The sequence below is a fragment of the Streptomyces sp. AC550_RSS872 genome (genome assembly GCF_019049285.1).
Lineage (GTDB): Bacteria > Actinomycetota > Actinomycetes > Streptomycetales > Streptomycetaceae > Streptomyces.
The window spans coordinates 159,522-203,959 of sequence record NZ_JAGMUL010000114.1 but is presented as its reverse complement, the minus strand read 5'-3'; the positions used below and the strand labels follow the sequence as shown (position 1 = coordinate 203,959).

Here is a 44,438-nt window from a genome sequence, read left to right as displayed (position 1 = left end):
GACGGCAACTTCGTCTGCGACGGCCTGATCTTCCCGGACCGGCGGCCCTCCCCCGGGCTCGTCGAGTACAAGAAGGTCATCGAGCCGGTCCGGATCGAGGGCGACGGAGCCGACGGCACCGTACGCGTGACGAACAAGTACGACTTCACCGACCTGTCGGCGCTCGCGTTCGAGTGGTCGTACCAGGTGGACGGCGAGACGGTGAAGGCGGGCGCCCTGGCCGTGCCTGCGCTGGCACCGGGCGAGTCCGCGGACGTGAAGCTGCCGCAGCCGCCGGCGGACGCGCAGGGCGCCGAGACCCAGTGGACGGTGCGGGCGCTGCTGGCGTCGGACACGGCGTGGGGACCGAAGGACCACGAGGTCGCGTGGGGACAGTTCCCCGTCTCCGCCCGTCCGCTGCCCACGGTGGCCGCGACCGACCACCCCACGGCGAGCGAGAAGCTGATCTACCTCGGCCCGGCCTCCTTCGACGCCCGTACCGGAGCACTCAAGACCATCGGCGGTGTCGAGGTGACGGCTCCGCGTCTGGACGTGTGGCGGGCCACCACCGACAACGACGACGGTGCCGAATGGCAGACGGACACCCGCTTCGGGATGCTGTGGCGCAAGTACGGCCTGCACCGCATGCGGCACCGTCTGGACGCCGTGGAGCTGGGCGACGACGCGCTGACCGTGCGGACCCGGGTGGCGCCCGCCGCCTGGGAGGTGGGGCTCGCCACGGTGTACCGCTGGACCTCCGACGGCGAGCGGCTGCGGCTGACCGTGTCCGTGAAGCCGGAGGGCGACTGGACGATTCCCCTGCCCCGGCTCGGCATCCGGTTCGGGCTCGCGCAGGCGGACGCCGTGAAGTGGTTCGGCGGCGGTCCCGGCGAGGCGTACCCGGACACCAAGTCGGCGTCCATGCTGGGCCGCTGGCACTCCACCGTCGACGAGCTCCAGACGCCGTACGTCCGCCCGCAGGAGAACGGCGCCCGCGCCGACGTGCGCTGGGTGGAGCTCGGCGGGCTGCGGATCGACGGCGACCCGGAGTTCTGGTTCAGCGCCCGCCGCTGGACCAACGAGCAGCTGGACGCCGCCCGGCATCTGACCGACCTCACGCCGGGCGACACCGTCTGGGTCAACCTCGACCACGGTCAGCACGGCATCGGATCGCAGTCCTGCGGTCCGGGCCCGCTGCCGCGGTACTTCCTGAAGGCCGAGCCGACGGAGTTCTCGTTCGTGTTCTCGATCACGGAGTGAGAAACCGTAAATCGATGGACCGATTGATCGACTTTCCGACAGCGTTCGGAGGGACGTGTGCGGCCGGTCGGCAGCGATGCCGGCCGGCCGCACTGTGCGTTCGCCGCAAGGGAGTTGATGCCACTTGATTGGCAGTATCGAGGTTCGCGGTCTGTCCCGAACCTTCCACACCACCGTCCGCCGCCCCGGCTTCGCGGCGCACTGCGCTCTCTGGTCAACCCGGAGAGGGTCGCCAAGCACGCCGTGTCCGACGTGTCGTTCTCCGTCGCCGGCGGCGAACTCCTCGCCCTGCTCGGCCCGAACGGCGCCGGCAAGTCCACCACCATCAAGATGCTGATCTCGCAGGGAGGCTGAGATGTCGTCGAAAGCCGTGAAGTCCCTGCGTCTGGTCTGGCGCATCTCGCTGCTCAACATCCGCTCCTCGTGGAGTACCGCACCGAGTTCCTGCTGAACATCGCGATCGGCGCGATCTTGCAGATGTCGGTGATCGTGTTCGCGACGGTGCTGCTGGCCCGGTTCACCGGGATGGGCGGCTGGGACAGCTCGGACGTCCTGCTGATCCCGGCGATCCGGATGCTCGCGCACGGGTTCTTCGTGCTGCTCCTCGGCCGGATGCACTTCATCGGCCGCCAGGTCCAGGAGGGGCGGATCGACATCTATCTGCTCCGCCCGATGCCGGTGCACCGCCAGGTCCAGCTCGCCTACTTCCCGACCAACGCGATCGGTGACCTGACGGTCGCGGCCGGCCTGATGGCGGGCGCGCTCGGCCGCAGCACCCTGGACTGGTCGGCGGGCCGGGTCTCCTACCTGGTCGCGGCGGTGATCGGCGGGATGCTCCTGGAGGCGGCCCTGTTCACCGGCGTGGCCGCGTGCCTGCGCTACCCCGCCGCCGACTACTGGGGCCGCTGGCTGGAGGAGCTGCTCGGCACCTTCGGCAGCTACCCGCTGAACGTCCTGCCCAAGGCGGTCGGCGGCTTCCTCACCTTCGCCCTCCCCCTCGCCTTCGTCGCGTACTTCCCGGCCGCGGTCCTCACGGGCCATGACACCGGCGTCGCGTACTGGCTGGCGGCTTCCTCGCCCCTGCTGAGGCTGGTGGCGTATCTGGGGGCGCGGTGGCCGTGGCGGTGGGCGTTGGGCCACTACTCGGGGGTCAACGGATGCCCCTTGAACCCACCGCCGCCGAGGAGGGCGACCAGCCCGGAGCCGGCGCCCGTATGGTGCCGCCCCTCAGTGGTCCGCACAGCACGGCGTGGGATCCGCCACCTCGAACGGCACGAGCGTGCCGCCCACCGCCGGCATGGTGGTCAGGACGAGTTTGTCGTTCTGCCATTGGGGGCGCACATGACCGCCCGTCACCAGGCGGGTGTCCGGGGCAGGCGGGCCCGGGCTGCCCAGGACCGTCACACGGTCGATCGCGGAGCGCGACAGCAGGTCCGCGATCGTCAGCGTGCCGGTCAGGGAGGAGACGCCCGGATAGAGAACGGCGCGGCCCACCGCGTCCGGAGCCCCGGGCGACACCGCGTGCCCGCCGGCCGTGAGCCGCTCCTGGGCGGTACGCAGGAGCGGCTCGGTCGGCAGGGCCAGGGAGCAGGCCACGCGCGGGCGGTCGCCCCGCACCAGGTGGGTGCAGCCGAACACACCCTCGGGGAGGGCGAGTTCGGCCGCCAGCGTGTGCAGCAGGCGGTCGGCCGCGCGGAGGTCCCTGACGTCCGCGTCCACCGTCAGAACGTACGGCGTCACGACGGGAGGATCCACACCGGGTTGGAGTAGAACCACAGGTCGCGCCACGGGTCGGCGTCGCCGACGACGTCGATGGCCGGGCCGGCCGGGTCGACGGCCGCGCCCATCGCGCCGACGGCGGTGCGGTTGCCGTCGGTGCCGCGCAGGCGGACGTAGACAGGGTGGTCGACCTTGCCGAGGCCGTAGGTGAGGCGGACCGTGCCGGTCGACCTGTTCACCTCGTACGACTTCACCACCTTCGCCGTCGGCGCGGTGAACGTGTCCTTGTCCGCGACCGGGCCGGTCACGTCGCCCTGGATGACGTCCACGCGGGCGAGCTTCGGCACGAAGCCGGCCCAGTTGGGGCCGTCGGCCAGCGCCACGTCGACCGTCAGCGTGACGTTCGTGCCCTTCCTGACATGCAGGGCGCCGCCGAGCGTGGCCCAGCGATGGCCGCCCCTCGCCCGGACGTCGAGGCCGCTGATGAGCTGTCCGTGGTCGACCCAGACGCGGCCCGCGCGGATGCCGTCCATCACGGCTGCGTAGGAGAAGCCGTCGGCGCCGACGTGGGTACGGCTGTACTGGCCGGGCCAGTAGTCGCCCTCGGTGAGGTCGATCTTGCCGCTGTAGACGGGGTCGGTGTGCTTGCCGTTGGCGGTGTAGTCGCTGTCGGGGCCGCCACGCTTGGCGGTGTCCGTGTAGACGTTGTGGGAGTCGGAGTTGGCGGTGATCCACCAGGGCTTGCCCTCGGCGAGGAGGCTGTCCCACAGGCCGCCGACGGTGGCGGTCATCCAGTCGAAGCCGCCCCAGGTGCGGTAGCTCTCCAGCGGGTAACCGGCGAAGGAGTTGGCGCCGGGGCTGCCGTCGTACAGACCGCGGGCGCGGCCCATGCCGACGGACTTCTCGATGCCGGCGGCCTGGTGGCCGGGCGCGCCCTCCATGCCGACGGCGATCCGGTGGCGCGCGGACGTGGCGTCGCGCCAGGCCCGGATCTCGTGCGGTGAGTCGATGCCCTTGCGCGCGGGGTGGTTGGCGAGCATCAGGATGTCCTTGACCTTGCGCCGCCGGACCTGCTCCGCGAGGAAGTCGAGGCCCGCGATGGCGAGGGCCTCGTTGGCGGGCGTCGAGTCGGTCGCCTTCTTCACGCCGCCGTCGTAGTCGGTCTCGAACTGCTTGAGGACGGAGACCTCGTTCCTGCCGGGGTGGACGAAGACGGTGCCGTGCTCGGCGGCCGGGATGTTCCACTCCAGGCCCTGGAAGACGAGTGTGTCCTGGTACGCGTCGCGGGCTTCCCGGATGTCCGGGTTGACCTTCTCGACGCCGATCTTGGCGTGCGTCTCGTTGCCGTGGTCGGTGATGACCATCCAGTCCATGCCGTGCCTGGCACCCTGGCGGACCTGGTCGACGACGCGGTACTTGCCGTCGTTGCTGTACTGGGTGTGGATGTGGTGGTCGCCGGCCAGCCACAGGAAGCCGCTCGATCTGCGACCACCGGAGGCGGCGGAGGCGGACGTGGAGGCGGCGGCCTGAGTCGGGGCGACGACACTGCCGGCGGCCAGCCCGGCGCCCAGCAGGCCCGCCCGGCGCAGCAGAGTGCGGCGCGACTTCTGCTCGGGGGTCAGGGCCTCGTCGGGCACGGAGGTGTCGAAGGCGGCGGGCAGGGCGGATGCCGCCGCATCGTGCGAGTGGTCGTGGTCGTGTCCGTGGTGGTGGTGATGATGACCGTGCGCATGCCCGTGTCCCATGAGACGCCTCCCGATGCCGCTGCCTTCCGCGGCTGCCTTCTACGGCGCTGCTGCGCCGTGTGTGGAGGATCAAGGCGAAACATGAACGTTGAACGATCAGCGAGTGGCGACCGGGTGCCCCGCACGCGGCGGATTGCCACGTCTCTCACTGTTTCCCCAATGACCCTTGTACGTCACCCTGGTTGACATCGAACCTGAACAGCGCTCACCTTCGCCGTCACCCATCGGAGACACCCCCCATGAGAAGACTGATCGGCACGCTCGCGGCCGCCGCGTTGGCCCTGACCGGCCTCACCGCCACGGCGGCGACACCCGCGACGGCCGCCACCTCCGGCACCTTCAACGTCCTGACGTACAACGTCGCGGGCCTTCCGGAAGGCCTGAGCTCCGGCAATCCGGAGAAGAACACCCCGTTGATCTCGCCGCGTCTGGCGGCGTACGACATCGTGAACGTCCAGGAGGACTTCAACTACCACGCGGCCCTGTACGCGGGCGACAACCACCCGCACCGCACCGCGACCAGCGGTGGCGTGCCCTTCGGCGACGGCCTCAACACCCTCTCGGACTACGCTTTCGAGGACTTCCAGCGGGTGAAGTGGAACAAGTGCACGGGCACGAACTGCCTGACGCCCAAGGGCTTCTCCCTCGCCCGGGTGCGCCTCGCGGAGGGCGTGTTCGTGGACCTCTACAACGTCCACACCAACGCCGACTCCGACGACGCCGCGCTCGCCGCCCGCCGCGCCAACGTCGAGCAGCTGTCGGACTTCATCCGGGCGAACTCGTCCGGCAACGCGGTCATCGTCATGGGCGACACCAACACCCGGTACACCCGCAGCGGCGACAACATCCGCACCCTCGCCGACGACAACGGCCTGACGGACGCGTGGGTGCAGCTGGCCAAGGGCGGTGTCCGGCCGGCGCAGGGCGCGGACGCGCTGGTGTGCCCGACGACGGCGCCGCCGAACGGCTGCGAGGTCGTCGACAAGGTCCTCTACCGCGGCAGCAAGCTCCTGAAGCTCGACGCGACCCGCTACAACAACGAGTGGGCGTCGTTCCTCGACTCCGCGGGCGGCAACCTGTCCGACCACTTCCCGCACACCGTCGACTTCTCCTACACCCTCAACCCGTCCCTGAAGGCGAGCGACTTCTTCGGCGGCCCGCACGCCACGGCCTTCAACGACGCCGACGACCTGCCGGCCTCGGTGTCCCCGCGCACCCTGACCCTGCGCGGTGCCTCCCGCCTGGACGCGGTGTCCCTGACGCACGACGGCGGCACGACCCTCACGCACGGCGGTACGGGCGGTACGGCGACGTCCCTGACGCTGGCCTCCGGTGAGCACCTCACCTCCGTCAAGCTGACACAGGGTCAGAAGGACAGCCGTACCCGGATCTTCTCGGCGTCCTTCACCACCGACAAGGGCCGCACGCTGTCCGCCGGTACGGCGGCGTCGGACGCCAGGACCTTCACGGCACCGTCCGGCTGGCAGATCGTCGGGTTCACGGGGCGGGCCGGTGAGGAGATCGACAAGCTGGGGGTGCTGTACGCACCGATCGGCTGATCCCCCGCGCAGGATTCGCGGCGTTCGCCTCCCCGGCCGCCGGTGACACCTGAGGCCGGCGGCCAAGTCCCTGCGGCTCGCGGCCCCCTGCGCGTGACGCTCGCGAACCGGCCGCGCAGTGGGCAGGTCCGGCAGCCGCCCCAGGTGCCACGCTGACCACTTAGACTGGAAGCTTCGCGGAGGTCACACGCCGCCACGGGGGAGGGAGCGCGCCATGTCCCAACAGCAGCTCGGACGCGGCCCCTTGAGGTCCCGGCAGCCCCGACAGGCCGGCTCCACACCTCCCTCACCCGACGAGGAACCCGCGGACGGCTCGCCTCCCGCCCGCTTCGTCGGCTGGCTCGGCGGACTCGGGGCGGCGGCCGCCGGGTACGGCGTGTTCCAGTTCCTGTTCAGTGTGCTGCCCGCCACGATCGACGGGACGGCGGCCCGGTATGTGATCTCCGTCGTCAGCGGGCTCGCCACCTTCGTCGCGGCGTGGCTGGCGGCGGCGCTGCTGCGGGCCCGGACAGGGGCGTCCGCGGGGCTTGCGCAGGCCACCGCCGTGGGGCCGGCCGCGATGGCACCGGGTGCGCCCGGCCCGCTCCCCCAGGTGTTCGCCTCCGCCTACGCCGCCCTCGTCGACCAGGTGTCCGTCGTGGAGGACCCGGAGCGTGGGCTGCTCACGGGCTGGCCGCACTCCCTCGGCGAGAACACACCCTCCCGGCCCACCCCCGTCGGCACCGCGTACGGCCTGCACATCATGCTCGACCTGGGCGTGCCCGACGGCCGGCTGAGCACCGGCGACCTGGTGGACACGCTGTGGCGGCTGCGGCTCCCGGGCGGCGGCTGGTCGGCGCGCTCGCAGGGTTCCGAGGCACGGCCGGAGGTCACCGCGCTGGTGCTGGGCGCGCTGGCCCGGGCGGGCACGTCGGCCGAGCGGCTGGCGGCGGAGGTGGACCGGTGCACGAGCGGCTTCACCCGGCAACTCGACCGCGCCGGGCTGGAGTCGACGCATGTCGTGACGACCGTACTGCGCGGACTGCTGCGCGCCGCACCCCGCTCCGAGCTCCTTCCGACGCTGCGCGAGGCCCTCGCGGACGGCGCGATCAGCGACCCGCGCCGCGAGCATCTGCGCTGCTGGGGCTACCGTCTTCAGCCGCCGTACGGAAGGCCGTCACCGCTGCACACCGCGCAGGCCGTCGTCGCCCTCGACCGGGCCGCCCGGGTCCTGGGCGAGGACACCGACGCCCGCGCCGCCCGGGCCCGGACCGCCCGCGAGGACGGCGTCCGCTGGCTGCTGTCCTGCCCGGACGCACCGCACGACACCTGCCCGGACCTGGACAACCTGCACGAGGAAGTACGCCGCCCGCGCACGGACGACCCCTCGCGCCACGAGGTGCTGAACGTACGGCACTTCACCGCCGCGTGGCTGGCCCGCGCCCTCCTCTCGCCGGGCGCCCTGGAGATCGCCCGCGCGGACGGGCTGGAGGACGAGTGGCGGGTCCGGCTGGAGGGTGCCGTCGCCGCGGTGTGGGCGGGTCAGACGGACGGCATCTGGTCCTGGGGGGTGGGCGACAGCACCGAGCTGCGGCGGCCCATGTGGATGACCTACCAAGGTCTTTCGGCGCTGCGCGGACATGCCGTATGGATGTATCAGCCGGGTGGGTGAACTCGGCTATGGCGAGCGGGCGTTGGAGGATGAGTGCATGGGCGGTCGGCACGTCCTGGCGGCGCGACGGCTGCTGGCCGGGGCGCTGGACGGTGAACTGCCCGAGCATGGACTCGCGGCCGCGGCACGCCGTGTCGTCGCCGAACTCGGCGCTCCCGACCGCCTGTTGGAGCTGATCGACGACCTGGCCTCCGGCGAGGGCGACCCGGAGGGCTGCGCAGGGCTGTCGTACCGCCATGTCCTCGGCTTCGACAAGCTGCTGCTGATCGACGGCGGACCGCGCCGGATGCTGCGCGCCCATGTGTGGCATCCGGGCGCGGGCACGATCGGCAAGGAGGACATCCACAACCACCGTTCCCCGCTGGCGTCCTACGTGGTGCGGGGGCGGCTGGCCATGGAGTTGTACGAGGTCGACGAACGGGTCGGTGATCTCTCGGCGGCCCGCTACGAGGAGTCGCTCGCGGAGCGGTCGGCGGACTGGACGCTGAAGCCGGCCGGTCCGGCGCGGCTGCGGCTGACGCACCTGGGGCAGTACGCGGCGGGCAGTTCGTACGCGCTGCCCGCGCACACCCTGCACCGGGCCTGGTGCGACACGGACGAGCCGACGGTGACGCTGTTCCTGGAGACGGGCGCCGAACGGCGGCATCACACCGATGTGTTCACGGCGGCGGGCCCGCATCCGGGCGCGGTGGCGAAGGTGCCGCTGGCGGTGCCGGACTATCTGAACGCGCTTCGGGAACTGGCGGAGCGGCTCAGGGCCTGGTGAACGCCTGCCGGACGATGTCGAGGTTGTACGCGTCGACGTCGACCGTCGACAGCTCGGTCCGGGCGAGCCAGGCGGCGTCCTGGTCGGGCTCGGGAAGGGTGACCGCCGCGGTCAACGGCCGGACCAGGAAGTTCTCCTGCCAGTTCTTGATCTCGTGACCCCGGTAGTCGCTGACGAAGGACGACTCGCCGACCTTGCGGACGATCTCGCCCAGCAGTCCGGTCTCTTCCTTCAGCTCACGCAGGGCGCCGTCCTCGGGACTCTCACCCGGCTCCAGCTTCCCGCAGGGGACACCCCACACCCCTGGCAGGAACCGTTCTCTCTCGCTGCGGCGCACCAGAAGCACGCGCTGCTTGTCGTCCATCACGACGGCGGCCGCCAGTCGCCTGTCGCCGGGGATGTCCATGGTCATGGTTCCTCGGTCCCTCGCCGGTGATGAGTCCAAAGGGTCTGATACCCGGGAAACAGTCAACGCTAACAGGAACGGCGACTGAACGCGTCCACCTCGGCGTACGACGGGGTGCTGCCCAGCGGACTGCGGCCCGCCCGGATCTCCGCGACCGCCTCCAGCGCCGCGCCCAGCGCCCTTCGGTAGAGCAGCGAGCCGAGGCTGACGCGGCGCACACCGAGGTCGGCGAGGTGGGGGACGGTTGGGCCGGTCGGGGTATAGAGGATGTTCAGGGGGACGTCGAGATGCTTCACCAACCCGCCGATCTCCCGGGGTTCGGTCACTCCCGGCACGAACACGCCGTCGGCACCGGCCTGTTGGTAGACGTCGAGCCGGTCGAGCGTCCCCTCTCCGTCTCCGAGCCAGTACGTGTCGGTGCGGGCGTTGACGAAGAGGCCCGGTGCTGCCGCCTTGACGGCCTCGATCTTCGCGGCGTGCAGTGCGACCGGGCCCAGACGGTCCTCCAGATTGATGCCGGCGGCGCCGACGGCCGCCAGCTCCCGGGCGAACTCCCCGACCTCGTCCGGGTCTTCGCTGTATCCGTCCTCCGCGTCGACGGAGAGAAGGTACGGGCCGGAGCCGAGGGCGAGGGCCAGCCGGAGGGTCTCGTCGCGGGTGTCCGACGTCCCGTCGGGCAGACCTGCTGCCGCGGCGACGCCGAGGCTCGTCGTGCCGATCGCCCGGAAACCCTGGTCGGCGAGGGCTCTCGCCGAGGCGTGATCCCAGGCGTTGGGGAGGAGGAGGGGGGTGTGCATGTGGTGAAGTGCGGCGAAGGTGGTGGTCATGACCGGGTTCCTGTGCGGGCTCGGTGGGGCGGGCGTATTTGCGCAGTTCCCCGCGCCCCTGAATGCCTGCGGCGGCCTGCGCGGGTTCGGTGAGGGTGCGCGCAGCGCCTGCGGGTGCGTTGTGGGTCGGGGCCGCGCCGGGGGGTGTCCGTCCTCGGTCCCGCGGCTCGGTGGGCTGTGGGGTGCGCGGTGTCGGACGCCGGCCGCTGCGGGCGGACACCCCCGACACGTTCCCTTCCCGCCGTACGCGACCGCGGGTGTGTGGGGGTACGCCCCGCCCTCGCGATGTTGAAGGGGTCCGGTTCCGTCACGCCGAAACAGTAGGCGTATGTCGTTTCGGTGCCGGCCGAAGTGATCCGGACCCGCAATCTTGAATCTTCAGCAACCTGCCCCGACGGCTGCGCGCTGCCGACGGGCGGGCATCACGCCCAGGGGTCAGGCGCCGGCTGTCTCGACCCGTACGCCGTCGCCCTCACCCGTGCCGTCCGCCAACCGCACGCGCACGGCACGCCCGTCGTTCCAGCGGACGTGGATCCCGCCGTCGTCGTCCACGCGCACGGTCACCAGTTCGTCCAGCGGCGCGGGTTCCGGTTCGGCCGTGAGGCGGGCAAGGGCGGCGAAGAGGGTGGGTCCGGCTTCGGTGACACCGGTGAGGTCGTCGTCGAGCCGGGCGGCAGGGCGGAGTTCCGCGCGGACCCCGTCCGGCGCGGCCCACCCCGTGATCCGGACCGGCGTCCCGGGCACCGCACCCGTCACCAGATGGGCCCGCACCTCCACGGCCCCCCGCGCGAGCACCACGCTCGTCACCCGCGTCCCGTCGCCGACCGAGTGCCGGGAGGCCGCCCAGCCGTCGCCCGCGCCCAGCGGCACGATGTCCGTACGGCTCGGATCGTCGCCGACGATCACGCTGTTGTCGTACGACGGTGCCGGCGCGGTCACCGTCGAGTAGGCGAGGCGCGTGTAGTACGGGTCGTAGCGGACGTCCTCGCTGCCGTGGTTGTGGAGGCGGACCAGGCCGTCCGCGCTGGTGGACTGAAGGAGCCAGTTGGGGGCGGCGACGACGGTGACCGCGTCCGTGCGCTCGACGGGGGCGGGTTCCTCCGCCGCCGTCCACACCTCGTGGTCCGCCGGGAGGAGCAGGCCGAGGAAGCCCTTGCTCGCCCAGTACGGGGACGCCGGACCCGAATAGCCTTGCAGTACGGCCTCGTCGGGGCCGTGCCAGCCGAGGCTCAGCAGGCCGTGTTCGTCCACGGCGCCGCGCTCCAGGAAGTACTTCAGTGCGCCGGAGGACAGACGCCGGGTCTCGCCCGGGGCGAGTGGTGTACGGCCGGTGAGGGCGCCGAGCCACAGGGGCGCGGTGGTCGCGAAACGGTAGGTCAGGGAGCGGCCCTGGTGCATGGGGGCGCCGTCGCCGCCGAACAGGCGGGCGTAGTCCTCCAGGTGCCGGGTGAGCCGGCCGCCGTACAGGTCGAGGAGCCGCTCGTCCCGCGCCAGCCAGGCGTGCAGCACCGGGTAGAGGTGCATGGCCCAGCCGTTGTAGTAGTCGAACTTCCGGCCGTCGCCGTCCGTGTACCAGCCGCCGCCGAGGTACCACTCCTCGATGCGCTCCAGCCCCCGGTCGATCGCCTTGCGGGACTCCTCGGCCTCGTACCCGATCTCCTGGAGGAAGCCGCCCACCGTCACCGGGAACAGCTCCCAGTTGCAGGGCCAGGCCTCCGCGGTCAGCCCGTCCCCGAGCCAGGCCGCCGCCCGCTGCCGCACCCCGTCGTCCAGCCGGTCCCACAGCAGCGGCCGGGTCAGCCGCAGGGCGAGCGCGATCGACGCGGCCTCGACCAGCGGCTGGCTGCGGTCCTCGATGCGCGGCCAGACGCCCGAGACGCCGGCCGCGAGTCCGTCCGCGTAGCGCTCCAGCGCCGTCTCGTCCCGGCGGAAGGCCGCCAGCAGGAGCGTACGGGCGTAGCCCTCCAGGCCGTCGGAGAGCCGCCCCGACCAGCTCTGGCGGTCGCCGGGGAAGTGGTAGAGGGCGCGGTCCTCGGTGGCGTACGGCTCGACGGCGGCGAGCAGCGAGTCGGCGGCCGCCTCCCAGTGGGCGCGGGTGTAGCCGGTGCGCGGGCTCAGGGCGGGGTCTTCGGGAGGCAGGTGCATCGGTTCTCTTTCTCGCCGGCTCGGTACAGACCTGGGGCGTCCCGGTTCCGGTCGGAACGCCCCAGGAGTTCATCCCACCCGCACCTTGCCCTCCGGCACCAGATGCCGGGCGACGAGTTCATCGCGGACCAGGCCCGCGTACGCGGTGGCGCCACGCACCGAGGTGTGGGTGTTGTCGCGTTTCTCGTTGTAGAGGTACAGCGCCTTGGAGGCCTCGACGCCCAGGGACTCCACCAGCGCCTTGGTCTTCGCCGTCAGGTCGATCAACGGGACGTCCCGGGCGGCGGAGACCGAGCGGATGACGGCCGGGTGGTCCACGCCGAGGCCGTTCACCAGCAGGGCGGTGCCGTTGTCGAGCGTGCCGTCGGCGTTGAACCAGCGGCGCACGATCGGGGTGAGAAGGACCGGCTCGCCGCGCTTCTCGCGCACGCCCGCCACCAGGGCCTCCAGGTTGGCCCGGTACGTCGCCTCGTCGGTGGTCTTGTCGTTGTGGGCGAGCTGGATCAGGACCGGGTCGCCAGGGCGGATCCGCGGCTGGACGGTGGCCCAGAGGCGGGAGTCGGCGAGATAGGTGACCGTGCTCTCGCCGGAGTCGGCGTAGTTGGCGACGGACAGGCCCTTGCGGAGGTACTGCGGGAGTTGCTGGCCCCAGCCGGAGTACGGGGCGCCGGGCTGGTCGCAGACCGTGGAGTCGCCGACGAGGAAGATCTGGCGGGCGTGCCGTGCGGGGGAGACTTTGATGTCGGCGAGCGCGGGGGCCGCGCCGCCCAGCCGGAGGTCGAGCCCGGCGGTGCCGTCGGGGCCGGTGGGCTCGCCCTCGGGGGTGCGGACGTTCACCGTGAAGCTGCGGGAGACGCGCTCACCGGCCGGGGCGGGCGTCTCGGGGAGCAGGGCGCGGCGTGTCTCGCCGGTGACGCTCGTGCTGGACGCGGCCTCGCCGCCGAGGAGGACCTTCACGTCGTACGTGCCGGGCGGGACGTCGAAGTGGCAGGCGGCGGCGGTGCAGTTCTCGAGGCCGAGGGCGCGCCGGCCCTCGTACGGCCCGTGCGCGTGGGCCGGTACGGCCGCCAGGCCGGTGCTCAGCGTCAGCGCCGCCAGGACGGCGAGGTTGAAACGTCTCATTCGTCGGTTCCTCCACGCACGACAAGTCTGGCGCTGGACCGTACCCGTTTCCACAAGCGCTTTCTAGACCTCGATCCGATTTCACAGGACTGCCAACTTCTCCGCCGTGAAAGCCCTTTCGCGAAATCGATTCAACTGTCACCCTCGCTCTCACCCCGCACCACGACCCCCGCACCGGATCGAACACTTCTCGAAGGAGGCACCCCCATGTCCGGATCCACCGACAGACCGGTCCGACGCCGCACCTTCGTGCTCGGTACCGCCGCCGCGGCAGGCACGGCCGCGCTGAGCGGGACCGCGGCCGCCGCGGCCTTCGGCTGGAGCGACGACGGCACGAACTACGTCGTCGACACCGGCGCCGGCCTGGTTTTCAAGGTCCGCAAGTCCAACGGCGATCTGAGCTCGCTGGTCTACCGCGGCACGGAGTACCAGGGCTACGGCGGCATGAGCTCGCACATCGAGTCCGGCCTCGGCACCTCCACCGTGTCGGTCAGACAGTCGGGTTCGACGATCCTGATCTCGGTCGCGTACGGCACGCTGCGGCACTACTACGCGGCCCGCAGCGGCGAGAACAACATCTACGTGTGGACCAACAAGGCCGACACGTCGGTCTCGGCGACCCGCTTCATCCTGCGCACCCGGCCGGGTCTGTTCCTCAACGACGAGCCGGACTCCTACACGTACGCGCCCACCACCATCGAGGCCTCCGACGTGTTCCGGAAGTCCGACGGCCAGACGCGCTCGAAGCACTACTCGAAGCTGCGCGTCATGGACTACAACTACGTCGGCTGGTCCAGCGGCGGCGTCGGCCTGTGGATCGTGCGCAGCAACCACGAGAAGGCGTCCGGCGGCCCCTTCTACCGCTCGCTGCTGCGGCACCAGAGCGCGGACGGCGGTGGCCTGTACGAGATCCTGTACTACGGCCAGAACCAGACCGAGGCGCAGCGGTTCGGCCTCCAGGGCCCGTACATCATCGCCCTCACGGACGGCGGGGCGCCCTCCTCATCGCTGTTCCCGGGCACGCTCACCACGTCGTGGGCGGACTCGCTGGGCATCTCCGGGTACGTGCCGGCGAGCGGCCGGGGCCGGGTCGCGGGCGTCGGCATCACCGGCCGCAACACGTCGTACGCGTACACGGTCGGACTCGCCAACGCGGCGGCGCAGTACTGGGGTTCGGCTCGGGCGTCGGACGGCTACTTCTCCATCGGGGGTGTGCTGCCGGGGACGTACACACTGACCGTCTTCAAGGGCGAGCTGGCGGTGTACACGTCCTCGGTGACGGTCACCGCGGGCGGGACGACGACGCTGAACACGATCACGATCCCGTCGTCGAACGACCCGTCCAACGCAAGCGCGATCTGGCGGATCAACGACTGGAACGGCACGCCCAGCGGCTTCAAGAACGCCGACCTGATGACGTACGCGCATCCGTCGGACGTCAGGGCCGCGTCCTGGACCGGGAACGTGGTGATCGGCAGCGGCAGCGAGACCTCGGCCTTCCCCTGCTACCTCTGGAAGGACGTCAACAGCGGCCTGATCGTCTACTTCAGGCTGACCGCGGCCCAGGCCGCCGCCGCGCACACCCTGCGCATCGGCGTGACAACGGCCTACGCCAACGGCCGCCCGCAGATCTCCGTCAACGACTGGACCTCGGCCATCCCTTCCGCGCCCACCCAGCCGAACACCCGCTCCCTGACGAACGGGTCCTACCGGGGCAACAACCACACCTTCACCTACAGCGTCCCGGCGTCGGCCTGGCTGACGGACACGAGTCGGTACAACGTGCTGAAGATCAACGTGGTGAGCGGTTCGGGGACGACCTCCTACCTCAGCGCGGGCACGGCGATCGACGCGATCGACCTGCTCGCCTGACGGCACCTCATGTTCCGCGCGTCCACTGCTGGTTCGTCGCGCCATTGCACGTGTACGTGATGATCGCGGCGGCGTTGGCGGTGGACGCGCCGTTCACGTCCAGGCACTCCCCGGTCGCGCGGGACTTGATGTTCACGTACGAGCCGGTGGTGGTGAGCGACCACTGCTGGCCGGTCGATGAGCCGTTGCAGTTCTCCTGGGTGACCGTGCTCGCGTTCTCCTGCACGCACAGGGAGCTGTTCCTGACCATCAGCTGGTAGTAGCCGCTGCCGACGGGCTTGAACCAGTACTTCTGGTTGTTGCCGCCGTTGCAGTCGTACTGCTTGATCTGGGCGCCGGCCCACAGCGACTGGCTGGTGACATCGGCGCACCTGCCGCTGTGCCGCGCGACGAGCGTGTTGTACGTGGCGCTCGTCCCGCTGATCGAGCCGGTGGCCGTGTCGATGGTGACCTCAGGGGACCAGGACATGGACATCGAGGTCGAGGAGGGGAAGGTAAGCGGCAGCCAGACGTAGCGGGAGTCGTTGACGGTGCCGCCGAAGGAGTTGCCCCAGCGGTCGCCCAGGTAGAGGTACGAGGTGGTCGAAGTGCCCTGCACCGGGAGGACGTACGCGGTCTGCGAGCCGTAGGTGGTGGAGTCGCCGATGTTCTTCATCGCGGTCCACGGTCCGGCGATGTCGGTGGCCGTGGCGTACTGCTGCTGGTTGGGGTTCCAGCCGGTCGCGCCGGACGTCAGCATGAAGTAGACGCCGTTCCGCTTGAACAGGGCGGGGGCCTCGCGGTGGCCGCCGTGCCAGGGGTCCGCGACGAGGGCGGCGATGCCCGTGTAGTCGTCGGTCAGGCGGTAGATCTGGAGGTCGTAGTTCTCGCGGGCGGCGGAGACCATGTAACCGGTGCCTTCGGTGTCGACGAAGACCGTGATGTCACGGGACATGTGCTGGCCGAGCGGGCGGAAGCTGCCCTGCCAGGTGTAGTCGCCGTCGACGGTGTCGGAGACGGCGACCGCGGCGCGGGCCTCGCTGTAGTCGGTGCCGTTCTCCTTGTGCATCCACATGACGAACTTGCCGGTGGAGGCGTTGTACATGACCTTCGGGCGCTCGATGTTGGCGGTGGCCAGCTCGGCGGCGCTCGACTGGGTCAGGACGTGGTTCCTGAACTCCCAGTTCTTCAGGTCGGTGGAGCGGTAGGCGTCCACGTACCGGAAGGTGTTGTCGGCGTTGCGGTGCTCGCCGAACCAGTAGTAGTAGGAGCCGACCTTGATGACACCGCCGCCGTGAGCGTGCACGGGGTTGCCCGAGGTGTCGGTGAACTGGGTGCCGTTGGTGATGGTCCGGGGTGCCGCCTGAGCCGGTCCCGCGGTGGCGAGGGCGCCGGCCAGGGCCAGACAGAGGGCGAGCAGAACCGCGTACGCACGTCTCGGCATCAGGCACTCTCCTTCACGGCCGCGGCGGTGGCGTCGGCCACGGGTATGCCGAAGTCCGGGGTGCCGTCGGGGTTCCAGCCGAGCTTCTGGATGCGGGTGTGGCGGTTGGGGTCGTTCAGCGGGTCGCCGACGATCTCCTTGTACTGGCGGGCGTGGTAGACGAGGACGTCGCTGCGGCCGTCCTCGGCGACGGTGAAGCAGTTGTGGCCGGGGCCGTACTGCTGGGTGGTGTCGTTGCTGGTGAAGACGGGGGTCGGGGACTTGCTCCAGCTGGCCGGGTTCATGAGGTCGGCGTCGGCGTCGACGGTGAGCATGCCGACGCAGTAGTGGTGGTCGGTGGCGGAGGCCGAGTAGGTGAGGAAGATCCGGCCGTTGCGCTTGAGGGCGTACGGGCCCTCGTTGACCTTGAAGCCGACGCACTCCCAGTCGTACTCCGGGGTCGACAGCCGGATCTGAGGGCCCTTCAGGGTCCAGGGGTTCGCCATCTCGGAGAGGAAGAGCCCGGTGTTGTTGTCCAGCCCGGGTTCGTGCTGCGCCCAGCAGAGGTAGCGGGTGCCGCGGTGGGTGAAGGTGGTGGCGTCCAGGGAGAAGGTCTCCCAGGCCGTCCTGACCTGGCCGCGCTCCACCCAGGTGCCCTTGAAGGGGTCGGGGTGGGAGTTCTCCAGGACCCAGATCCGGATCTTCCACACGTCCTCGGCGGGCGCGGCGGCGAAGTAGATGTACCACTTGCCGCCGATGCGGTGCAGCTCCGGCGCCCAGATGTGCGCGCCCATGTCGCCGGTGGCGTGGGCCCGCCAGATGACCGACTCGGCGGCCGTGGTCAGGCCGTTCAGGGTGCGGGAGCGGCGCAGGATGATGCGGTCGTACTCGGGGGCGGTGGCCGTGAAGTAGTAGGAGCCGTCGGTGTGGCGGTTGATGTGGGGGTCGGCGCGCTGCTGGACGAGAGGGTTCATGTAGGGGGCTGCCTTCGCGGGCGCGGCCTGGGCGACACCGGGGAGGGCCGACACGGCGGTCAGGGCGCCGGCGGCTGCGGCGCCCTTCAGCAGCAGTCTGCGGCTGGGGGTTTGAGGGCTTGGGGGGAGGTGGGGCAGGTCGTCTGCGCGGCTCATGCGGACTGCCTCTCGGGTTCTCGGAGGGGGGAGTTTTCGAGGGGGAGTTGTTCGACATGGCGGACATGATCTGTCATTGCGAACGCCGAAAAGGTAAGGGTGTGGAACGAGGAGGTCAACGGGTTCGACCTGACGGGGAGAGCGCTTTCCGAGGAGCCGCGATTTTCTGTTATCCGCGCCCTGGTCACCCGTCTCCGATAACGTGCACAGCCATACCCACAAGACAGCAGCGGCCGCCGGCGCCCTCGCGGCGTTGGCCGCCCTGACCCTGGCCGCTCCCCCGGCGGCCGCCGCCGGCCGGGACGTGACCGCCGACGTCCTCGCGGACCGGGACGTGACGCTCAGCGGCGACACGGTGGTCACCGTGCCGTCGGGGACGACGACGTACGACGGCGTCTTCCGCGGCGAGGGCACGCTCACCGTGCGCGGCACCGGAACCCTGATCCTGACCAAGGACAGCGACTTCACCCTGCCGAAGTCCCGGCAGCGGCAGAAGGTGAGCGTCCTCGGCGGCAACCACCCGTACGTCACCACGACCGCCGCGGACCCGCCGGCGATCACGGTGGAGCGCGGGGCGACCTTGCAGTACGGCAACGGCGGCAAGACCGGGCTGATCGGGCACTTCCCGTACAACACCCCGGCGTTCCGGCTGAACCAGGACAACATCCGGGTCGACGGCACCCTGCGGCTGTCGATGACGAGCGCCTACAACCTGGGCACGATCAGCGGCTCCGGTCTGATCACGCAGCAGCGCTTCCTCTGGGGCAACTGGCCCCTGTCGGGCACCCACTCCTTCTCCGGGGTGATCGACAACGGCACGCAGCTCCACGCCGGTGCGCCGGAGTTCGCCACCTCGCTGCCGAACGTGCGCAAGGTCCTCAACCAGGGCACCTGGACCGTGGACACGCCTCTCGGCCAGACCGTCACCCAGCGCATGGACTTCTACCAGCGCGAGTACGGCAGCGACATCAACGTCCAGTCCCGGCCGGGCAGCAAGGTGATCCTGACGGGCCAGTACAGCTGGTCGAACCAGGGCGGCGACACCAATCCCTCGCTCAGCGACCCGGCCCTGAACTGGACGCCCGCGCGCAAGAACATCAACAAGCGCGGCACCAACATCAAGGGCGCGAACGTCCAGTGGGGCGACGGCACCACGAACAAGATCTTCATGCCGGGCACGGCGGAGACCGTCTACATCAACCTCCTCGCGGCCCGCTTCCGCTCGCTGCTGACGTTCGACTACAACGGACCGGTGACGCTGGGCGCCCCCATCGGCGGCGGGGTGTTCCACGACACACTGTCCGCGCCCGGCGCCGGGGACATCGTCATCAAGGGAACGAAGGGCAACGACGTCACCTTCGCCGCCGTGCAGTACTACGACGGCTCGACGACCGTCGAGAAGGGTGCTGTGCTGCGACTGGGCAGCGGCAAGCCGGGCGGCGACGGCGGGCTCTACACGCGGGGCGGCCTCTACAAGGTCGTCAACGACGGCTCGCTGGTTCTGAACAACACCGGCAAGCCCTTGTCGCTGTCCCGCATCAGCGGCAGCGGCTCGCTCACCCAGGCGGGGTCCGCCACGACGACCCTGACTGGCAGCGCGGTGACGTACACCGGCACGACCACGGTCAAGCGGGGCACCCTCGCCCTGCGCGACGGCGCGACGCTCGCCCGCAGCAAGGCGATCCGGCTCACGTCGCCGCAGTCCCGCCTGGACGCGGGCCCTTCGGGACTGCGCGTGGGCACGGGCAGGACACTGACCGGCAAGGGCACCGTGCGGGGAGCGGTGACGAACGACGGCGTGGTCGCGAGCGGCCTGACCGTCTCCGGCGACTACACCCAGTCGGCGAAGGGCGAACTGGTGCTGCGCGACAGCCCGTTGAAGGTGACGGGCGCCGTCCGCCTGGCCGGTGGCCTGGACCTGGCCTCCGCCGCGACCGCACCGCCCCGGAAGATCACGGTCCTCGACCACCGGGGCCGCTCGAAGACGTCCGGCACCTTCACCGGCCTCAAGGAGGGCGGGAAACTCCAGCTGGACGACACCACCTACCGCATCAGCTACCGGGGCGGCGACGGCAACGACGTCGTCCTGACCGCCGTCACCTCCACCCCCTCCCCCGGCTCGGACACCCCCCGCACAGCGGCCGACACCCTCGCCTCCCCCGACTCCCGCAACGCGAGCAGCGGTCTCGGCTGGTGGCCGTACGTCCTGGGCGCGGGCCTGCTCATCGGGCTCGCGGTCCCGGCGACGAGGTTCGGGCGGGGGCGCGGGCGGCGGCGGGGTGGGCGGCACGCGGCGTAGGGACGCCCCGGGGTGTCCCACATGCCGGTCACCCTTCCCGGCTCGACTACCGTCGTCACCATGACCAGCACCATCACCCTCGCCGAAGCCCTCGCCACCGGACCCGTTGTGCTCGACGGCGGTATGTCCAACCAGCTGGAGTCCGCCGGGCACGATCTGAGTGACGAGCTGTGGTCGGCGCGGCTGCTCGCGGAGCGGCCCGAGGCGATCACCGAGGCGCATCTCGCCTACTTCGAGGCGGGGGCGGACGTGGCGATCACGTCGAGTTACCAGGCCACCTTCGAGGGCTTCGCCAAGCGCGGGATCGGGCCGGAACGTGCGGCCGAACTACTCGCCCTGAGCGTGGAGTTGGCGCGCGAGGCGGCCCGGCAGGCACAGGGCAGGGGTGTCACGCGGCCGCTGTGGGTGGCCGCCTCGGTCGGGCCGTACGGGGCGATGCTGGCGGACGGCTCCGAGTACCGGGGGCGGTACGGGCTGAGTGTGGACGAGCTGGAGCGCTTCCACCGGCCCCGGCTGGAGGTGCTGGCCGGCGCCCGTCCCGACGTGCTGGCGCTGGAGACGGTTCCGGACGCCGACGAGGCCGAGGCGCTGCTGAGGGCGGTGCGCGGGCTGGGTGTGCCGGCCTGGCTGTCGTACTCCGTCACCGGGGAGCGCACCCGCGCCGGGCAGCCTTTGGAGGAGGCCTTCGCCCTGGCCGCCGACGCGGACGAGGTGATCGCGGTGGGCGTGAACTGCTGCGCGCCGCAGGACGTCGAGGGCGCCGTCGAGATCGCCGCCCGGGTCACCGGTAAGCCGGTCGTCGTCTACCCGAACAGCGGGGAGGCCTGGGACGCCGAGGCGCGGGCGTGGAACGGCCGTTCCTCCTTCACCCCGGAAGAGGTCCTGGGGTGGCACGCGTCCGGGGCGGGGCTGATCGGGGGATGCTGCCGGGTCGGGCCGGACGCGGTCGCGGGGATCGCGAGGGCATTGAAGCCATAACGCCTGTCGACTCCCCCACCCCACTGCCGGCCTCCAACCGCAAAGACGCCGGCAGAGCATTTGTTGTCGGGTACGCATGTGGTGGTACGGGACTCTGTGGCGCGGCTCGGCGGATAGCGCCGCCCGAGCCGTATGCGAATCAGTACCCCTAGGGCCGGCGCACCGCTCCCGGCAACCGCAGACGTCGTACCACCGCCCGCAGTTCCGCACCGCGCCCGGCCGGGCCGAGGGCCGGGGCAGGGGCGGGTGGGGGTTGCGGGGGTGTGGGCGCGGCGGCCCACAGGGCGAGCTCGGCGTCGCGCGGTCCGTGCGCGGTACGGGTCTCGCCGTCGCCGAAGATCCGCACCGGATGCGAGTCGTCCCAGGGCTGCCACCCCGGGTCGCCGTCGACCGCGAACCGGACCCACGCCCGGTGCATCTCGTCGGCGAGCTCCCGCGGGGCGCCGTCGCCGGCCAGCTTGCGGGACTCGGGGACGTCGCCGGTGTCGAAGACGAAGCCGAGCTCCAGCGCGTGGCAGGAGCCGAGGTCGGGGAGGGTGGAGGGCCAGGCGAACTCGTACACGTACGACGACCCGGGGCAGGCGTCGGCCAGGTGGTGCAGGGGGATGCGCAGCAGGTGGTCGGTGACCATCTGGCCGACGATCTCGGCGGTGCCGGCCTCCGGGTGCAGGGTGCGGTAGCCGCGCGGGATGTCGGCGCCGGCGTGGCAGCGGGCCATGGCGCCGGCCAGGGCGACCGCGCCGAGCCGGTCGACGCGCTCCAGCAGCCCGCCGGGCACCAGCCACAGCCGGTACTCGTCCCGGGTCCAGCCCATCATCAGGTCGACACCGACCGCGGCGTCACCCTCCGTGATCGCCGCGAGGGGATCGCGGGGCACGATGTCGCCGTCGACGACGATCCCGAAGGCGGGCCCGCCCACCACGGGGCTGCTCAGCCGGCCGACCTCGGCCTGGGTGCGCAGCAGCAGCTCACGGTCGACGTCCGCGAAGGCGGCGGCGGTGCCGGGGATCTTCAGCCGGGTGGCCATGCGGCGCACCATCCGCCGTACCTTGTCCCGGTCGGCGGTCTCGGGCGGCCCGCTCTGGAGAATCGCCCGCTGGACCAGTCCCTGGGCGGGTGGGGCGGCGAGCAGCGCGCCGATGCTGATCGCGCCGGCGGACTGGCCGAACAGGGTGATGCGGCCGGGGTCGCCGCCGAAGGCCTCGATGGACTCGTGCACCCACTCCAGGGCGGCGAGCTGGTCGCGCAGGCCGGGGTTGGCGGGGGCGTCCGGGAAGTAGCCGTAGCCCTCGACGCCCAGCCGGTAGTTGACCGAGACCAGGACGACGCCGTCGCGGGCGAAGGTCCGGCCGTCGTACACGGGCATGCCCGCGGTGCCGCGGGTCAGGGCGCCGCCGTGCAGCCACACCATGACCGGCAGCCGGGCGCCCGGGGCGGGTTCGGGGGTCCAGACGTTGAGGTTGAGACAGTCGTCGCCGGGCACGACGGGGTCGGACAGGTACTGTGCGAAGGCCTCGGAGTACGGCGGTTTCGGCGGGGTCGGCCCGAAGGCCGCGGCCTCGCGCACACCGTCCCAGGGCTCCGGCGGCTCGGGCGGCCGGAATCTGCGCGGGCCGAACGGGGGCGCCGCGTAGGGGATGCCGCGGAACACCGCGACGCCCTGTTCGTACCGGCCCCGTACAGCACCGTAGGGCGTGCTCACCACGGGGTCTGCCTGGACTGCTGTCATCCGTCCACCAGCCTCCTCACCGCGCTCGTGCACCGTGAAGATCAGAGCAACTCATTGTGGCCCGATATTCCGGTGCACGAGCGGGTGTGAGGGCTGTTCGGCGTACCCCGCTACGGGGCGTGCACGGCTACTTGGCGTACATCGAGTGGGACGCCTCACCTGCTGGTAGCCCGGGACGCGTTCGAAGTTTCGAAAGTCGCGGACCTGGCAGACCTGCGATCTCCGGCCTCTTCCGGACTCATTGCGGCGAACCTAGGGTAGGAAGCGCTTACTGTTTCCGCGCTGGTCGAAACTTTTCATGGCCCTCGGGCGGGCCGGAGAGGTGGTTCCCGATGGTCCGTACGGGCGGAGCGAGCGTGACCGCCGGACCGACCCTGGCCGTCGTGGCCCGTGAGGCCGGGGTGTCCGTGCCGACCGCGTCCAAGGTGGTCAACGGCCGGGAGGACGTGGCCCCGGAGACCCGCCGCCGGGTCACCGAGGCCCTGGACCGGCTGGGCTATGTCCGCAGACCGCGCTTCGACGCGGCGAAGACCCCCGGGCTGGTCGATCTGGTCGTGCATTCGCTGGACACCTCGTGGTCGGGTGCGGTGCTGCACGGTGTGGAGGCGGCGGCACACGACGCGGGTCTCGAGGTGGTGGTCTCGGCCGGGCTGACCCGGACCCGGGGCGGGCGCCCGGAGCGGGGCTGGCTGGACAAGCTCACCGCGCGCGGCTCGTCCGGGGTGCTGTTCAACCTGGCCGAGCTGACGGCGTCCCAGTACGCCTGGCTGGAGCAGCACCGCATCCCGTTCGTGATGATCGACCCGGTACTGGAGCCGCCGCCGGGCGTGGTGTCGGTGGGCGCGGCGAACTGGCACGGCGGTGTGACCGCGACCGAGCATCTGCTGGCGCTGGGCCATCAGCGGATCGCGGTCATCGCCGGTCACCAGCGCAAGATGTGCAGCACCGCCCGGGTCGCCGGGTACCGCTCGGCGCTCGCGTCGGCCGGCGTGCGGCACCGTCCCGACTACGTGCGGCACGCGAGCTTCGACGAGGGTGTCGCCCGGCGCCGGATGCTGGAACTCCTCGAGCTGCCCGAACCGCCGACCGCCGTCTTCGTCTGCTCGGACCGGATGGCCCTCGGCGTCTACGAGGCGCTGGCGGAACGGGGACTGAGCGTGCCGGACGACATGAGCGTCGTGGGCTTCGACGATCTGCCGGAGGCCCGCTGGATCGCCCCGGCCCTGACCACGGTGCGTCAGCCGCTGTCGGAGATGGCGGCGACGGCGCTGCGGCTGCTGGTGCGGATGATGGAGGGGGAGCGGCCGGAGAGCACGCGGACGGAGCTGTCGACGCGCTTGGTGGAACGGGCGAGCACGGCCGCGCCACGCGGGCTGTCCCGCTGAAGCCTCACCTGGTTGGCCGGGCGGTTCACGGCTACGGGCGCTGGGGGTGCGCGGGTCGGCCAGGGGGTGTTGTGATGGTCACGTGCGGTGCCCGCGCCCGCCGCGGCAGCGGCTGGTGTCGCAGCCGGTGCGGCGAGGGTGCGTGCCGGGCGCCGTGGGTGCTGTGCGGGACTTTCACAACACCCCCTGGCGCCGAAGGGCCGTGTTCGGCGAGTCGAGCAGGTCGGGATCGTCCGGAAGGAGTGGTCGTTGTGGCCCGGAACCGGCGTCTGATCCTGAGCTCCCCGTCGAAGGTCTGGGGGCTGCTGTCCGAAGGCCATCGCTACGGGGAGTGGGTGTCGGGAACGCAGCAGGTTCTCGAAGCGGACCCGCACTGGCCCGACGTGGGCGCCCGTCTCCAGGTCCGGGTCGGGGTCGGGCCGCTGGTCCTCGACGACACCTGCGTCGTGCGGATCTGCGAACCGCAACGCCGGCTGGAGCTGGAGGCGAAGGCGGATCCCTTCGGCGCGGCCCGTATCGCCATGCGGCTGATCCCGTGGGGCGAGAACACCCTCTTCACTCTCGACTGGCATGCCCTGCGCGGCCCCGGCATCCGGATGCACGGGCTTCCCGTCGACTATCTCGTCCGGATCCGCAACGGCATGATGCTGACGAAACTCGCCCGCATCGCGGTGCGCGAGACCGGTGACAGCGCCCTCGGCACCCGAGCTCACTGAGCGGTTCCGGCGTGCGGCGCCGGCCCTGATCGCGTTGGACCGACAGGGTGGTTGATGCGCCGACCGGCCCGTCTGCCCTGGTGGCGGCGGTGATCGTTGCTAGCTTCGCGAGCTGTCCGAGGGTCCCGGGGGCATCGAGCCGAGGCGGGGCCATGGCCATCAGCTGAGGCGAGAGTCGAGAGGCACGGGTATGAGCGAAGATCCGGACGGTCAGGCGGTTGCCCCGTTCAGGCGCAGGAGTTTCCTGGCGTCGGCCGCGCTGGCGAGCGGCGCGCCGGCCGTGGTCGCGGTCGCCGGTCCCGCGCAGGCTGCCGGGCCGACGACGGGCGGTGTGGCCGCGGCGCCCGCCGTCGGGTCCGTGGCACGGCTGCTGGCCGTTCCCGCGGACAGCCGCGGGGTCAACTGGATCAGGTCGGCCCTTCAGGTAGCCGTGGCACTCGAACTCGCCACCATCCCGCCGTACTTCTGCGGTCTGTGGTCCGTCAAGGACCGCCGCACCGAGGTCGCGAGACTGATCCAGCGCATCGTCGGCGACGAGATGTACCACCTGGGCATCGTCTGCAACCTGCTTGTGGCGGTGGGCGGAAGGCCGCAGATCAAGGCCGCCGCGCCCGTCTACCCCGGCCCGCTGCCCGGCGGTGTCCGGGCCGGCGTGACCGTCTACCTGTCGGGCCTGACCAAGGCCTACGTACGCGATGTGATGATGGCGATCGAGGCCCCCGAGGAGTCGCTCGTCCGCAGCGCGCAGGCCTCCCCCACCGTCGGCGAGTTCTACGAGGGGCTGCTGGGGGCGTTCCGGACGGTGCGGCCGGAACTGTCGGCGCGGGGGCAGCTGTCGCAGTACGTCTTCTCCGACGACCTGTCGCCGATCGAGAACCTCGACCACGTCGAGCAGGCCGTCGCGATCATCATGGAGCAGGGCGAGGGCACCACCAGCTCACCGTCGGCTTCCTTCGAGGACGACCACCCGGCGCACTACTACGCCTTCGGCGAGATCTACCACGGCCGGGAGCTGCGTCACACCGAACACGGCTGGCAGTACGTCGGCGCGCCCGTGCCCTTCCCCGACGTACGCCCGATGGCCCCGATCCCCGTCGGCGGCTGGCCCAACCCGCCGGCCCGGGTGCGGCAGCTCCTGCACCACTTCGACGCCACCTACAGCACCGTGCTGGACACCCTCGACGCGGCCTGGGCGGGCGGCGGCCACCGCACCCTGGGCGCGGCCATCCACGCCATGCGCGGCCTGGAGCGGCCCGCCGTGGAACTGATGGAGACCCCGAACCTGTACGTCCCCGGCACCTACGGCCCCCAGTTCCGCGCGCTCCGCAGGCGGCTGCCGGCCTCCTGACCCCGTGCCGGCGGCCGTGAACGGCCGCCGGCCCACCGTCGCTCCGCATGCCCCACCGAGATCGGGATCACCGCCGAGATGGTCGGGGAGCTGCTGTACAAGCAGCTCCCCGACCTCGCCGACCGACGGTGATGCCGCGGGCGACGAGCGCCGCGCGCGCCGTGGCTGCTCGCGGGTCCAACAACCCTGGTTGTTGGACCGGTTCACCCACACGGGCCGACGACGCCCCGCAACAATGCGTGCATGAACCATGACTGGCAGCGACAGATCCACGCGCTCCACGAGGAGTTGGTCCGGCGCGACGACCCCGCCGCCTGGGTGCGGGAGGCCGACGCGGTGGAGGCCTCTGTGCTGTATCCCGGGTTCGCCCTGCGGGGGCCGGTGTTCGGGGTCGCCGTGCAGGATCCGGCGGTGGGGCCCGAGTGGCGGGTGTTGAAGCCGGTCGTGGACGGCATGCCGCAGATGTGCCGGGACGCGCTGAACACCTGTCTGTGGTTCCGCGCGAAGGACGACACCGACGATCCGGCCGTACGGCGTGAACTGCTCGCCGCCGTGGACGTGTTGAGCCGGGAGCCGGTGAACGAGGTCGAGGTGTGCGGGGCGCGGTACCGGATCGTGCGCGGGGACGAGTTCTCGCGCTGCGACGACCAGAACGCGCTGGAGCCGCCCAGGCCCACCGACCCTGAGCCCGCCGAACGGACCTGGGATCCACGCGCCGACCACTCCCCCTCCCCCGACCTGGACTTCGTCCTGGACCCGGATCCCACGAGCGACGGCCCGATGGCGGGCGCCCTGCGGGCGGCGCTGCGGGACTTCGCGTACCAGGGCATGCGGTTCCCCGCCCTGGTACGCCGTGACTCGGAACGGGCGGCGCTCTCGCATCCGGGGATCGTGCTGCTGCCCACGTGCTTCGGCGTGGTCGAGCGGGAACGCACCGGCTGGGAGCCGGCCCTCGCTCTCCAGTCCACCCCGCATGACGCCCGGCGCGCGCTGTACGACGCGCTGGGCGAGATGTGGCCCATGCTGTACCGGTTCGACGACGAGAAGAAAGCCGTGTACGCCAAGGCGGCCGAGGAGTTCCGGGCTCTCGAACGCGCCGACGAGGCCCGTGTGGAGGGCCGGGTCTTCCGGATCTGCCGCACCGAGCGCCTGCTCCGCATGGGCCCCGACGGCCCGGAGACCCCGCGCCCCTCGGACAGGGACGACTACGGCCCCATGAAGATCCATCCGACGCTGCTCGACGACGGCACCCTCGTCTACGACGAGTGAGCCGGCACCCTCCGTCCGGCGCACAGGTGTTCCATATCGCGCGCCGCCCTGCGTAGCCTCGGCTGCGATGAACGCCATTCCCGCGCTCCTGGACCATCTCGTCCTCGCGACCCCCGACCTGTCCGCGACGGTCGCCGACTTCGCCCGACGCACCGGCGTGACCCCCGCACCGGGCGGCGTGCACATCGGGCTCGGCACCCGCAACCATCTCGTGTCACTGGGCGGCGCCGGCTATCTGGAGATCATCGGCCCGGATCCCGAGCAGTGCGCGCCCGGGCAGCCCCGCCCCTTCGAGGTCGACGGGCTCACCGCCGCGCGCACGGTCACCTGGGCGATCAGCCCGCCCGACCTGGATTCGGCCATCGAGGCCGCCCGGGCCCAGGGGTACGACCCCGGCGCGGCGCAGACGATGAGCCGCCGCAGACCCGACGGCACCCTGCTGGAGTGGCGGCTCACCGACGGCGACGACGCCCACCCCTCCGGCCCCGTCCCCTTCCTCATCGACTGGAGCGCCACGATTCACCCCACCGCCTCCGGTCTGCCGGTCACCCCCCTGCTCTCCCTGTCCGCGAGCGCCCCCGCCCCGGACGAGATCCGCCCCCTGCTGTCGGCACTCGGCACGGACCTGGACCTCACGCCCGGCCCGGTGAGGATCTCGTTCACGGTGGACACGCCGCGTGGCCCGGTCACGTTCCACTAGGTGTCCGGCAGGCGTCCGATTCCTTCAAGACCGGCCGCCGCCCGGCTGCCTAGGGTGGCCGCATGACTCCACGATTCGATGCCATCGGCCTCGTCGTCTCCGACATGGCCGCCTCGGTCGCCTTCTACCGCCGCCTCGGCTTCGCGTTCCCCGACGGCGCCGAGCACGAGCCCCACACCGAGGCCGAACTCCCGGGCGGACTACGCCTGATGCTCGACACCGAGGAGACGGTGCGGTCCTTCCTCCCGCAGTGGCAGCCGCCCAGCGGTGGCGGCCGTCACTCCCTGGCGATGCGCTGCGACGACCCGACGGAGGTCGACGCGGTGTACGAGGACCTGGTCGGCGCCGGCTACCACGGCGAGCTCAAGCCGTGGGACGCCTTCTGGGGCCAGCGGTACGCATCCGTGCAGGACCCGGACGGCAACGGCGTCGACCTGTTCGCGCCGCTAGCCGCCACGCCTGCCCACTAGCTCCCCGAGGGGCAGCCCCGCGAGCTCCTTGACGTCGCGGGCCAGATGAGCCTGATCGGCGAACCCCGTCCGGACAGCGGTCTCGGCGAAGCCCACGCCCTCCCGGGCCAGCGTGAGAGCTCGTTGCAGCCGCAGGATCCGGGCGAGCGTCTTGGGGCCGTACCCGAAGGCGGCGAGTGACCTTCGGTGCAACTGGCGTGCTCCGATGCCGAGTTCGTCGGCGGTGGCGGCGACCGGGCGCCCGGCGTGGAGGGCCCCGACCAGCCTGTCCAGCAGGGGGTCCGGTGGGGTCGCGCGTTCCAGTGCGACCTCTTCGAGCACCGCCGCGGGGTCAGCGGCCGCCGCGACACGCCCTTGTAGTCGACGGACCTCCGCCGCGGGCCACAGCTCGGTCAACTCCACACGCCGGTCGCGCAGTTCGTATGCCGGCGTCCCGAGGAAGGCGGGCGCGGTGCCCGGGCGGAAGCGCAGCCCCACCCAGGTCCTCGCCGCCCCCTCGGTGACGTACGCCCGCGTGTCGGGCCCGGCGACGAGCAACCGCCCGTCGTTCCAGAGCAGATCCATACACCCGTCGGGCAGCACCCGCCCGGTGCCGGTGCCATCAGGGGTTTTCCTCCACAGCACAGCACCAGCCAGCTGAGACCCCCACTCCGTGTACATACAAACGAGGCTACGCGGCACCCATCCCAGGGGCGCGGGGAACTGCGCGATCAACCACAACGCATCCGCAGCCCGCAACGCACCCACGCCCCCACGGGGCAACCCGCCCTACCCCACGACCCCCCGCCCCCGATACTCCTGCGGACTCACCCCGTAAACCCGCTTGAACGCACTGGACAACGCAAACGCGCTGCCATACCCCACCTGCCGGGCAATCGCATCCAGCGTCTCCCCACCACCGCGCACCGCATCCGCCGCAAGCCCCAACCGCCACCCCGTGAGATACGTCATCGGCGGCTCCCCCACCAACTCCGTGAACCGCCGGGCCAGCGCCGCCCGGGACACTCCCGCCTTGCCGGCCAGCGAGGCGACCGTCCACGGGTGGGCCGGGTCGTCCTGGACGAGCCGGAGCACCCGGCCGACGACCGGGTCGGCCATGGCCCGGTACCAGGCCGGGGCCTCCGCCTCCGGACGGGAGAACCAGGCCCGGAGCGCGGCGATGACCAGCAGGTCGAGCAGCCGGTCCAGGACGACCTCCTGCCCGGGCTCGTCGCGGACGACCTCCTCCATGAGACAGGGCGTGAGCGGGCAGTCCCACACGTCGGCCGTGAGGCACAGCAGCGGCGGCAACGCGTTCAGCAGCCGCCCACTGATCTCGCCCTGCCAGAGATACGTGCCGATCAGCATCACGGCCGACCCGTCGAGCCGGTCGCCCCAGGTCCGCACACCCAGGTCCATCGAGCCGTTGAGGGAGCGCCCGTCTGGGTAGCGGCACTCGGCGCCCGGGAGGATCAGGGCCTGGGGCGCGGTGCCGGGGTCGTCGGCGCAGGTGTAGGGGCCGGGCCCGCGGGCGATGGCGAGGTCGCCGGGCCGCAGTCGGATCCTCCCCCGGCCTTCGGCCGGGGGGACCCCCGTCTCGCTTCGGTCGCCCTGGTCGGGGATCACCCAGGCGTCGCCGCGGACCATGACCATGACGGTGAGCGGGGCGCGGTCCTCGACGCGGATGGACCAGGGCGGTTCGAAGCACGCGCGGATCATGAAGGCGCCACGCGCGCGTGGACCCTCCAACAGGCCTGCAAGGGCGTCCATGGCGTCAGCGTAGACGGCCGCGCATGGGAATGAGCCGTTCAGCGATGGGCTGTTGGGGCGCGCGGCCGTTGACTTGAGGCATGACGCAGAACGCAGCCGACACGGCGAACACGCAGCGGATGACGGTAGTGGTGACCGGGGCCTCGGGTCGTACGGGGAGCCGGGTGGCGGAAGCGGCGCGCGGGGCGGGGCTCACGGTGCGGGCCGCGTCCCGGGCGCGGGGCTTCGACTGGGAGGACCCGACGACGTGGGCGCGGACCCTGCGGGACGCGGACGCGGCGTATCTGATGTACCCGTCGGACGTGGGCTCCCCGGCGGCGGCCGAGGGCATCGGGGCGCTGGCGCGGGAGGCGGTGGGGCTCGGGGTGCGGCGGCTGGTGCTGCTGTCGGCGCGCGGTGAGGACCAGGCGTTGCCGACCGAGGAGGCGCTGATGTCGTCCGGGGCGGACTGGACGATCGTACGGGCGACGTGGTTCGCGCAGAACTTCAGCGAGGGGCCGCTGGTGGAGGGGATGGTCCACGGGGAGCTGGTCTTCCCGGCGGGCGAGGTGCGGGAGCCGTTCGTCGACGTGCGGGACATCGCGGACGTGGTGACGGCGGCGCTGACGTCCGGCGACCGCTATGTGGGGCGGACGCTGGAGCTGACCGGGCCGCGGCTGCTGTCCTGGCGGGAGGCGGTCGCGGAGATCGCCGAGGCGTCGGGCAGCAGGATCACGTACACACCGGTCCCGACCCGGGCCTACGGCGAGGCCCTGACCGGCTTCGGGGTGCCGCCCGAGGAGGTCGAGCTCCTGACCGAGGTCTTCGACACCCTCATGGACGGCCGCAACGCCCATGTCACGGACGACGTCCGCGAGGTACTGGGCCGCCCACCGCGCGACTTCGCCGACTTCGCGCGGGAGGCCGCGGCGTCGGGGGCGTGGAAGGCCTGAGCGGACTCGCGGCTGCCCTAGGCCCTGTCGTTTGGATCACCCCGGCGTCGCGGGGCCTGGCACGCGCATCTGCGGCGTTGTCGTCGGTTGCCAACGCTCCGCGTTGGCGCCCTCCTCCGCCTTGCAGCTGCACGCACCAGGCCCCGCTCGGGTCGGCTGAAAGGAGCCGCGCCTCACAGCCGGGCTGATCCAAACGACAGGGCCTAGGAGTCCTCGGGCTTGTGCGGAGGGTGGTGGTGCGTGCTCTTGGCGTGGGTGCGCAGCCGCGACGTCACGTCCTCCGGTGGGAGGAAGCGCGTCCAGCGCTCGGGGAACTCCGACGGCATGTCCGGGTCCTCGGGGTCGTGTTCGTGGGCCGCGGCGGCCCGGGCGACGTACTCGGCGACCTGGGCCTCGCGCAGGCGTTCGTTCGCGGCGCGGGCCGCGGCCGTCGCGGCGGCCGGCCAGACGCGGTCGATCGCGGCGTTGACCGCGGCTCCGACGAGCACGGCGAACGCGGACACGCCGATCCACAGCATCACGGCGACGGCGGCGGCGAGGGAGCCGTAGATCGACGCGCCCTCGATCGTGTTCGTCAGGTAGATGCGCAGCAGGAAGCTGCCCAGCACCCACATGCCGAGGGCGACCAGCGCGCCGGGCACGTCCTCGATCCAGGGGGAGCGGACCGGCACGGAGACGTGGTAGAGCGTGGTCAGGAACGCGATCGACAGGACGATCACGACGGGCCAGTACAGGACCTGCACCAGGGTCTCCGACCAGGGCACGATCCGTACCACCGCGTCCGGTCCCGCCACCATCAGCGGCAGCGCCACCGAGCCGATCAGCAGGGCCGCGATGAACAGCAGGAACGCCACCAGCCGGGTCTTGACGATGCCGCGGACGCCGTCGAGGCCGTACATCACGGTGATCGTGTCTATGAAGACGTTCACCGCGCGCGACCCCGACCACAGGGCGAACAGGAAGCCGACGGAGATGACGTCGGGGCGGCCGCCGCGCATCACGTCGTCCAGGATCGGCTGGGCGATCTGGCGCACGCCCTTGTCGGACAGGACGGTGCGGGAGGCCTCGATGAGGTTGGCCTCCAGGCTGCTGATGGTGTCGGTGCCGGTCCAGTCGTCGACGTAGCCGAGGAGGCCGATCATGCTGAGCAGCAGCGGCGGCACGGACAGCAGCGTGAAGAACGCGGCCTCGGCGGCGAGGCCCAGGATGCGGTACTCGATGCAGGAGTTGACGGTGTCCTTGAGCAGCAGCCAGGCGGTCCTGCGCTTCGAGACGTTCCGGTAGAGGACACGCGCCCGGTGGAGACGCCCGGAGGGCTGCTGAGGGGACGATTCACTTGCTGGCTGCACGACCTAAAGGTATCCGCCGTGCGGGGGCGCACTCACCGCGGCGCCGGGTCCGACGCCCGCCGTCTGCCCGGTCCCCCGCGCCGGTGCCGTGTCACGGTGGAGACCGACGCCGCACGGAGGGATAGGTTCACAGCCATGGCAGGCAGCACGCACACCGTGACCAACCAGCCCCCGCCCCTTGTCGGGTACGACGCCTACACCTCCGACCGGGCCCTGAGCGAGGCCGTCGACCGTCATCTCGACCCGGAGCTGCTGGACGAGGTCCGGGGCGAGCTGGCGGCGCTCGGGAAGACCTGCGGTTCGGCGCAGGTGCAGGAGTGGGGGGTGCTGGCCAACGAGCACCCGCCGACGCTGCGCACCCATGACCGCTACGGCCACCGGGTCGACGAGGTCGACTTCCATCCGGCCTGGCACCGGCTGCTCGGCAAGGGCGTCGCCGCGGGACTGACCGCGGCGTGGGGACGGCCCGGCGGTCACGTCCGACGGGCGGCGGCTTTCGTCCTGTGGACCCAGGTCGAGGCCGGCAACGGCTGCCCGCTGTCCATGACCCATGCCGCAGTCCCCGCCCTGCGCACGGACCCCGGCCTCGCCGCCGAGTGGGAGCCACGGCTGACGTCCATGATCTACGACCGTGAGCTGCGGCCCGCCGCCCGGAAGGCCGGGGCCCTGTTCGGGATGGGCATGACGGAGAAGCAGGGCGGCAGCGACGTACGCGCCAACACGACGGCCGCGACCCCGCTCGCCGAGGACGGCACATACACCCTGACCGGCCACAAGTGGTTCTGCTCGGCGCCGATGTCGGACGGCTTCCTGGTGCTCGCGCAGGCGCCCGCGGGGCTGACCTGCTTCCTCGTCCCGCGCGTACTGGCGGACGGCAGCCGCAACGTCTTCCTGATCCGGCGCCTCAAGAACAAACTGGGCAACCGCTCCAACGCCTCCGCCGAGGTCGAGTTCGACGGGACGTGGGCACGCCGGGTCGGGGAGGAGGACCGCGGGGTGCGCACCATCATCGAGATGGTGGCGGCGACCCGCCTCGACTGTGTCCTCGGGTCGGCGGGACTGATGCGGCAGGCCGTCGCGCAGGCGGTCCACCACTGCGCCCACCGCGAGGCGTTCGGCGGAAAGCTCGTCGACAAGCCCCTGATGCGCAACGTCCTGGCCGACCTGGCCCTCGAGTCCGAGGCGGCGACCGTTCTCGCCATGCGCCTCGCCGCCGCCTACGACGACGGAGGCGAGCAGGAGCGCGCCCTGCTGCGGATCGCGGTGCCGACCGCCAAGTACTGGGTGACCAAGCGCTGCACGCCCCTCACGGTCGAGGCCTCCGAATGCCTGGGCGGCAACGGCTACGTCGAGGAGTCCGGCATGCCCCGCCTGGTCCGCGAGTCCCCCCTGAACTCGATCTGGGAGGGCGCCGGCAACGTCCAGGCCCTGGACGTCCTCCGCGCCCTGCAACGCGAGCCCACCGCCCTCAACGCCTACCTCCAGGAGGTAGGCAAGGCCCGCGGCGCCGACCACCGCCTGGACGCGGCCATCAAGGGTCTCCTGACAGAACTCGCCGACCTGGAGGGCATCGAATGCCGAGCCCGCCGCCTGACCGAACGCCTGGCCCTGACCCTCCAGGGCTCCCTCCTGGTCCGCTTTGCTCCCCCGGAGGTGGCCGACGCCTTCTGCGCCTCCCGCCTGGGCACCGACGGAGGCTCAGCCTTCGGCACACTGCCCCCAACTCTGAACCTGCGTTCAGTGGTGGCCCGGTCAAGGCCGCAGGCCTGACCCCAGGGGCGCGGGGAACTGCGCGACCAGCCCCCACGGCCCGCACCCGCCGACGAGACAGCCCCCGGAACCCCACCCGAGGCGCCCTGCTCAACCGCCGGAGGTAGGGGGTGGTGCTGCGCCGACACGGCACCACCCCCACCATGGCCCGTTCGAGGCCGCGAACGCCGCTCGGGACGGCGTCGCTCAAGTTTCAACCAGACCAGAGCCGTCCACCAGGGTTGCAAGGGGTTGCAACTTGTTGGCGACTGTGTGCGGAGTGTGTGCCTCCGCGAGCGGCGGGCGGGCACTATGAGACACACGGTCAGGACACACCCGAACCGGGAGGACCCGTGGCGCACTCGCCGACGGACGTGACGCAGCTGGCCGCCGTGGACGCGGCGCGGGCGGCGCGAGTACTCAGCGAGGTCCGCGCCGCCACACTCTCCGGCCGGCGGGCGAAGGTCGCGCCGCGCCCGGTGATCGAGCAGTCCTGGTCACGCATGCTGCGCAGCGGCGTCGACCCGGACCACGACGTCCGGTCCGGTCTGCTGCCCCGCGAGGAGGTGCAGCGGCGCCGGGAGGACACCACGCTCAGACATGTCCTGCCGGTGCTGCGCGAGGGCCTGCTGTCGGTCGCGGACGTCGCCCACCACATCATGGTCGTCGCCGACGGCGACGGCCGGGTGCTGTGGCGGGAGGGCAACTCCTCCGTGCTGCGCAAAGCCGACAATCTCGGCTTCGAACTCGGCGCCGACTGGCGGGAAAGCGTCGTCGGCACGAACGGCGTGGGCACCCCGGCGGTCGTGCGCCGGCCCGTGCAGGTCTTCGCCTCCGAACACTTCCAGCGCTCGCAGACCTCCTGGACCTGCACCGGCGCCCCCATCACGGATCCGCGGGACGGCCGGCTGATCGGCGTGGTGGACGTCAGCGGGCCGCTGGAGACCATGCATCCGGCGACGCTCGCCTGGGTCGACTCGGTGGCCAAGCTCGCCGAGGCCCGGCTGCGGGAGCTGCACCTGACCTCGCTGGAGCGGTTGCGCGCGGTGGCGGCGCCGGTGCTGGCGCGGCTGGAGGGCCGGGCGCTGGTGGTGGACCGGGACGGTTGGACGGCAGCGGTGTCCGGGATGCCGTACACGCACCGGATCGCGCTGCCCAAGTCGATGTCGCCGGGCCGACGGTGGCTGCCGCCGCTGGGCCTGTGCTCGGTGGAACCGCTGGCGGGCGGCTGGCTGCTGCGGGCCTCGGAGGAGCCGGTGCCGGCCGCGGCGACACGCATCGCGCTGGATCTGACCCAGCCGCGCCGCTGGTCGGTGACGGTGTCCGGCGGCGCGGGCTCCTGGAGCCATGAACTGAGTCCCCGGCATGCCGAGTTGCTGTATCTGCTGGCCCTGCAACGGGCCGGCCGCAGCGCTGCGGGGCTGGCCGAGGACGTGTTCGGGGACGCGGGCCGTACGGTGACGGTGCGCGCGGAGATGTCCCGGGTACGGCGCTACCTCGGGGCGTTCCTGGAGCATCGGCCGTACCGCTTCCGCGAGGACGCGGAGGTCGAGGTGCTGCTGCCGGACGACCCGCGCGACCTGCTGCCGCACTCGACGGCACCGGCGGTGGTGCGGGGGCGGATCGCGGCCGACATGCCCTGACCCCGGACGCCCTGCGGAGTGCATCTTCCGCATATTTGCAGGGTCTTAGTCCGCAACCGTGCCCAACTGCCGTAGCATCCCTGTACGGGCCGCCCCACCTGCTCCTTTGGTCAACGCACGGACCAATAGCCGCAGTTGGCCCGCCTCGGGAGGTTGTGATGAAGCACCGCGGCAGACATCGTCGACGCAAGCAGGGCCGCGCGGTGCGCGCGTTCCTCGCCGGAACCGCCCTCGCGCTCACCGCCGCCGCCACGATGATCAGCGCGTCGCAGGCCACGGTCGGCGACAACCCCGGGGCGCTGGAGCCGCTCACCAGGGCGGCGGAGACCCGCCCGCTGCGGCTCCAGGAGCAGCTGGTCCCGCAGGCCACCCTCGACGAACTCGCCTCCGGCATGGGCAAGCCGGTGGGTGTCCGTGCCGTCCTGGAGACCGCCGACCGGAGCCTGCGCACCGCGTCCGGCTGTACGGCCGACGAGCGCACGGCACTGCCGGTCGCGCCGGCGGCCACCCGCGCGTACTGCTGGGACGCCGCCGACACCCGGACCTGGCGGGCAGGTGCGGTCACCACCTCGGGCGACGCCGACGACGACGGCTGGTGGAACGACCACCGGGTGCTGCTCTCCGGCTGGAGCCAGGGGTCCGCCGACCGCGGCCTCGCCCGGGTCGCCTTCGTCGACGCGGGCGACCTGAGCCGCCTCAGGTACGCGTCGGCCCTCCTGGTCGTCCCGGTGGACGGCGGACGGGACTACCGGGCCCTGACCTCCCGCCTTTCCGGCATGGTCTGGTACCAGGACAAGCTGCTGGTCACCGCGGGCGACGGCCTGTACGTGTACGACATGAACCGCGTCCAGCGCACCACGGTGGACAGCGCCGCGGTGGGCCGCGTCGAGGAAGGCTGGTCGGCGCACGGCCACCGTTTCGTCCTGCCGGCCGTCGGCTCGTACCGGCTGACCGGCGGAAGCGCCGCCCCCGCGCTCGGCGGCATTTCCCTCGACCGGGCCACGGCGCCCGACAGCCTGGTCGCGAGCGAGCGGACCGCCGTCGACAGCGACCGGCACGCCCGTCTGTGGCGCTACGACTTCAGCAAGGACCCGGCCCGCCCAGGCCTGCTCTCCACCGACGCCACCGGATCCGCGTCGGCGGTCGAGGCGTACGAGACGGAGGCCTCCGGCATCGCGGGTGTCCTGTCGCGCCCCTCCGCCGGCACGGGCCGTTCGGACTGGTACGTCAGCCGCGCCCCGGGCTCCACCGACCGGCAGGGCAGCCTGTGGAGGCAGGACACCGACGGCGCCGAGGCGACCCGCTGCGGCTCGGAGGACGCGCCCCGCTGCTGGGGCGTCCAGGCCGGCCCGCTGTCGTACTGGGAGGCGACCGGCGAGGTCTGGTCCCAGTCGGGCCGGATGCTGTTCGCCCTGCCGCTGAGTTCGATCGATTCGGCGCTGGGCTGAGGCGCCCCTAAAGGGCGCGGGCCGTATCGATGTGCGACTCCGCCGCGCGGGCGCGACCAGCCACAACGAACCCGAAGAACAATCGACACAGCCTCCACTCGGATGATTTCCTGGCCACCATGCCCACTATCCCCGTGACCACCTGGTCCTTGGAACAAACCGCCCCCACCGATCTCCTCCCGGCCCAGCCCCCGGAGGACCACGTGGAGATCGTCCGCTCCGAGGTGCCCTCCCCCGAGTTCAGCCGGTTCCTGTACGCGTCCGTGGGCGGCGACATCCTCTGGGTGGACCGGCTGCGCTGGACGTATGCGCAGTGGCAGGCGCATCTGGAGCGTCCGGGTGTCGAGACGTGGGTCGCCTACGACCGGGGGACGCCCGCGGGGTACGTGGAGCTGAGCCCGCAGGACGACGGGATCGTGGAGATCGAGTACTTCGGGCTGATTCCGGCCTTCCGCGGCCGCCGTATCGGAGGTGCTCTGCTCTCGTACGGCGCCGCCCGCGCCTGGGACCTCGCGGAGCGCTGGCCGGGGCTGGCGCAGACGAAGCGGGTCTGGCTGCACACGTGCAGCAAGGACGGGGAGCACGCCATGGGCAACTACCTGCGGCGCGGCTTCAAGCTCTTCGACACCAAGGTCGAGGAGGAGGCCGTGGTGGCCTCGCCCGGTCCGTGGCCCGGCGCTTACCCTGGCTGAGCCGGGGAGAAACGGCCCGATACGGGCCATGTGACCGACACCACCATTGTCTCACTCTCCGGGACAAGGGTGTCCGCATCTTGGACGAAGCTGGACTCTGTCCAGATCGCCGTGACACGCTTCCGTCATGTCTGGAACTGGAATTGCCTTGGTGAGTCGGCGGCACGTCGACCTCGGCCGCATGTCCAGCGCCATCTGTCCGGCGCGCTGACAGCCCCGCAGCGCCCGACATCTCTCTCTTTCCGCTTCATTCCCGCGCAATGCCGCGCACCTATACCCATGCGCCCGTATGCGCAGGTCAGAGCCGCTTCCCGCCTGTCCCGAAGGACGTAACCACCATGGCCGCCACCCCGCAGAAACCTGCCGCCGCGACTCCCCGCCGCAAGGTGAGCCGTCACCGCGGTGAGGGTCAGTGGGCCGCGGGGCACCACACCCCGCTGAACGGCAACGAACAGTTCAAGAAGGACGACGACGGTCTCAATGTGCGGACACGCATTGAGACGATCTACTCCAAGCGGGGCTTCGACTCGATCGACCCCAACGACCTGCGCGGCCGGATGCGCTGGTGGGGCCTGTACACCCAGCGCAAGCCCGGGATCGACGGCGGCAAGACCGCGATCCTGGAGCCGGAGGAGCTGGACGACAAGTACTTCATGCTGCGGGTGCGGATCGACGGCGGTCGCCTCACCACCCGGCAGCTGCGGGTGATCGGCGAGATCTCCGAGGAGTTCGCGCGCGGCAGCGCGGACATCACCGACCGGCAGAACATCCAGCTGCACTGGATCCGCATCGAGGACGTGCCGGAGATCTGGGACCGCCTGGAGGCGGTCGGGCTGTCCACCACCGAGGCCTGCGGCGACTGCCCGCGCGTGGTCATCGGCTCGCCGGTCGCCGGGATCGCCGAGGACGAGATCATCGACGGCACCTGGGCGATCGACGAGATCCACGAGCGGTACATCGGCAGCAAGGAGTTCTCCAACCTGCCGCGCAAGTTCAAGACGGCGATCTCCGGCTCCCCGCTGCTCGACGTGGTCCACGAGATCAACGACATCGCCTTCGTCGGTGTCGAGCACCCCGAGCACGGCCCCGGCTTCGACCTCTGGGTGGGCGGCGGCCTGTCCACCAACCCGAAGCTCGGCGTCCGGCTCGGCGCCTGGGTGCCGCTGGACGAGGTGCCCGAGGTGTGGGCCGGAGTGGTCGGCATCTTCCGCGACTGGGGTTACCGGCGCCTGCGGACGCGCGCCCGCCTGAAGTTCCTCGTCGCCGACTGGGGCCCGGAGAAGTTCCGCCAGGTCCTGGAGGACGACTACCTCGAGCGCAAGCTGGTCGACGGCCCCGCGCCCGCCGACCCCGCGGGCCGCTGGCGCGACCACGTCGGTGTGCACCGGCAGAAGGACGGCCGCTACTACGTCGGTTTCGCGCCGCGCGTCGGCCGGGTCGACGGCGCCACGCTCACGAAGATCGCCGAAGTGGCCGAGGCGCACGGCTCGAACCGGGTCCGCACCACCGTCGAGCAGAAGATGATCGTCCTCGATGTCGAGGAGGCGCAGGTCGAGCCGCTGGTCGAGGCCCTGGAGGCGCTGGACCTGACCGCCAAGCCGTCCCCGTTCCGGCGCGGCACCATGGCCTGCACCGGCATCGAGTACTGCAAGCTCGCCATCGTCGAGACCAAGGCCCGCGGCTCCCAGCTGATCGACGAACTCGAGCGCCGTATCCCGGAGTTCGACGAGCCGATCACCATCAACCTCAACGGCTGCCCGAACGCCTGCGCCCGTATCCAGGTGGCGGACATCGGTCTCAAGGGCCAGCTGGTCCTCAACGACCAGGGCGAGCAGGTCGAGGGCTACCAGGTGCACCTCGGTGGCGCACTGGGCCTGGAGGCCGGCTTCGGCCGCAAGGTGCGTGGCCTGAAGGTCACCTCCGAGGAGCTGCCCGACTACGTCGAGCGCGTGCTGAAGCGCTTCCAGGACGAGCGCGAGGACGGCGAGCGGTTCGCCGCCTGGGCCGCGCGCGCCTCCGAGGAGGCACTGTCGTGAGCGGCAGCGAGCGACAGCGAAAGGAGGGGCCATGAGCGAGCGGGCCGCCCCCTTCTACTGCCCCTACTGCGGTGACGAGGACCTCCGCCCCAGCGAGCAGGGCCACGGCGCGTGGGAATGCGCGGCGTGCAACCGCGCATTCCAGTTGAAGTTCCTCGGGCTGCTCGCCCGGGGCCTTCAGCACAACGACGCAGGGGGAAAACAGATATGACGACGCTTCAGGAAGAGCGCACGACCGACGATCTGAAGGCGCTCGCCGAGCAGGCGGGCCGTGACCTGGAGGACGCCTCCGCACTGGAGATCCTCCAGTGGGCGGTCGGCACCTTCGGCAAGCGCTTCTGCGTGACCTCGTCGATGGAGGACGCGGTGGTCGCCCATCTCGCCTCGCGCGCGATGCCCGGCGTGGACGTCGTCTTCCTCGACACCGGCTACCACTTCGAGGAGACCATCGGCACCCGCGACGCGGTCGAGGCCGTGATGGACGTCAACGTCATCACACTGACCCCGCGTCAGACGGTCGCCGAGCAGGACGCCGAGTACGGTCCGAAGCTGCACGACCGCGACCCCGACCTGTGCTGCAAGCTGCGCAAGGTCGAGCCGCTGGAGCGGGGCCTGAAGGACTATGTGGCCTGGGCGACCGGTCTGCGCCGCGACGAGTCCCCGACCCGGGCGAACACCCCGGTCGTCGGCTGGGACGACAAGCGCCAGAAGGTCAAGATCTCCCCGATCGCCCGCTGGACGCAAGACGACGTCGACGCCTACGTCACCGAGCACGGCGTCCTCACCAACCCGCTGCTGATGGACGGCTACGCCTCCGTCGGCTGCGCCCCCTGCACCCGCCGGGTCCTTGAGGGCGAGGACGCCCGCGCCGGGCGCTGGGCGGGCCGCGCCAAGACCGAGTGCGGGCTGCACGGCTGACCCATGACCGAGTCCTCTGCGTTTCCCACGCCTTCTGCGAATTTGGAGAACCACGTGACGAGCGGAGCCACCGTCTGGCTCACCGGTCTGCCGAGCGCCGGCAAGACCACCATCGCCTACGAACTGGCCGGCCGGCTCCGCGCGGAGGGCCACCGCGTCGAGGTGCTCGACGGCGACGAGATCCGCGAGTTCATCTCGGCGGGCCTCGGCTTCAGCCGCGAGGACCGGCACACCAACGTGCAGCGCATCGGCTTCCTCGCCGAACTGCTCGCCCGTAACGGCGTGAAGGCGCTCGTCCCGGTGATCGCGCCCTACGCCGACAGCCGTGACGCGGTCCGCAAGCGACACCAGGAGAGTGGGTCGGCGTACCTCGAGGTGCACGTGGCCACTCCGGTCGAGGTGTGCTCCGTACGCGATGTGAAGGGGCTGTACGCCAAGCAGGCCGCGGGTGAGCTGACCGGTCTGACCGGGGTCGACGACCCGTACGAGGCGCCCGAGTCGCCCGATCTGCGGATCGAGTCGCAGAACCAGACCGTCCAGGAATCCGCGGGCGCGGTCCACGCGCTGCTCACCGAGAGGGGACTGGCATGACGACGACCGTTGCCACGGTCAAGGGGGGCGAGGACGGTACGGACTCCCCGTACGCCCTCTCCCACCTGGACGCGCTGGAATCCGAGGCCGTCCACATCTTCCGTGAGGTGGCGGGCGAGTTCGAGCGGCCGGTGATCCTGTTCTCCGGCGGCAAGGACTCCATCGTCATGCTGCACCTGGCGCTGAAGGCGTTCGCGCCGGCGCCGGTGCCGTTCACGCTGCTGCACGTCGACACGGGGCACAACTTCCCCGAGGTCATCGAGTACCGCGACCGTACGGTCGAGAAGCACAACCTGCGGCTGCACGTCGCGTCGGTCCAGGACTACATCGACCGCGGTGTGCTCAAGGAGCGCGCGGACGGCACGCGCAACCCGCTACAGACGGTGCCGCTGACGGAGAAGATCCAGAGCGAGAAGTTCGACGCGGTCTTCGGCGGCGGGCGGCGCGACGAGGAGAAGGCGCGGGCCAAGGAGCGCGTCTTCTCGCTGCGGGACGAGTTCTCGCAGTGGGACCCGCGCCGGCAGCGGCCCGAGCTGTGGAACCTGTACAACGGCAGGCACGCGCCCGGCGAGCACGTGCGCGTGTTCCCGCTGTCCAACTGGACCGAGCTGGACGTCTGGCAGTACATCGCCCGCGAGGGCATCGAGCTGCCGGAGATCTACTTCGCGCACGAGCGTGACGTGTTCGCCCGCAGCGGCATGTGGCTGACGGCGGGCGAGTGGGGCGGGCCCAAGGACGGCGAGACCGTCGAGAAGCGGCTCATCCGCTACCGGACCGTCGGCGACATGTCCTGCACGGGTGCCGTCGACTCCGACGCGGTGACCCTGGAGCAGGTGATCGCCGAGATCGCCGCGTCCCGGCTCACCGAGCGCGGCGCCACCCGCGCCGACGACAAGCTCTCCGAGGCCGCGATGGAAGACCGTAAGCGCGAGGGGTACTTCTAAGCATGAGCACGATCACGACCGAGGAGCTCTCGGCCACCACGCTGCTGCGGTTCGCCACGGCCGGCTCCGTCGACGACGGCAAGTCCACCCTGGTCGGCCGGCTGCTGCACGACTCCAAGTCGGTCCTCGCCGACCAGCTGGAGGCCGTCGAGCACGCCTCCCGCAGCCGCGGCCAGGACGCCCCCGACCTGGCGCTGCTGACGGACGGCCTGCGGGCCGAGCGCGAGCAGGGCATCACGATCGACGTGGCGTACCGCTACTTCGCGACCCCGCGCCGCCGGTTCATCCTCGCCGACACCCCCGGCCATGTGCAGTACACCCGCAACATGGTGACGGGCGCGTCGACGGCCGAGCTGACGGTGATCCTGGTCGACGCCCGCAACGGCGTCGTCGAGCAGACCCGCCGGCACGCGGCCATCGCGGCCCTGCTGCGGGTCCCGCACGTCGTGCTCGCCGTCAACAAGATGGACCTGGTCGACTACCAGGAGTCCGTCTTCGCCGCCATCGCCGAGGAGTTCACGGCGTACGCGCTGGAGCTGGGCGTCCCGGAGATCACCGCGATCCCGATCTCGGCGCTGGCCGGCGACAACGTGGTGGACCCGTCAGCGAACATGGACTGGTACGGCGGCCCGACCTTCCTGGAGCACCTGGAGACGGTCCCGGTCACCCACGACCTGAGCCACTGCCACGCCCGGCTGCCCGTGCAGGTCGTGATCCGGCCGCAGACCGCCGAGCACCCGGACTACCGGGGTTACGCGGGGCAGATCGCCGCCGGTTCGTTCCGGGTCGGCGAGTCGGTGACCGTGCTGCCGTCGGGCCGTACGTCGAAGATCGCCGGCATCGACCTGCTGGGCGAGCCGGTCGACATCGCGTGGACCACGCAGTCGGTGACCGTCCTGCTGGAGGACGACATCGACATCTCGCGCGGCGACCTGATCGTGCCGACCAAGGACGCGCCCCCGACCACGCAGGACATCGAGGCGACGGTCTGCCACGTCGCCGACGCGCCGCTGACGGTCGGTCACCGGGTGCTGCTGAAGCACGGCACGCGCACGGTGAAGGCGATCGTCAAGGACATCCCGTCCCGGCTCACGCTGGACGACCTGTCCCTGCACCCGCACCCCGGACAGCTCGTCGCCAACGACATCGGCCGGGTGAAGATCCGCACCGCCGAGCCGCTGCCGGTCGACTCCTACGCCGACTCGCGCCGCACCGGATCGTTCATCCTGATCGACCCGAACGACGGCACCACGCTCACCGCCGGCATGGTCGGCGAGTCGTTCGCGTCGCCGGAGCCGGTCAAGGACGAGGCCGAGGACGACGGGTGGGACTTCTGAGATGAAGGCCCACGACGTCTACTCCACGTTCGCGAAGGAGGGCGGCCGCGTCGGCAGCGGCGCCCTCGGCAGCGGGCAGGGCGGAGTGGCGCGATGTGTGCGCTGACCCGCGTGCACCGTATGCGCGCCGCCGCGCACGAACCTGCCGACTCCCCGGCCACGACCTGACACGGGCGTGACGCCGGGCTACCGAGAGGAACACCTCCCGTGCCTGCCACTCCCGCCCTGCGACGGACGTTCGCCGTCCTGGCCGCGCTGCCGCTGCTGGCCCTCGCGGCCTGCGGCTACGGCTCCCAGGCCAAGGAGAACACGGAGCACGCCGTCGCCGGGGCGGCCAAGGTCGACGGCCTGGACTCGGTGAGGATCGGCTACTTCGGGAACCTCACGCACGCCACGGCGCTGGTCGGGCGGCACGAGGGGCTGTTCCAGAAGGAGCTGGGCGGGACGACGGCGCGGTATGCCACGTTCAACGCCGGTCCCTCGGAGATCGAGGCGCTGAACTCCCGGTCCATCGACATCGGCTGGATCGGCCCCTCCCCCGCCATCAACGGCTATCTCAAGTCGAACGGCACC

General features: G+C 71.4%; 37 protein-coding genes and 3 pseudogenes. 28 read left to right on the top strand and 12 right to left on the bottom strand.

Annotated features, from left to right (window positions below; translation table 11 throughout):
- The 3 genes and pseudogenes from KUM44_RS33005 to KUM44_RS32995 all read left to right on the top strand — a co-directional run.
- Nucleotides 1–1,239: beta-galactosidase domain 4-containing protein (locus tag KUM44_RS33005; RefSeq protein ID WP_217213422.1), on the top strand; the 1,239-nt coding region annotated here is incomplete at its 5' end.
- Nucleotides 1,240–1,363: 124 nt separating this feature from the next.
- A pseudogene (locus tag KUM44_RS33000) lies at nucleotides 1,364–1,575 on the top strand (ATP-binding cassette domain-containing protein); the annotation flags it as partial.
- Nucleotides 1,576–1,594: 19 nt separating this feature from the next.
- Nucleotides 1,595–2,397 (top strand): annotated as a pseudogene (locus KUM44_RS32995) (ABC transporter permease); the annotation flags it as partial.
- Nucleotides 2,398–2,466: 69 nt separating this feature from the next.
- Here KUM44_RS32995 and KUM44_RS46060 read toward each other — a convergent pair.
- Together KUM44_RS46060 and KUM44_RS32990 are read right to left on the bottom strand one after the other, a co-directional pair.
- Nucleotides 2,467–2,994 (bottom strand): hypothetical protein, encoded by a 528-nt coding sequence (locus KUM44_RS46060; protein WP_374202097.1) that lies wholly within the window; start codon nucleotides 2,992–2,994, stop codon nucleotides 2,467–2,469.
- On the bottom strand, nucleotides 2,976–4,703 hold the full coding sequence (locus tag KUM44_RS32990) for a PHP domain-containing protein (protein ID WP_217213421.1): 1,728 nt from the start codon (nucleotides 4,701–4,703) through the stop codon (nucleotides 2,976–2,978). The genes KUM44_RS46060 and KUM44_RS32990 overlap by 19 nt, the downstream gene beginning before the upstream one ends.
- Before the next feature lie 239 nt (nucleotides 4,704–4,942).
- Here KUM44_RS32990 and KUM44_RS32985 point away from each other — a divergent pair, with 239 nt between their 5' ends.
- From KUM44_RS32985 to KUM44_RS32975, 3 genes are all read left to right on the top strand, one after another.
- Nucleotides 4,943–6,262: a jacalin-like lectin gene (locus tag KUM44_RS32985; protein ID WP_217213420.1), complete on the top strand. Its 1,320-nt coding sequence runs from the start codon at nucleotides 4,943–4,945 to the stop codon at nucleotides 6,260–6,262.
- A gap of 214 nt (nucleotides 6,263–6,476) precedes the next feature.
- Nucleotides 6,477–7,913, top strand: a complete 1,437-nt coding sequence (locus tag KUM44_RS32980; RefSeq protein ID WP_217213419.1) for a hypothetical protein — start codon at nucleotides 6,477–6,479, stop codon at nucleotides 7,911–7,913.
- Nucleotides 7,914–7,950: 37 nt separating this feature from the next.
- Entirely contained in the window at nucleotides 7,951–8,679 is a 729-nt protein-coding gene (locus KUM44_RS32975; RefSeq protein ID WP_217213418.1) for a hypothetical protein, read from the top strand.
- Here the strand turns inward: KUM44_RS32975 and KUM44_RS32970 are convergent.
- The 4 genes from KUM44_RS32970 to KUM44_RS32955 form a co-directional block, all read right to left on the bottom strand.
- The gene (locus KUM44_RS32970; RefSeq protein WP_374202096.1) at nucleotides 8,666–9,091 is read right to left on the bottom strand and encodes an NUDIX hydrolase; all 426 of its coding nucleotides are present in this window, start codon (nucleotides 9,089–9,091) and stop codon (nucleotides 8,666–8,668) included. The two genes, KUM44_RS32975 and KUM44_RS32970, sit on opposite strands and share 14 nt — an antisense overlap.
- Nucleotides 9,092–9,153: 62 nt before the next feature.
- Nucleotides 9,154–9,912: an isocitrate lyase/phosphoenolpyruvate mutase family protein gene (locus KUM44_RS32965; protein ID WP_217213417.1), complete on the bottom strand. Its 759-nt coding sequence runs from the start codon at nucleotides 9,910–9,912 to the stop codon at nucleotides 9,154–9,156.
- Between the two features lie 435 nt (nucleotides 9,913–10,347).
- Entirely contained in the window at nucleotides 10,348–12,057 is a 1,710-nt protein-coding gene (locus tag KUM44_RS32960; protein ID WP_217213416.1) for a DUF2264 domain-containing protein, read from the bottom strand.
- A 69-nt stretch (nucleotides 12,058–12,126) separates the two neighbouring features.
- A complete protein-coding gene (locus KUM44_RS32955) occupies nucleotides 12,127–13,179 on the bottom strand; it encodes a rhamnogalacturonan acetylesterase (protein WP_217213415.1) in 1,053 nt (350 codons plus the stop codon).
- Between the two features lie 207 nt (nucleotides 13,180–13,386).
- Here KUM44_RS32955 and KUM44_RS32950 point away from each other — a divergent pair, with 207 nt between their 5' ends.
- Nucleotides 13,387–15,051, top strand: a complete 1,665-nt coding sequence (locus KUM44_RS32950; RefSeq protein WP_217213414.1) for a rhamnogalacturonan lyase B N-terminal domain-containing protein — start codon at nucleotides 13,387–13,389, stop codon at nucleotides 15,049–15,051.
- 7 nt (nucleotides 15,052–15,058) lie between these two features.
- On the opposite strand, the gene KUM44_RS32945 is transcribed toward KUM44_RS32950, so the two are convergent.
- Both KUM44_RS32945 and KUM44_RS32940 read right to left on the bottom strand, forming a co-directional pair.
- A complete protein-coding gene (locus tag KUM44_RS32945) occupies nucleotides 15,059–16,474 on the bottom strand; it encodes an RICIN domain-containing protein (protein ID WP_217213413.1) in 1,416 nt (471 codons plus the stop codon).
- On the bottom strand, nucleotides 16,474–17,583 hold the full coding sequence (locus tag KUM44_RS32940) for a glycoside hydrolase family 43 protein (protein WP_217213412.1): 1,110 nt from the start codon (nucleotides 17,581–17,583) through the stop codon (nucleotides 16,474–16,476). The genes KUM44_RS32945 and KUM44_RS32940 overlap by 1 nt, the downstream gene beginning before the upstream one ends.
- A 202-nt stretch (nucleotides 17,584–17,785) precedes the next feature.
- Between KUM44_RS32940 and KUM44_RS32935 the strand changes: the two genes are divergently transcribed.
- Together KUM44_RS32935 and mmuM are read left to right on the top strand one after the other, a co-directional pair.
- Nucleotides 17,786–19,882, top strand: coding sequence for an autotransporter (locus KUM44_RS32935; RefSeq protein ID WP_217213411.1), 2,097 nt, complete (start codon nucleotides 17,786–17,788; stop codon nucleotides 19,880–19,882).
- Nucleotides 19,883–19,942: 60 nt separating this feature from the next.
- Nucleotides 19,943–20,860: a homocysteine S-methyltransferase gene (gene mmuM, locus KUM44_RS32930; protein WP_217213410.1), complete on the top strand. Its 918-nt coding sequence runs from the start codon at nucleotides 19,943–19,945 to the stop codon at nucleotides 20,858–20,860.
- Between the two features lie 148 nt (nucleotides 20,861–21,008).
- Here mmuM and KUM44_RS32925 read toward each other — a convergent pair whose 3' ends face one another.
- Complete coding sequence (locus KUM44_RS32925) at nucleotides 21,009–22,589, bottom strand: carboxylesterase/lipase family protein (protein ID WP_217213409.1); 1,581 nt, start codon at nucleotides 22,587–22,589, stop codon at nucleotides 21,009–21,011.
- Nucleotides 22,590–22,921: 332 nt separating this feature from the next.
- On the opposite strand from KUM44_RS32925, the gene KUM44_RS32920 reads away from it, so the two are divergent.
- The 6 genes from KUM44_RS32920 to KUM44_RS32895 all read left to right on the top strand — a co-directional run bounded on the left by KUM44_RS32920 (nucleotide 22,922) and on the right by KUM44_RS32895 (nucleotide 28,477).
- The gene (locus tag KUM44_RS32920) at nucleotides 22,922–23,974 is read left to right on the top strand and encodes a LacI family DNA-binding transcriptional regulator (RefSeq protein ID WP_217213408.1); all 1,053 of its coding nucleotides are present in this window, start codon (nucleotides 22,922–22,924) and stop codon (nucleotides 23,972–23,974) included.
- A 251-nt stretch (nucleotides 23,975–24,225) separates the two neighbouring features.
- A complete protein-coding gene (locus tag KUM44_RS32915) occupies nucleotides 24,226–24,690 on the top strand; it encodes an SRPBCC family protein (RefSeq protein WP_217213407.1) in 465 nt (154 codons plus the stop codon).
- A 190-nt stretch (nucleotides 24,691–24,880) separates the two neighbouring features.
- A complete protein-coding gene (locus tag KUM44_RS32910) occupies nucleotides 24,881–26,038 on the top strand; it encodes a ferritin-like protein (protein WP_217213406.1) in 1,158 nt (385 codons plus the stop codon).
- Nucleotides 26,039–26,281: 243 nt separating this feature from the next.
- A complete protein-coding gene (locus tag KUM44_RS32905; protein ID WP_217213405.1) occupies nucleotides 26,282–27,307 on the top strand; it encodes a DUF5954 family protein in 1,026 nt (341 codons plus the stop codon).
- Nucleotides 27,308–27,374: 67 nt separating this feature from the next.
- Nucleotides 27,375–28,007: a VOC family protein gene (locus KUM44_RS32900; protein ID WP_217213404.1), complete on the top strand. Its 633-nt coding sequence runs from the start codon at nucleotides 27,375–27,377 to the stop codon at nucleotides 28,005–28,007.
- A 62-nt stretch (nucleotides 28,008–28,069) separates the two neighbouring features.
- Nucleotides 28,070–28,477, top strand: a complete 408-nt coding sequence (locus KUM44_RS32895) for a VOC family protein (RefSeq protein ID WP_217213403.1) — start codon at nucleotides 28,070–28,072, stop codon at nucleotides 28,475–28,477.
- Here KUM44_RS32895 and KUM44_RS32890 read toward each other — a convergent pair.
- Complete coding sequence (locus KUM44_RS32890; RefSeq protein ID WP_217213402.1) at nucleotides 28,454–29,137, bottom strand: helix-turn-helix domain-containing protein; 684 nt, start codon at nucleotides 29,135–29,137, stop codon at nucleotides 28,454–28,456. The two genes, KUM44_RS32895 and KUM44_RS32890, sit on opposite strands and share 24 nt — an antisense overlap.
- Before the next feature lie 108 nt (nucleotides 29,138–29,245).
- Entirely contained in the window at nucleotides 29,246–30,226 is a 981-nt protein-coding gene (locus KUM44_RS32885) for an AraC family transcriptional regulator (protein ID WP_217213401.1), read from the bottom strand.
- An 80-nt stretch (nucleotides 30,227–30,306) separates the two neighbouring features.
- On the opposite strand from KUM44_RS32885, the gene KUM44_RS32880 reads away from it, so the two are divergent.
- Complete coding sequence (locus KUM44_RS32880; protein WP_217213400.1) at nucleotides 30,307–31,158, top strand: NAD(P)H-binding protein; 852 nt, start codon at nucleotides 30,307–30,309, stop codon at nucleotides 31,156–31,158.
- Nucleotides 31,159–31,361: 203 nt separating this feature from the next.
- On the opposite strand, the gene KUM44_RS32875 is transcribed toward KUM44_RS32880, so the two are convergent.
- The gene (locus tag KUM44_RS32875; RefSeq protein ID WP_217213399.1) at nucleotides 31,362–32,507 is read right to left on the bottom strand and encodes a YihY/virulence factor BrkB family protein; all 1,146 of its coding nucleotides are present in this window, start codon (nucleotides 32,505–32,507) and stop codon (nucleotides 31,362–31,364) included.
- Between the two features lie 135 nt (nucleotides 32,508–32,642).
- Here KUM44_RS32875 and KUM44_RS32870 point away from each other — a divergent pair, with 135 nt between their 5' ends.
- From KUM44_RS32870 to KUM44_RS46055, 12 genes and pseudogenes are all read left to right on the top strand, one after another.
- On the top strand, nucleotides 32,643–34,277 hold the full coding sequence (locus tag KUM44_RS32870) for an acyl-CoA dehydrogenase family protein (RefSeq protein ID WP_217213398.1): 1,635 nt from the start codon (nucleotides 32,643–32,645) through the stop codon (nucleotides 34,275–34,277).
- A gap of 332 nt (nucleotides 34,278–34,609) precedes the next feature.
- A complete protein-coding gene (locus KUM44_RS32865; RefSeq protein WP_217213397.1) occupies nucleotides 34,610–35,899 on the top strand; it encodes a GAF domain-containing protein in 1,290 nt (429 codons plus the stop codon).
- A gap of 158 nt (nucleotides 35,900–36,057) precedes the next feature.
- On the top strand, nucleotides 36,058–37,347 hold the full coding sequence (locus tag KUM44_RS32860) for a hypothetical protein (RefSeq protein ID WP_217213396.1): 1,290 nt from the start codon (nucleotides 36,058–36,060) through the stop codon (nucleotides 37,345–37,347).
- 119 nt (nucleotides 37,348–37,466) lie between these two features.
- Nucleotides 37,467–38,039, top strand: a complete 573-nt coding sequence (locus KUM44_RS32855) for a GNAT family N-acetyltransferase (RefSeq protein WP_217213395.1) — start codon at nucleotides 37,467–37,469, stop codon at nucleotides 38,037–38,039.
- A gap of 127 nt (nucleotides 38,040–38,166) precedes the next feature.
- Complete coding sequence (locus tag KUM44_RS47745) at nucleotides 38,167–38,250, top strand: putative leader peptide (RefSeq protein ID WP_310591794.1); 84 nt, start codon at nucleotides 38,167–38,169, stop codon at nucleotides 38,248–38,250.
- 127 nt (nucleotides 38,251–38,377) lie between these two features.
- Nucleotides 38,378–40,075 carry a nitrite/sulfite reductase gene (locus tag KUM44_RS32850; protein ID WP_217213394.1) on the top strand — a complete coding sequence of 566 codons (1,698 nt, stop codon included), beginning with the start codon at nucleotides 38,378–38,380 and terminating at the stop codon, nucleotides 40,073–40,075.
- A 31-nt stretch (nucleotides 40,076–40,106) separates the two neighbouring features.
- The gene (locus tag KUM44_RS32845) at nucleotides 40,107–40,286 is read left to right on the top strand and encodes a hypothetical protein (protein WP_217213393.1); all 180 of its coding nucleotides are present in this window, start codon (nucleotides 40,107–40,109) and stop codon (nucleotides 40,284–40,286) included.
- Entirely contained in the window at nucleotides 40,283–40,993 is a 711-nt protein-coding gene (locus KUM44_RS32840) for a phosphoadenylyl-sulfate reductase (protein ID WP_217213392.1), read from the top strand. Before KUM44_RS32845 ends, KUM44_RS32840 begins: the two co-directional genes overlap by 4 nt.
- A 3-nt stretch (nucleotides 40,994–40,996) precedes the next feature.
- Nucleotides 40,997–41,584: an adenylyl-sulfate kinase gene (gene cysC, locus KUM44_RS32835; protein WP_217213391.1), complete on the top strand. Its 588-nt coding sequence runs from the start codon at nucleotides 40,997–40,999 to the stop codon at nucleotides 41,582–41,584.
- Nucleotides 41,581–42,528, top strand: a complete 948-nt coding sequence (cysD, locus tag KUM44_RS32830) for a sulfate adenylyltransferase subunit CysD (protein ID WP_217213390.1) — start codon at nucleotides 41,581–41,583, stop codon at nucleotides 42,526–42,528. Before cysC ends, cysD begins: the two co-directional genes overlap by 4 nt.
- A 2-nt stretch (nucleotides 42,529–42,530) precedes the next feature.
- Nucleotides 42,531–43,865 (top strand): sulfate adenylyltransferase subunit 1, encoded by a 1,335-nt coding sequence (locus tag KUM44_RS32825; RefSeq protein WP_217213389.1) that lies wholly within the window; start codon nucleotides 42,531–42,533, stop codon nucleotides 43,863–43,865.
- A gap of 207 nt (nucleotides 43,866–44,072) precedes the next feature.
- A pseudogene (locus KUM44_RS46055) lies at nucleotides 44,073–44,438 on the top strand (sulfate ABC transporter substrate-binding protein); the annotation flags it as partial.

Excerpts from the sequence above, each read along its gene's own strand:
- KUM44_RS32940 (WP_217213412.1), bottom strand. The coding sequence starts at position 17,583 with ATGAGCCGCGCAGACGACCTGCCCCACCTCCCCCCAAGCCCTCAAACC.
- KUM44_RS32945 (WP_217213413.1), bottom strand. The coding sequence starts at position 16,474 with ATGCCGAGACGTGCGTACGCGGTTCTGCTCGCCCTCTGTCTGGCCCTG.
- KUM44_RS47745 (WP_310591794.1), top strand. The coding sequence starts at position 38,167 with ATGTCTGGAACTGGAATTGCCTTGGTGAGTCGGCGGCACGTCGACCTC.
- KUM44_RS32925 (WP_217213409.1), bottom strand. The coding sequence starts at position 22,589 with ATGACAGCAGTCCAGGCAGACCCCGTGGTGAGCACGCCCTACGGTGCT.
- KUM44_RS32900 (WP_217213404.1), top strand. The coding sequence starts at position 27,375 with ATGAACGCCATTCCCGCGCTCCTGGACCATCTCGTCCTCGCGACCCCC.
- KUM44_RS32950 (WP_217213414.1), top strand. The coding sequence starts at position 13,387 with ATGTCCGGATCCACCGACAGACCGGTCCGACGCCGCACCTTCGTGCTC.
- KUM44_RS32870 (WP_217213398.1), top strand. The coding sequence starts at position 32,643 with ATGGCAGGCAGCACGCACACCGTGACCAACCAGCCCCCGCCCCTTGTC.
- KUM44_RS32845 (WP_217213393.1), top strand. The coding sequence starts at position 40,107 with ATGAGCGAGCGGGCCGCCCCCTTCTACTGCCCCTACTGCGGTGACGAG.
- KUM44_RS32850 (WP_217213394.1), top strand. The coding sequence starts at position 38,378 with ATGGCCGCCACCCCGCAGAAACCTGCCGCCGCGACTCCCCGCCGCAAG.
- KUM44_RS32955 (WP_217213415.1), bottom strand. The coding sequence starts at position 13,179 with ATGAGACGTTTCAACCTCGCCGTCCTGGCGGCGCTGACGCTGAGCACC.
- KUM44_RS32895 (WP_217213403.1), top strand. The coding sequence starts at position 28,070 with ATGACTCCACGATTCGATGCCATCGGCCTCGTCGTCTCCGACATGGCC.
- KUM44_RS32905 (WP_217213405.1), top strand. The coding sequence starts at position 26,282 with ATGAACCATGACTGGCAGCGACAGATCCACGCGCTCCACGAGGAGTTG.
- KUM44_RS32920 (WP_217213408.1), top strand. The coding sequence starts at position 22,922 with ATGGTCCGTACGGGCGGAGCGAGCGTGACCGCCGGACCGACCCTGGCC.
- mmuM (WP_217213410.1), top strand. The coding sequence starts at position 19,943 with ATGACCAGCACCATCACCCTCGCCGAAGCCCTCGCCACCGGACCCGTT.
- cysD (WP_217213390.1), top strand. The coding sequence starts at position 41,581 with ATGACGACGACCGTTGCCACGGTCAAGGGGGGCGAGGACGGTACGGAC.
- KUM44_RS32840 (WP_217213392.1), top strand. The coding sequence starts at position 40,283 with ATGACGACGCTTCAGGAAGAGCGCACGACCGACGATCTGAAGGCGCTC.
- KUM44_RS32965 (WP_217213417.1), bottom strand. The coding sequence starts at position 9,912 with ATGACCACCACCTTCGCCGCACTTCACCACATGCACACCCCCCTCCTC.
- KUM44_RS32825 (WP_217213389.1), top strand. The coding sequence starts at position 42,531 with ATGAGCACGATCACGACCGAGGAGCTCTCGGCCACCACGCTGCTGCGG.
- KUM44_RS32890 (WP_217213402.1), bottom strand. The coding sequence starts at position 29,137 with ATGTACACGGAGTGGGGGTCTCAGCTGGCTGGTGCTGTGCTGTGGAGG.
- KUM44_RS32980 (WP_217213419.1), top strand. The coding sequence starts at position 6,477 with ATGTCCCAACAGCAGCTCGGACGCGGCCCCTTGAGGTCCCGGCAGCCC.
- KUM44_RS32970 (WP_374202096.1), bottom strand. The coding sequence starts at position 9,091 with ATGACCATGGACATCCCCGGCGACAGGCGACTGGCGGCCGCCGTCGTG.
- KUM44_RS32975 (WP_217213418.1), top strand. The coding sequence starts at position 7,951 with ATGGGCGGTCGGCACGTCCTGGCGGCGCGACGGCTGCTGGCCGGGGCG.
- cysC (WP_217213391.1), top strand. The coding sequence starts at position 40,997 with ATGACCGAGTCCTCTGCGTTTCCCACGCCTTCTGCGAATTTGGAGAAC.
- KUM44_RS32860 (WP_217213396.1), top strand. The coding sequence starts at position 36,058 with ATGAAGCACCGCGGCAGACATCGTCGACGCAAGCAGGGCCGCGCGGTG.
- KUM44_RS32880 (WP_217213400.1), top strand. The coding sequence starts at position 30,307 with ATGACGCAGAACGCAGCCGACACGGCGAACACGCAGCGGATGACGGTA.
- KUM44_RS32990 (WP_217213421.1), bottom strand. The coding sequence starts at position 4,703 with ATGGGACACGGGCATGCGCACGGTCATCATCACCACCACCACGGACAC.
- KUM44_RS32960 (WP_217213416.1), bottom strand. The coding sequence starts at position 12,057 with ATGCACCTGCCTCCCGAAGACCCCGCCCTGAGCCCGCGCACCGGCTAC.
- KUM44_RS32985 (WP_217213420.1), top strand. The coding sequence starts at position 4,943 with ATGAGAAGACTGATCGGCACGCTCGCGGCCGCCGCGTTGGCCCTGACC.
- KUM44_RS32885 (WP_217213401.1), bottom strand. The coding sequence starts at position 30,226 with ATGGACGCCCTTGCAGGCCTGTTGGAGGGTCCACGCGCGCGTGGCGCC.
- KUM44_RS32855 (WP_217213395.1), top strand. The coding sequence starts at position 37,467 with ATGCCCACTATCCCCGTGACCACCTGGTCCTTGGAACAAACCGCCCCC.
- KUM44_RS32910 (WP_217213406.1), top strand. The coding sequence starts at position 24,881 with ATGAGCGAAGATCCGGACGGTCAGGCGGTTGCCCCGTTCAGGCGCAGG.